Genomic DNA, 57671 nt, shown 5'->3' on the forward strand with positions numbered 1-57671 from the left:
GCTGCGGGGGGCCGAGGTCACGCAACGTCTCGGCCGCGACGACGGTGCCACCCCAGGTCCGGAAGTCCTTCGCCGTCAGGTCGTCCCCCGAGATCTCGCGCAGGTAGGCGTTGACGTCGCCCGAGTCGACCTGCCGCCACGTGCCGCCACCGTCCTGCCAGGCGAACAGCCGCTGTCCCGGGATCTCCTCGCAGCGCAGGAGTTGGCGCGCCAGGCGCGGATGACGCAGCTCGAGGTCCTGCTCCTGCCCGCTCTTGCCCGGGAAGCTGAAGTGCACCCGGGTGCCGTGCACGTCCACGTGCTCACAGGCGAGCGTGGTCAGGCCGATGGCGCCGCCCTCCTCGTCCGGCTCGCGGCTGCCGATCCGGATCATGGTCTCGTCGAGCAGTGCCACGACCAGGGCAAGCACCCGTTCGCGGGACATCGTGCGCGCACGCAGGTCGCGGTCGACCGCGTCGCGGATGCGGGGGAGCGCGGCCGAGAAGGCGCCCATCCGGTGGAACTTGGTCGCGTCGCGGACGGCCCGCCACCGGGGGTGGTAGCGGTACTGCTTGCGACCGGCGTCGTCGATGCCCGTGGCCTGGATGTGCCCGGCGGGGTCGTCGCAGATCCACACGTCGGTCCACGCCGGCGGGATCGCGAGTGCCTTCATGCGCTCGCGCTCCTCGCCGCGCACGATCGTGCCGTCGTCGCGGACGTAGGAGAAGCCGCGACCGCGACGGAGACGACGTGTCCCGGGCTCGTCGTCGCTGACGTAGACCAGCCCGGCCGCCTCGGCATGCGCCTCGGCGGAGGCGTCGGCGGGCAGGCCGGCGACCACCGGCAGGATGCCGGTGACGGTCGGGTCGTCGGGAGCGGCGGTCATCCTGGCTGGATACCGCGCCGTCCCCGGTGCCCGATGACGACGCCGGGGCCCTGCGGTGGTGTCCGCGCGCGCTTCCGGGATCCCGGTGACCCGAAGGTCGGTCCTGCCTCCGCCGAATCCGCCCGGCTTGGCGTCATACTCCCCTCGGACCCGGAGGAGTGCACATGACGGATCGGTCGGCGCCGGGCGGGCTCGTCAGCGGCGGTCACGTGCGGGTGATCACCCTGGAGCAGGCCGCGGTCGAGGCGCGTGAGCTGCTCGACGACTTCGAGCGTCGCTACGGGCTGCCCTCGGACCGTCGCGGCGAGGCGTTCACCGATGCGGACGGGGTGCTGCAACGTACGGGCGACTACCTGCTCTGGTCGACGACCTGGGAGCGGTGGCACGGGCTGACCTCGCGTCTGGCTTCCTGAGGCAAGGGCCGCCGACCCGGCGCACGGAAGTGCGCGGGGTTCTCACGGAAGTGTCCGGGGGTTCTGGGCGTTGTCCCGGTCGGGCCGTCCGGCGCCGTCTGCCACGGATACGCTGCGCGCCGATGGCCACCGGCGGTGCCGACAGCGCGCCGGTCGCCGATTTCCGCCCCTCCCCGTCCACTCCGAGGTGTCGTTTCCATGCCCGTCGTCCGGATTCCCACGGTGCTGCGCAAGCACACCGACAACCAGGCCAAGGTCGAGGCCGCCGGCGGCACGGTCCGCGAGGTCTTCGCCGACCTGACCGGTTCGCACCCGGGACTGCAGGAGCAACTGTTCGACGGTGACGCCGTTCGTGGCTTCATCAACGTCTACGTCGACGACGAGGACATCCGCTACGTCGAGGGGCTCGACACGCCCGTCGAGGACGACACCGAGATCGCCATCATGCCCGCCGTTGCCGGTGGCGCGGAGGCGAAGCCGAGCACGCACGGCACCATCGTGCTCGCCGGTGGCGCCGGCGCCTAGGGACGTGCGGTATGACGACGTCTCGCAGGCCATCGGCAACACGCCGCTGGTGGGCCTGCCGCGCCTGTCGCCCGACGGCTACCGCATCTACCTCAAACTCGAGGGCCACAACCCGACGGGGTCGGTCAAGGACCGGGTGGCGAAGTACCTGATCGAGCAGGCCGAGCAGCACGGCCGGCTCACGCCGGGTCAACGGGTGCTGGAACCGACGTCGGGCAACACCGGCATCGCGTTGGCGGCCATCTGCAAGGTGAAGGGCTACCCGCTCACCTGCGTCATGCCGGAGAACACCTCCGAGGAACGCAAGCAGCTGCTGACGATGTTCGGGGTCGAGCTGGTGTTCTCGCCGGCCACCGAAGGCTCGAACGGCTCGGTCAGGGTCGCGCGCGAGATGGCTGCGGCCGACGCCGAGGTGTTCATGCCGTTCCAGTACGGCAACCCGGCCAATGCGCTGGCGCACTACGAGACGACGGCGCCCGAGATCCTGGCCGACCTGCCCGGGCTGACCGCCTTCGTGGCTGGCCTCGGCACGGGCGGCACCGTCACCGGTGTCGGCCGACGGCTCAAGCGCCATGACCCCGACATCAAGGTGTTCGCCGCCGAGCCCGAGTACGGCGACCTCGTCTACGGCCTGCGCAACCTCGACGAGGGCTACGTCCCCGAGGTGCTCGACCAGTCGGTGCTCGACAGCCGGATCAAGGTCAACTCGCTCAACGCGCTGCGCTACACCCGCCGACTCGCCGAGGAGGAGGGCATCTTCGCCGGCGTGTCGACCGGTGCGTCCCTCGCGGTCGCGGTGCGGGTCTGCAAGCGCCTGCCCGAGGGGTCCTCGATCGTGGCGCTCTCACCGGACGGCGGCTGGAAGTACCTCTCGACCGGCGCCTACGCTCCGGGCGACGTCGAGGCGATCGCGACGAAGATCTCCGGCACGCTCTGGGCCTGAGGCGTCGCCCCGCATCTGGGGCCGGTCACACCGGCTGACTACGCTCCCGCCCGACGGCAGGAGCGGGCGTGGGTCTGGAGCTGACGGTCCTCGGATGTGCGGGTTCGCACACCGGCCCCGGTCGTGTGTGCTCGGGCTACCTCGTCACCGCCGACGGCACCCGTCTGCTGGTCGACTGCGGCAACGGCGCCACCGCCAACCTGCAGCGCTTCTGCCGCTTCGACGAGCTCGACGCCATCGTGGTCACGCACCGCCACGTCGACCACTGCATCGACCTGGTCGGCATGTACTACGGCCTGCGCTTCCACCGGGACGGCGCGAAACGCATCGACCTGTATGCCGCCGCCGAGGTCGTGGACACGCTGACGGGCCTGCTCTCGGCCGACTCCGCCCTGGGCTTCCACGACGTGTTCGAGGTCCACGAGGTCACCGCCGACACCGAGGTGACCGTCGGTCCGCTGGCACTCACCTTCGCCGAGTCGGTGCATCCGGTGCCGACCGTCTCCGTGGCGATCGAGCACGCCGGACGGCGGCTGGTGTACTCGTCGGACTCCGCAGGCGGTCCCGCCTTGATCGAGTTGGCGCGGGGGGCCGACCTGCTGCTCTGCGAGGCGACCTGGCAGGGTGACCCCGACGCGTATCCCGACGGCATGCACCTGACGGCGCGCGGCGCGGCCGAGGTGGCCCGTGAGGCAGGCGTCGCCCGGCTGGTGCTCACCCACGTCCTGGGTTCGCTCGATCCGCGGATCTCGGTCACCGAGGCGACCGAGGTGTTTCCCGGTCCGGTCGAGGCCGCCGCCGACCTGCGCTCCTGGGTCGTCTGACACACTCCGCGCGCATCGCGGGACCAGAGCCTGGGTGTCTCGTACCTTTCGCGGGATGGGGCGTTCATGGGGGGCGCCCAGGGGAGGACGTACCACGTGAAGCGCATGTTCATGCTCGCCCTGGCGGCACTGTTCGTCGTCGCCGGCGCCATGCCGGCCGCCGCGATCACCCAGGGAACGCCGGACGGCAAGACCCACCCGATGGTGGGCCAGCTGTTCTTCCACGTCCCGGACGACCCGGATCCGAGGTTCACCACCCCCGGTGCGTGGTACTCGTGCACGGGCACGCTGATCGCGCCGAACGTCGTGCTGACCGCCGGCCACTGCACGTTCGCCATAGGAAAGGGCGGCACGTCGACCCTCCCCGACGGGCGCGGCGGAACGGACGTGTGGATCACGTTCGAGGAGTTGCCCAACCTCGACGAGCTGCTGGCGCCCAGCCTGTCCTTCAACGGAGACAACGCGGCGCGTTACGCGGCCTGGTCGAAGGCGCTCAACGGTGACCGGACGTGGCTGCGCGGCACGGCCCAGGCGCACCCGAACTACGACGAGCGCAGCTTCTACATGGCCGACGTCGGCGTCGTGGTGCTCGACAAGTCGCTCAAGAAGGCGAAGGTCGCCCAACTGCCGGAGGCCGGCTACCTCGATCGCGTCCTTGCCGACAAGAACGACGACAAGCTGTTCACGCCCGTCGGCTACGGCGTGCAGTCGATGGTGCCCTTCTACGACCCCGGTGGCACCCGGCAGTGGTCGACCTCGAAGCTGATCGACCTGCGCGGCACCCACGGCATCCCGGCGGGGACCGTCGCCAAGTTCAGCAACAACCTCGGGAAGAACCACACCGGTGGGGCCTGCAGCGGCGACTCGGGCGGTCCGCTGTTCAAGCAGGGCAGCTTCCTGATCGGGGCGATCACGTCCTACGGGATCAGCCCCTGCATCGGCAACGACGGCGCCTACCGCATCGACAAGGAACTCGACCTCGGGTGGATCCGCAGCTTCGTGCGCTGATCTCTCCCGCCACGCCGACGGCCGTCCCTCGGGGCGGCCGTCGCCGTGTCGCGGATCGGCAGTAGCGTTGCGGACACCGACGAGGAGACCCGCGTGACCGAGCCCGCCCGCCCCGATGGCCGCGCCGCCGACCAGCTGCGACCCGTGACGCTGGAGCTGGGCGTGCAGCGCAATCCCGCGGGTTCGGCCGCGGTCGGCTTCGGGGGCACGCGGGTGTTGTGTGCCGCCTCGATCGAGGACGGCGCGCCCCGGTTCCGGGAGCGTCGTGGCTGGGTGACCGCCGAGTACGCGATGCTGCCGGGGTCGACCTCGGACCGTGCTCGGCGCGAGCGCAACGGGCCCGGCGGCCGGTCGAAGGAGATCGAGCGCCTGATCGGCCGTTCGCTGCGCAGCGTCGTCGCCCTCGACCGACTGCCGGACGTCACGGTGACCGTCGACTGCGACGTCCTCGAGGCGGACGGCGGCACCCGCACGGCGGCGATCACCGGCGGGTGGGTGGCCCTGGCGCAGGCCATGCGAAGCCGGGGTTGGGAGTCCCACCTCGTCGGCCAGGTCGCGGCCATCTCGGTCGGCATCGTCGACGGGCAGGCCGTGCTCGACCTGCCCTACGTCGAGGACGTGCGTGCCGAGGTCGACATGAACGTGGTCGCCACCGCCGACGGGCGCCTGGTCGAGGTACAGGGCACCGCTGAAGGAGAACCGTTCGACCGTGCGCAGCTCGACCGGTTGCTCGATCTCGCCCTGGCGGGTTGCGAGCAGCTGTTCGTCGCCCAGCGGGCCGCCCTCGACGGCGGTGCGGCGTGAGTCGTCGGCTGGTCGCGGCCACGGCCAACCGCAAGAAGCTGGACGAGATCCGGGCACTGATCGGGCACCTCGACGTCGAGGTGGTGGCGATGACCGAGCTCGGCGTGCCGAGCCCGGTCGAGGACGGCGACACGTTCGAAGCCAACGCTTTGATCAAGGCCCGGGCGTGTGTCGCGGCGACCGGCCTGCCGGCCGTCGCCGATGACTCCGGCCTGGAGGTCGACGCGTTGGGCGGTGCGCCCGGTGTCCACTCCGCCCGCTACGCCGGCGTCCACGGCGACGACGCGGCGAACAACGCCAAGCTCGTCGCCGTGTTGCGGGATGTCCCCGCCGAGCGGCGGACCGCCCGTTTCGTCGCGGCCGTCGCCTTCGTCGCCGCCGACGGCACCGAGCACGTGGTCCGCGGCACGATGGAGGGACGCGTCGTCGACGAACCGGCCGGCGAACACGGCTTCGGGTACGACCCCCACTTCGTCAGCGAGGCGGCCGGCGACGGCCGCACCAACGCGCAGCTGAGCCCGGACGAGAAGAACCGACTCAGTCACCGCGGTGCCGCGTTCCGGGCGTTGCTCCCGCGCATCGAGGCCGCCTTCCGCGACTGAACGCCTTCGCAGCCCAGCCCCCGGGCGTGGGGACCCTCTCGGTCGCCTGGATGCTGCAGGCAGGCACACTCGCGCAGTCCTCGAGCCGGTCGGGACTTCGACTGGAGATGACGTGGGAACAGAGACCGCAGAGCGCGACGAAACCGGCATCACGCCGTGGCGGCGCTGGCGTCGTGTGCTGTTTCTGGTCCTGGGCGCATTGGTGGGTCTGGCGCTCGTGGTGGTTGTCGCGTTCCTGCTCTTCGAAGACCAGCTGGTCATGGCGGTCGGCGGAGCTTCGGGGGCGCCGGTCCGGCCCGAACCCGAGTTGCAGACGGCGATCGAAGCGGCGTTCGAGGAGGCCGAGGGAGACGACGTGGTCGTCCTCACCGACGTGATCCGCTTCGACTGGGACATCGTGGGGGTGTTCGGCCCGTACACCCCGCACGAGAAGGTCGTCGAGCAGATGGGCGTTCGCGTACCACGGGGTGTGACCAACAACACCGCGTTGGAGAGCTCCTGCCTGCTGGTGTTCCGCGGTGGCGACCGCATGGTCGCCTGGACCACCGTGGGCCGGAACGCCGCCGAGGGCTTCGGTGACGAGGTAACGGGCGTGCATTCCTCGGACGAGGCGAGGTTCGAGGCCGACTCCTTCATGCCGGTGACGAGCAACTGACGCCGTCATCGGCCGGTCCGACGGCGCGAACACCGCCTCGAGTGCGGGGCGGTGACGCGTGTCCGCGTCCGCGGCCGGGTCAGAACTTTCGTCGGCCGCGGTGGTGTCGTGTCGTCGCGCACGCAGAGGCACGGGGCGTCGGGTCCGTATGTCCACCCACACCCGCCGCCGAACTCAACTGAACTGTGTGCGAGCGTTGTGCGGAGCGGTGGGTCGGGAGGCGCATGTTCCACAGGTGGCTGCACCGTCGTCCTTGACGGGACCGCATCCAAACGTACGTTCGAGCCATGAACTCCTCGATCGCCCCGACCTTCTCCCGCCGCCACCGTGGCGGCCCTGGGACCCGTCGGCACGTCACGGCCATGTCCTGGCGCGAGCGCCGAACTTCCGGCCTGCTGGAAGGCGCTGAAGCTTTTGCGGTGCTGGCCGCGGACGAGCGGGCCGGCTATACCCCGGCCGTCGCCACTCCCGAGGCCGTCGTGCCGGCGCCGTCGGGGCCGGATCCTGAGCCGGTGGGGGATCTTCGGGGTGCGGTTGCGCAGGCGCGGGCGGCGCTGTTGCGGGTGCACCGCATGGCCTGTGCGGAGCAGGTGTCGTGGGGTGGGGAGCTGGCGGCACTGAGCGAGCTGGTGGACACGTTGGATCGTGGTCATGCGGCGGCGCTTGCGTTGGTGGATCGGATCGAGTCGCAGGGCCTGGCGGAGCGGCGGGCGGGGTTGCCGTTGGCGTCGGTGTTGGCGATGGGGACCAACGCGCCGTTCGGGGAGCGCCGGTTTCTGCAGACCGCGCGTGAGACGTTGCGGCATCTGCCGGCGGTGCGGGCGGCGTTCGATGCGGGGGTGTTGGGGTGGGGTCAGGTCCGCGCGATCGTGTCCGAGGCCAGGCCGTTGACGGTGGAGTTGCGGGCGCAGCTCGACGCCGGTTTCGCCGATCGGGACGAACTTCGCCGGTTGCAGCCCGACGAGATCGTGGACCGGACCGCGGACGTGGGGTCTGGTCTGCGTGAGGATCTGGCGCGGCGGCGGACGGTGGCCCGCCAGCAGCGCCGCTACCTGCACGTGCAGTCCTCGTTCGAGGGTGGGGTGCGTGGCAACTTCGACCTGCCCGCCGAGGACGGCGCGTTGCTGCTCGAGGCGTTACAGGCCGCCGCGGCCGCCCCGACCGGCGACCGTGACCTCACCGTCGACGCCACCGACCCCACCATCCCCGCCCTGACCGTCCCCGCCCCACCTGCCGGCCCCGCCCCGACCGTCTCCGCCGCCGCTGATGCGGGTGCGGTGGAGGGCGGGTTCGACCGGCCGCGGGCGCGGCAGTTCGCGGATGCGTTGGTGCGGTTGGCCGAGACGTTTCTGGCGGGTGGGCGTGCCGATGGTCGGGTGGTGCGGGCACGGCCCACGATGCTGGTGGTGACCGACATCGCCGCGCTGGTCGGCGACTCGGTCGCGGCCCGTCGGACGCGGCTGTTGTGGCGGCTGCCCGGTGCTCCGCCCGCGCTCACCAGCGACGCGGTGCAGCGGATCTCGTGTGATGCGGACCTGCAGTTCCTGCTGGTCGACGGTCATCAGGTGCTGGGGATCAGTGCACCGACCTCCCAGATCCCGGCGCGGGTGCGGCGTGCGGTTGCGGCCCGTGATCAGGGCTGCCGGTTTCCGGGCTGCCGGGCCCCGGTGGGCTGGACCGATCTGCACCACGTGATCGGGCGTGAGCGGGGCGGGCCGACCACCGTGGACAACCTGGTCGCACTCTGCCGCCGCCACCACATGGCGGTCACCGAGGGACGCTGGCGTCTGACCATGACCGACGACGCGACCGTGACCGTCCGACGCGGACGCCACACCTCCACCTCCGACCCGCCCCTACGCCGCCATCCCATCGACGGCTGACCGTCGCACCCTGCGGATCGTTCGCCGCCGGACCCGCCGGGGGGCGTCTCCGGCAGACCCTCACCCGGTGATTCATGCCTGCTCGGGCGTCAGCCCAGCGAGTCCTCGAGGTCGCGGACAGCGCGGTTGGCGAGCTCGAGCTGATGATCGTCAGGACGGTCGCCGAGCGCGGTCAGCGAGGCGACTGCCCGCTGGGTGCTGCCGGGCTCGAGGGTGAACCCCGAACGGTCGATCCGGTCGATGCCGGCAACGGGGCGGGTGGCCGGCTCACCGCCGTCCACCCCGAGCATGCCCAGAATGCGTCCGAGGCGCGCCTCGAGCTCACGCCAGCCGGCGTCCCCCTCGCCGGCGTCGGACTGGCCGGCGTCGGACTGGCCGTCGTCCGGCAGACGCGACGCGGCCAATACCCGCGACTGGTGCAGCACCTGCACGAGCTGGAAGTCCTGGGTGCCGCTGCCACTGGCCTGCGGCAGGGACTTGTCGTCGTCGGCCATGGTGCACTCCCTGGTCGCGTCTACGTCGGTCGCGTCTACGTCGGTCGCGTCTACGTCGGTCGCGTCTACGTCGGTCGCGTCTACGTCGGTCGCGTCCGCGGCAATCGCGCCCGGGTCGGCCGCGCGGTCGCTTCCGCATGTGCCATCCACCGTCGCCGACCGCGCGGCAGGGTGCAATCGGCTGGCCCCGCCGGTCGGGCGGGTCCGCGGGCGGTCCTAAGCTGCCGCTCCGCTCGCGCGCCGCATCGCGCTCCCGACTCGCCGCCCCGGTTCCGCCCGTGCCTGCCTCCCCATTCCCCTCCGCGCCCTCCGGACGGCCTGCCGCCAACCAGCTGGTGCGCCTGTGGCGCTATGCCCGGCACCGCCGGCGGCGGGCGGTCGTCGCCACGATCGCCTCCGTGCTCAACACCCTGTTCGACATCGCGCCGCCGTACCTGATCAGCATGGCCGTCGACGTGGTGGCCGCCGGTGAGGACTCGCTCATCGGCCGCTGGTTCGACCTGCCGTCGCAACGCGACCAGCTCGTGGTCGTGGCGATCCTCACGGTCGTGGTCTGGGTGCTCGAGTCCGCGACCGACTACTGGGCCGACGTCGAGTGGCGGAACCTGGCGCAGACCATCGAGCACGAACTGCGCATCGACGCCTACGAACACGTCCAGGGCCTGGACCTGGCCGCCTTCGAGGACCGCAGCACCGGCGGGCTCATGGCGATCCTCAGCGACGACGTCAACCAGCTCGAGCGCTTCCTCGACCACGGCCTGCTCCTGCTGATCCACATCGCCGTGTCGGTGCTGGTCATCGGTGGCACCTACATCGCCTACGCCCCCGGGATCGGCGTGCTGGCCGTTCTGCCGGTGCCGTTGATCGTGTGGGGCTCGGTCCGCTTCCAGCGCACGCTCGCGCCGCGGTACGCCCACATCCGCTCGCGCGTCGGCATCCTCACCGGCTCGCTCGGGAACGCGTTGGGAGGCATCGCCACGATCAAGGCGTTCGGGGCCGAGCGGCGCGAGCTCGCCCGGATCGAACGCGAGTCGGAGGACTACCGCCAGGCCAACCGGCGCGCGATCTGGCTGTCCGCCGCCTTCGTGCCGCTGATCCGCATGCCGATCCTGGCCGGCTTCACCGCGATCCTGCTGCTCGGGGGGCTGCGGACACTCGACGGCACCATGGAGGTCGGCGTCTACACGCTGATGGTGTTCATGGTCCAGCGGCTGCTGTGGCCCCTGACCCGGCTGGGGGAGGTGCTCGACCAGTACCAGCGCGCGATGGCGTCGACCCGGCGGGTGCTCGACCTGCTCGACGAACCGCACCACATCGTCGGCGGCACGAAGGCGCTGCCCCGACCGCGGGGCGACGTCGACTTCGACGGTGTCCGGTTCGCCTACGCGACCGGCGAGGAGGTGCTGCACGGCATCGACCTGCGCGTGCCGGCGGGCGAGACCCACGCGATCGTCGGCGCCACGGGCGCGGGCAAGTCGACGGTCGTCAAGCTGCTGCTGCGCCTGTACGACGTCACCGACGGTGCGGTCCGCCTCGACGGGCACGACCTGCGGGAGCTGCGCCTCGACGACCTGCGCGCCGCAATCGGCTTCGTGAGCCAGGACGTGTTCCTGTTCCACGGCACCGTGCGCGAGAACCTCGTGTACGGCCGTCCCGATGCGACCGAGGACCAGATCCGTGCCGCCGCCGAGGCGGCCGAGGCCGCCGACTTCATCGACGCGATGCCGCAGGGCTACGACACCGTCGTCGGCGAACGGGGGCAGAAGCTGTCCGGCGGCCAGCGGCAGCGGCTTTCGATCGCCCGGGCGATCCTGCGCGACCCGCCGGTGCTCGTCCTCGACGAGGCGACCTCGGCGGTCGACAACGAGACCGAGGCCGCCATCCAGCGCTCGCTCGCCCGGGTGTCGCGCGACCGCACGACCATCGTCATCGCCCACCGGCTGTCCACCATCCGGCACGCCGACCGCATCCACGTGCTGCACCAGGGCGAGGTCGTCGAGGCAGGCACCCACGACGAACTCGTGGCCGCCGACGGCCGCTACGCCGCCCTGTGGAAGGTCCAGACCGGGGAGCTCGCACCCGACAGCAGCCCGTACTGAGGCGAATCGCGCGGGTGTCAGGGGTGGCGGACACCCTCGCCACGCAGGACGGCGGCGTAGCCCTCGCGGTAGGTCGGGTAGGCGAACGCGAAGCCCGTCGCCAGCAGCCGGTCGTTGCGGCAGCGCTTGTCACCACCACGCGACCGCTGGTGGGCGCCCTCCGGCGGGGGCGGTACGCCGAGCTGGTCGGCGAGCCAACGCACGACCTCGCCACGGTCCACCGGTGCCTCGTCGACGCCGAGGTAGACCTCCGCCGGGTCGGCGACCCGTGTCAGCAGATGCACGATCGCCTCGGCGGCGTCGTCGCGGTGGATGCGGTTGGTGTGCACCGGCGGTTGCGGGGCCACGGCCTCGCCCGCCCGCACCTGGTCGAGCAGGCGCGTGCGACCCGGCCCGTAGATGCCGGCCAGCCGGAACACGGTCCCGGGCAACGGTGCCTCGAACAGCAATTGCTCGGCCTCCACCAGGACGCGTCCGGTGTCGCTGTTCGGCCGGGTCGGGGTCGTCTCGTCGACCCAGCTGCCGTCGTCGACGCCGTAGACGGCGGTGCTGGAGACGAACAGCACGCGCTGCGGCGAGGCGCCGGCGCGCTGCAGACCGTCCAGGACGCCGGCGAGACCGTCGTGGTAGACCCGCCGGTAGGCGGACACCGAGCGCTGGCCCGGCGCCGCGGCGAAGACGACCGCGTCGACGTCGTGGGGCAGCGGAGGCAGCGCATCGCCGAGGTCGCCCGCCAGGCGTTCGAAGCCGCTCGGCAGCCGCTCTGCTCGCCGCCGCAGTCCCACCACGTCGTGCCCGTCGCGGAGCAGGCGCAACCCGGTCTCGGTCCCGAGGTCGCCGCATCCGGCGATGAGCACCTTCATCGCCCGTAGGCGTCCACGACCGCGTCCAGCAACGGCGGCCACGCCTGCCGGCTCCAGTCGCCGAAGGGGCGGTCGGCGAGCGAGGCGACGGCCACGTGCGCCTGTGGATCCACGACGATGAACGACCCGCTCTGGCCGAAGTGCCCGAACGACGCCGGCGAGAGGCGCTCGCCGGTCCAGTGGGGCTCCTTGCCGTCCTTGATCTCGAAGCCGAGCCCCCAGTCGTTGGGCTGCTGTCGGCCGTGTCCGGGCAGCACGCCGCCGAGGCCGGGAAACGCGACCGTGGTCGCCTGGCGGACCAGGTCGGGGTCCAGCAGGGTCGGGGCCAGCAGCTCGCGACCGAAACGCAGCAGGTCGCTGACCGTGCCGAGCGCGTCCTTGGCGGGGGAGCCGTCCAGCACCGTGTCGTGCATGCCGAGCGGCGCGAACACCTCGTGCTCGACGTGCTGGGCGAAGGGGGCGTCGACCCGCTCGGCGACGAGCTCACCGAGCACCTCGAAGCCGGTGTTGGAGTACACGCGACGGGCGCCCGGCTCACCGGTCAACGGACCGCCCTCGAAGTTGAGGCCGGACGCGTGCGCCAGCAGGTGCCGCACGGTCGCGCCGGGAGGGCCGGCGGGCTCGTCGAGGTGCAACGCCCCGTCCTGCACCGCGATCAGCACCGCGTAGGCCGCGAGTGGCTTGGTGACCGACGCCATCGGCAGGACCTCGTCGACGGCCCCACGGGCCTCGAGCGTGGTGTCGGCATCGGTCACGCCGGCTGCCGCGGTGTCGACCGGCCAGTCGTCGAGGGGGGCCAGGACAGCAACCAAGGAAGCGACTCCGGGACAGGGGTGGGTGGCGTCGGATGACGGGCGGCCGGGTGGTGGCCAGCGACTGTAGTGACCCCCGAGGAGGCGGTGACCCCCGAGGAGACGTCGCCCTACAGCTGGCCCACCAGGTCACGGGGGGCGTCGACGACCCGTTTGGCACCGGCGGCACGCAGGTCGTCGTCCCCGAAGCCGCCGCAGCGGACCGCGATGGCGTCGATCCCGGCCCGGCCTGCGGCGAGGGCGTCCCACGGCGCGTCACCGATCATGATCGCCTGGGCCGGGTCGATGCCGGCCTCGGTGCACGAGGCGAGCAGGAGGTCGGGCGCCGGCTTGGACGATTCGACCCCGTCGGCGTCGGTGAAGGGCAGGTCCTCGCGACCGAGCACGGCCAGCAGCGCCTTGCGCTCGTCGGTGCCCGCCGAGGTCGAGATGATGAACGGCACGCCGCGCTGCTCGAGGTCGTCGAGCAGGTCCAGGGCGCCGTCCGTGCGCCGCAACGTGTCGACGCGGTCGAGGAACCGGCGCTTGTGGTCGTCGGCGAGGTCGTCGGCGTCGTCGACGTGCCGGCCGAGCAACCACGGCACGATCCGGTCGCTGCCCATGCCGATGCCGGCGTGGATCCGCCACTGCGGCACGTCGTAGCCGGCCGCGGCGAACGCCTCGTGCCAGGCGACGACGTGCTGGTAGACCGAGTCGACGAGCGTGCCGTCGAGATCGAGGAGGACGCCGGCGGTGGGGTGTGGGGAGGAAGTCATGACCAGAGCATGACCCACCTCCGCAAGTGGCGCGCGCCACGGGCTCGGCCGCACGTCCGAGGCGCGCCAGGACGCAAGTTTCCCGGCCTCCTGCCGATAGTCGTCGTGGGAGCCACGCCACGCGGACCGGCGTCGCCCCGTCGGTCCGGGCCACGTCGTCGGCTGTGACCACCACCCCGAGGAGCCAGAGCATGCACGACCTGCTGGGCGAGGTCCTGATCACCAGGCAACCGATCCTGACGCCCCAGCTGGAGGTCGTCGGCTACGAGCTGCTCTACCGCGAGGCCGAGTCCGAGGACGGCCCCGCCTCCCATGCCCCCGAGGACGTGCGGGCGGCGGCGCGGGTACTGGTCGACGGTGTGCTGGCGATGGGGCTCAACGAACTGACCGGAGGCGAGGACGCCTGGGTCGCCGTCCCGGTGGAGCTGCTGCTCGAGGACGCCCTGCTCGACGTCCCGCCGACGGGCCTGCTGCTGGAGGTGAGCGGCGGCGCGGAGCGGGTCGACGAGCTGCGCGCAGCCCTGACCCGACACCGGACCGCCGGCTTCCGACTCGTGCTGGCGGACGTGCACGCCGACGACCCGCGGCGCGAGCTGGCGCACCTGGTCGACGTCGTGAAGCTGACGCCGGCCGACGGGTGGCAGGCGGTCGTCCCGCTGGTGCGTGAACTCGCGGCTTCCGGACACCGCGTCGCCGTCGCCGGCGTCGAGGACCCCGACGGGTTCGAGGCGTTGACCGCGGCCGGCGCCAGCCTGATCCAGGGATTCTTCTTCACCCGTCCGCGCGCCGTGCGTGGCGTGCGGCCGCTCGGACTCGCTCCCGGCCACCTCGCGCTGCTGCGCGCACTGGCCGCCGACGAGGTCGACCTCGCCGAGGTGGAGCGCCTGATCCGCACGGACCTGACCCTGTCGGACCGGTTCCTGCGCCTGGTCCACGCCGCATGCGGCTGGCGCGAGGTCGAGTCCATCCACCACGGCCTGGTGCTGCTGGGTGTCCGGGCCGTCCAGCGCTGGGTCGGCCTGCTGCTGTTGTCCGCGACCAGTCGTGAAGCGCCACGCGAACTGGTGGCGGTCGCCAGCGCCCGCGCCCGCGGATGCGAGCTGCTCGAGGAGCTCCGTGGCGGGAACCGTCGCCTCGAGGCCTTCACCCTCGGCATGTTCTCGGTCCTGGGGCCTGACGGCCTGCTCGACCGTGACACGCTTGCCGCGCTCCCCATCGACGGTGACGTCCGGCAGGCACTCGAGCAGGGCGACGGCCCGCTGCGCGAGCTGCTCGAGCTGCAGTTGGCGAGCGAGAAGGCCGAGTGGGAGCGGCTCGTCCACAGCGGCCGACGGTTGGGGCTCGCTCCACGACAGCTGGCACGTGCCCACGCCGACGCGCTGACCTGGTCGACCACGGTGAAGGCGGCGACCTGACCGTCAGAACTCGAGCAGGATCTTGCCGGCCTTGCCAGCCGACTCGAGGTGGTCGAAGGCGTCCCGTACCGCTTCCGCCGGGTAGGCCGTGTCGACGATCGGGTGCACGGCACCGCTGACGAGCAGCGGCAGGACCTCGCGCTCGAACGCGGCCACGGCCGCCGCCTTCTCCGGGATCGACCGCGCACGCAACACCGTGCCGATCAGCCGGGCACGCCGTCCCATCAGCGCGAGCAGCGGCACCTCGACCCGGGAGCCCGCGCCGACCCCGACGACCACGATCCGCCCGCCGGTCGCCAGCACCTCGAGGTCGCCGGGGAAGTGCGGCGCGCCGACGAGTTCGAGCACAACGTCCACGCCGGCGCCGTCGGTCAACGTCCGCGTCTGCGCGACGAAGTCGGCATCGTCGACCGGTTCCGCGCCGAGCGAGGTGACGAGGTCACGGCCCGCCGTCGACCGCGAGACGCCGAGGGGACGCGCGCCGCAGGCGGCCACGATCTGCAGTGCGGCGGTACCGACGCCGCCGGTGGCGCCGTGCACGAGGACCCGTTCACCCGGCGTCATGGCGGCCTGGGTGCGCAGCGCGTCGTGGGCGGTGATGAACGCCTCGGGGACCGCGGCCGCCTCGCGGGCGTCCAGACGCTCGGGGACGGCCGCCAGGTTCGTCTCGTCGACGACCACCCGGCTGGCGAGCCCGCCGCCGGCCACCAGCCCGAAGACGCGGTCCCCGGTCTGCCAACGGCGCGCCCGGTCGCCCAGCATGACCACCTCGCCGGCGACCTCCAGTCCCGGCACGTCGTCGGGTGCGCCCGGCGGAGCGGGGTAGTGGCCGCGCCGCTGCAGCACGTCCGCGGGATTCACGCCGGCGTAGCGGACCGCGACCGCCACCTCGGTGCCCTTCGGCACAGGACCGGGCCGCTCACGGACGTGGACGACCTCGTTGCCGCCGGCTCCCTCGAACACCACTGCGCGCACCGGCCACCTCGTCGTCTCGTCGCGGTCTGCGGGACCGGGCAGCGTAGGAGCCGTTCGTCGCGAGCTGACCTGAAGTAAGGTCGAGGTCGCGCGGAACGAGGTGGAGCGATGACGGACGAACTGGCGGTCGGGACCGTTGCGCAGCGGTCGGGCGTGGCGGTGTCGACACTGCACTTCTACGAACGCAAGGGCCTGATCGCCTCGCACCGGACGGCCGCCGGGCACCGGCGCTACCCGCGGCACGTCCTGCGCCGGCTGGCGTTCATCCGGGTCGCGCAACGCGTCGGGCTCACGCTCGAGGAGATCCGCGCCGCGCTGGACACGCTGCCCGAAGACCAGGGTCCGACCCAGCGTGACTGGCAGCGGTTGTCCGCGGGCTGGCGACCGATGCTCGACGAGCGCATCCGACTGCTGCGCGCCCTTCGCGACCAACTCGAGGGCTGCATCGGATGCGGCTGCCTCTCGCTCGAGACCTGCGGCCTGCGCAACCCGGGCGACGTCGTCGGTGAGCGTGGCCCCGGCCCGCACCACCTGTTGGATGCCGCCGGAGCGAACCGAGACGCCGACATTTGATCGGACCATCGGAAATTAGATGCGTTCCGTTATGCGGTCGACGATGACGTCCGCACGCGCCGAACTGGCAAATTCTATGGCCGCATCGGCCGTCAACGGCGTTCAAGGGTCATCCGTTACGAAATGAGGGAAGCCGAACCTGGCTTGAACGCCCTCTAAGTATCGGTTACACCATGGAGACGGACGGACGAATCGAAGGAAGATTCGCCTAACCTCACCCGGTGGCCTCGTGGGTCCGTCATCCAACGCAGGAGACCCAGATGCCCCTTCCGGTCGAGGAACCGAGCAGCGCCCGCGAGTACCCGCTCGACGAAATCGGTCGGCACATCGACCAGGAGCGGCGCAGTGTCTCGCTGCTCGGCGAGATTCGCGAGATCGTCTTCGGAGCGCAGGACGGCCTGGTGTCCACGCTCGCTGTCGTCGCCGCGGTCGCTGGCGCGACCAGCGACAATCTCGCGGTGCTGATCGCCGGACTCGCGTCCGCGATGGCGGGCGTGTTCTCCATGGCGGTGGGCGAGTACATGGGCTCCAAGAGCCAGGACGAGATCTTCGACTGGCACATCGCCGACGAGCGGGCCGAGGTCGAGGGCAGACCGCTCGAGGCCCAGGCCGAAGTCGCCTACCTGTTCATGGAGGAAGGCATGGTCGAGGACGACGCCTGGGAGGCGGCCGCCATCATCGGCCGTCATCCCGAGTCGTTGCTCGCCACCATGGTCGCCAAGGAACTCGGACTGCAGTACTCCTCCGGCGAGGACACCGCTGGGAGTCCGCTGCGCGGCGCCCTGTTCATGGGCGCATCGTTCGCGGGTGGCGCCCTCTTCCCACTTCTGCCGTTCCTGTTCACCGAGGGGATGCCGGCCCTGGTGGGCGCGACCGCCCTCACCGGTCTGGTGCTGTTCGTGATCGGTGCCGTGAAGGCGCGTTGGACCAACCGCTCATGGCTGGTCTCGGGCCTGGAGATCCTTTCGCTGGCCGCATTCGCCGGCGTGGCCGGTTACCTCTTCGGAAGCGTGCTTCCCGCCCTGCTCGGGTTCTCCGGCATCGTCTGAACCAGGCGTTGCGTGTCGCCGACAATCGACGACGGCCGGTCCTGTCGCCTGGCACCACGACGACGCGGGAGCGGCGGGGCAGACTGGCGGACCGGCCGGTCACGTCGGCCGGTCCCGCCAGGAGCGTTGCGTGGCACTGCATCCAATCGCCTACGACCACCACCTCGACCACGCGGAAGTGACCGATCTTCTGCGGGCGTGGGCAGACGCCTGCCCGGAACTGGTCGAGCTCTCGTGCGCCGGACGGTCCCACGAGGGCCGCGAACTGTGGTTGCTGACGCTCACGAACCGAACCACGGGACCAGCGTCCTCGAAGCCGGCGTTGCTCGTCGACGCCAACGTCCACGCCAACGAGTTGACGGCGGCGTTCGCTGCGTTGCACCTGGTGCACCGTCTCCTGGACGGGCACGGCGACGACCCACGCGTCACCAGACTGCTCGACACGCGCGCGCTGTACGTCTTGCCCCGCATCAATCCCGACGGGGTCGAAGAGGTCCTACGCAGCGGCCGGTACGTGCGGTCCAGCGTGCGGCGGTATCCCGACGTGGAGCCGGGGCCGGGCCTCCACCGCGGCGACGTCGACGGTGACGGGCGGGCGCTCTTCATGCGCTATCCGGACCCGGACGGTCCCTGGCAGCCGCACCCCGACGAGCCGCGACTGCTGGTCCCGCGTGGGCCCGCCGACGTCGACGGACCGTTCTACCGGCTGTTGCTGGAGGGGGAGATCGTCGATTTCGACGGCGTCAGCGTCCCCGTGGCCCCGCCCGCCGAAGGGCTCGATCTTCCCACCAACCTGCCGGCTGACTGGGGCGCGGCGCCGAGACACCCGACCGGAGCCGGCCCCTTCCCGGGATCCGAGCCCGAGATGCAGACCCTGCTGCGTGTCGCGACGGAGCGTCCCAACATCGTCGGCTACGTCTCGTGTCACACCTTCGGTGGCCTTCACCTGCACCCGCCGCTCAACGACGACGACGGGATGCCCGCGTTCGACGGCATGGTGTTCGCCGACCTCGGGCGCATGGCTGCTGCGCGGACCGGCTACCGCAACATGTCGATGCACGATCTCAAGTACGAGGACGGGCAGCGCTTTCGGGGTGGCCCCTTCGGCTGGTTCTACGCCAACCTCGGGATCTACGCCTGGATCACCGAGTTCTGGAACCCGCAGGCAGCAGCAGGGATCACCGACATCCATCCCTCCCGGTGGTTGCTCGAACATCCCCATGAGCACGACCTGCAGTTGCTGCACTGGAGCGACCAGGAACTGGATGGCCGCGGATTCGTCGACTGGTACCCGTTCGAGCATCCCCAGCTCGGCATGGTGGAACTCGGCGGCTGGGACCTGATGAACGCCTGGTACAACCCGCCGTTCGATCGCATCGAGCGGGAGGTCGCCCCGCATACGGAGTGGGTCATCGACCACCTGCTCGCCTCAGCCCTGCTCGAGATCCGCTCGTGGACGAGTGAGGAGATCGGGGACGGCACCCACCGCCTGCGCCTGGTCGTCGTCAACAGCGGCTGGCTGCCGACCTACGGGTCACGGCGTGCCGTGGACCGAGGGGTCGGGGGCCGCATCGAACTCGAGCTGACCCTGCCGGTGACGGCGCGACTCCTCGGCGGTGAGCGCCACACCGACGGCGGTCAACTCGAGGGCCACGTCACGGCGCGCAGCTCGACGACGTGGTGGGGGCACGACGAGGGCACGCCCAACCTGGCCGTGCACGAATGGGTGGTGGCGGCCCCGCATGGCACGCGCGTCGGTGTCCGCGCGTGCCACCCCCGCGCCGGTACCGCCGTGGCCGAGCTCAACCTCTGACGCCACGCCGTCAGAGGCCGGGAAGCCGGCTCTGCTGGGCCAGCAGCCGCAGTTGCAACCACACCACCAGTCGCGCGTCGTGACCGTCCAGATCGAGCCCGAACAGCTCGTTGAGGCGTCGGAGGCGATAGCGCAGCGTGTTCTCGTGGATGTTGAGCCGGGCGGCGGCGGGGGCGACCTCACCGAAGTGGTCGAGGTACCCGAGCAGGGTCACGGCGTAGTCGCTGTTGTGGCGCTCATCGTGGGCGAGCATGCGACGCAGGGGCGACAACAACGACTCGTCACCTGCGGCACCGCGTTCGGCCAGCTCCAGCAATGCCAGGGGCACCTGCACGTCGTCGACGGTTGCGACGACCTGATGGTCCACCTGAGCCATCGCCCGAAGGATCCGGTCGGTGGTCTGCCGGGCCGCACTGACGGTGTCCAGCGTGCCGATGGGTCCGACGGCGACGTGGATGCCGAGTTGAGCGGAGCGGTCCACCGTCGTGGCGACCTCGCGTCCGAAGCGGACCAGACGATCCAGGGCACCGTCCGAAGGAGCCGGCACGAGCGCGTAGATCACCCCGTGCGCCACCGCGCAGACGGCGTCGGGATGCCACGCCTCGCAGTGCATGGTCACGAGGTCGACGATGCGTGCACTGGCAACGCCGCGACTGGCGCTGGCGCCCGTCTGGGCGATCGCGAGCACGGCGATCGGCGTGTCCAAGCCGATGTTGAGTTGGGCGGCGGACACATCGGTCGGCAACGAGGCGTCGAGCAGGGCACGGAGCGCCTCGCCGCGGTTGCGACGGTCGGGGTCGCGGTTGCGGCGAGCCCGAAGCAGGTGCAGCGCCGTGACCGTCGCGGCCTCCTCGAGCTTCTGGGCCGCATCGACCGGCAGCGGCGGCGTTCCGTCGATGACGAAGACGACACCGAGCTGCTGATGGCCGGCGCGCACGGCGATGGCGAGGCGATCGGTGTGCCCGGGCCCCAGTTCCGTGAACCGCACCGGGCCGGTCGCGAGGGCGATCTTGCGGTACTCGTCTTGGTTGCCCGGCCGTTCCGGCGTCCGCAGCCCGAGGATGGCGAGCTTGCGGATCTCGTCGATCTCGTGGTGGGGGAGGTTGGAGTACGCCAGCACCTGCCCGCGCGGGTCCTCGATCGTGACCGCGCCGCCGACGCTCGACGCGATCACGTTGGCGAGGGCGAACAGGTCGCCGATGCCGACCGATGCATAGGTGTCGCTCGCCGGCGACGAGGCACCGGTCGCGGCCGTGATGAGCGCGTCGAGGTGACGCCAGGGCAGCTCGTCGGGTGCCAGCAACAGGGCGACGCCGGCGGCGGAAGCGGCCTCGGCCAGTCCACTCGTGGCCGGCGTTCCATGGGCCTTGATGACGACGCCGGCGTAGCCCGCGGCCGCCGCGGCCTGCACCACCTGGACGGCCTCGGGCGTGGACGCCCTGCTGCCGATGGCGAGCAGGATGCCGCCAGGGGTGGGTGCGAGCGCCTCCTCGCGGTCGTGCAGCACGGGATCGCTGACCGTGGTTCCGAGCGCGACCTCCGGCGTGGCCAGGTGGTGGAGCACATGCGGGCCCAGGGTGCCGAGCAGGTCGGCGAGCGAGGGGCTCGGCGGCGCAGGAGAAACCCCTTCGATGCTGGGCGCTTCCACCGGTTCACCACCATTCACGCGTTCCGGTCGAGCCTACCGAGCGGATGTCAGGCTCCGGCGATGCCACGAACTGTTGCCGGGGACAAGCCGGCCACGCACCTTTGCGTGGGCCCGCCAACGCCGGCGCTCCGGCTGGTGCGTACGGTCGTCGCATGCTGGAACAACCCCTGTACGAAGTCCGCGATCTCGCGCAGCTGCGCGAGATCGTCCGAGGCAACGCCTGGGCGATGCTCGTCACCGGTGCCGGCTCGAGCGGACCCGTCGTCTCGCACCTGCCGGTCCTGCTCGAGGAGGGCCGGGACGATCTGTCCGTGGTCAGTCACGTGGCCAGGGACGACGCAGCGCTGCACGAGCTCGGTCAACATGACGTCGCGCTGGTGTTCCAGGGCCCGAACGGCTACGTGTCGCCGTCGTTCTACGAGGCGGCCCCGTACGTGCCGACGTGGAACTTCGTGGTGCTGCACCTGCACGGGCGACCGGAGTTGCTGGATGCCGAAGCGACCTATGACGTGCTGGACGCGACCGTCGAACACTTCGAATCCCAGCGCGCGGAGCCGTGGCGGCTGGACCGGGTCACGGAGTACGCCCGTCGCATCGCCGTCCACACCGTCGGCTTCCGGATGACACCGCACCGCGTCGTCGGCAAGGCGAAGCTGAGCCAGGACAAGGAACCGGCCATCGTCGACCGCGTCATCGCGGCGCTGGACGAGGATCCGCATCACGCCAATCCCGTGTTGGCCGACGTCATGCGCCGGGCACACCGGGTGGGCCCGGGCGCATGAGCCTGCACGCCGCCGCTCCGGCCGTGGTGACCCCGACCGTGCTGGTCATCGACCGCGTGAAGTTGCCCGGGACGGCCGAGCCGATCCAGGTCGTGGTCCGCGACGGTGTCGTGGCCCATGTCGGACCTGCCGCTGTCGTGGAGGGCGCCACCGAGCGGGTGGACGCGGAGGGCCGCACCGTCCTGCCCGGCCTCCAGGACGCCCACGTGCACGCCACCCAGTGGGCCGCCACGCGGCAGCGCCTGGACTTGTCGACCGCGACCTCGGCACGTGCCGTCGCGGACATCGTGGCGGATGCCGCGCGCCGCGCCCCGTCGTCGCCGGCTGAGCTGCTGGTCGGCAGCGGCTTCCGTGACGGGCTGTGGAACGACCGGCCCCACAAGTCGCTCCTCGACGCCGTGGCACCCGGGCGCGCCGTGGTGCTGCAGAGCGCCGATCTGCACACGGCGTGGCTGAGTTCGGCGGCGCTCCGGCTGGTCGGACACGGCAACCACGAGAGCGGCGTGCTGTACGAGGACGAGTGCTACCGGGTCGTCGCGGCGCTGCCCGAGGCGAGTGTCGAACAGGTCGACGACTGGGTTCTCGAGGCCATGGCGGCGGCCGCCACGCGTGGCGTCACGGGCATCCTCGACTTCGAGATCGGGGACTGCCTTCCGGACTGGCAACGGCGCGCCGCACGCGAGCCGCTGTCCGTGCGGGTCGCCTGCACCGTCTACCGCGCCCACCTGCCCGCAGCCATCGCCCGAGGATGGCGCACCGGCGACGTCGTTCCCGGCAGCGACGGTTGTCTCACGATGGGGCCACTGAAGCTGTTCGTGGACGGCTCGCTCAACAGCCGGACGGCGTTGTGCCACGACCCCTACCCGGGGGATGGGGGACGTGGGCGGCTCGAAACCTCCCCCGACGAGCTGGTCATGCTCCTGCGGCAGGCCGCGGAACACGGGCTGACCACCGCGGTGCACGCCATCGGCGACCGGGCCACCGCCATCGCCCTGGACGCGTTCGAACAGACGGGACTGCCCGGCCGGATCGAGCATGCCCAGCTGGTGGCCTCCGACGATCTGACCCGCTTCGCGCGGCCCGGTCTGGTCGTCGGTGTCCAGCCGGCCCATGCGCCGGACGACCGCGACGTCGCTGACCATCACTGGTCCGGGCGCACGTCCCGGGCGTTCCCGTACGCCGACCTGCTGCGCGCAGGTGCGACGCTCGAGATCGGATCCGACGCGCCCGTCGCTCCGCTGGACCCCTGGGACGGCATCGCCGCCGCCGTGTTGCGCACCGACGACGCGCGTCCCCCCTGGCACCCCGAGCAGTGCATCGACGTGCGCTCGGCCTTGCGGGCCGCGTCCGGTGGCCGCGACACTGTCGCCGTCGGTGACACGGCCGACCTCGTGCTCGTCGACACCGATCCCCTGCAGGTCGAGCCCGACGGGCTTCGCGATCCGGGGGTGGCGGCCACGCTGCTCGGCGGACGATGGACCCATCGGACCCTGTAGATGAACACTCCGGCAGTGCCGGCACTGGCGGCCCGCGGCATCGAGTGGGGGCAGGCCGACGTCCCGATCCTTCGGGGCGTCGACCTCGACTGTCCCGCGCGGACACTGACGGCCCTCGTCGGCCCCAGCGGCGCCGGCAAGTCGACCCTGCTGCGCTGCCTCAACCGCCTCGAGGAACCGCATGCCGGGCAGGTACTGCTCGACGGCGACGACATCCGCTCGCTCGATCCGAGGATGTTGCGACGACGCGTCGGCATGGTGTTCCAGAACCCGGTGCTGTTCCCCGGCACGATCCGAGACAACCTCGCCTTCGCCGATCCATCGGCCGCCGAGTCGACCTTGTTGCGTTGCCTCGATGCGGCGCATCTCGGCGCATCCATGCTGAATCGACCGATCACCGGTCTCTCGGGCGGCGAGGCGCAGCGAGTCACGATCGCGCGGGCGCTCGTGCTGCGGCCACAGGTCCTGCTCCTGGACGAGCCGACGGCGTCACTCGACCGCGACGCCACCGCCCGCGTCGAGCGGCTGGTTCGCGAGCTGGTCGACGACCTCGGGGTGACCTGTGTGCTGGTGTCGCACGATCTCGAGCAGACCCTTCGCGTCGCCGACACCAGTGTCCTGCTGGTCGCCGGTCAGGTGGTGCGTCGCGGGCCACCCGACGAGGTCAGCGCCGGCTGGACGGAGGACGTGGGATGATCGCGGTCGCGGTGGGCCTGGTTCTGGTCGCGGTTGCCATCGCCATCTCCGCGCGGTGGCGACTCGGCATCAGCCGCGAACTCGCCGTCGCCGCCGTTCGGGCCCTGTTGCAGCTCCTGGCCGTGGCACTGGTCATCCAGGCGATCTTCGAACACCTCGGCGCCGCGAGCGTGTTCGTGCTCGGAATGCTCGGGATCGCGGCGTGGACCGCGTCGCGACGCATGTCGTCGGTGCCACGAGCGTTGGCGGTCAGTCTGGCGTCGATCGGTGCTGCCGCGGGCGTCACCCTCACGGTGCTGTTCGCCGTCGGTGCCTTCCCGCTGACCCCGCGGTACGTGATCCCGACCGCCGGCATCATCATCGGCGGCGCCATGAGCTGCGTGTCGCTGGTCGGTATCCGGCTCGCCGACGACCTCGCGGACAAGCGTGGCGACATCGAGGCTCGTCTGGCGCTGGGGGTCTCGGTCGCCGAGGCCGTCCGCCCGTGGGCGCGACGCTCGGTCGTGACCTCGCTCGTGCCGGCGCTCGACCAGACCAAGAACGTCGGCCTGGTGTCGTTGCCGGGTGCGTTCGTCGGCATGCTGCTCGGCGGCGCCTCGCCGATGGAGGCGGCCCAGGTGCAACTGACCGTCCTGCTCGCGCTGCTCGGCACCGAGGCCCTCGCTGCCGTGATCGCCGCGGCCTACATCACCGGCCTGGTGACCCTTCCGGGGGAGCGGCTCCGGCGGCTCGCGTGAAGCTCGGTGGTCCGCGTCGACACGGCGTTTAGCGGGTGCGACAACACGACCCTGGCAACCTTGGAACGCTCCCCATACCCCTGCGGTTCACTGGCCCGCAAGCTGGAATCACCGGGTGGACCAGGGAATGCACGGCGACGAACGAACCGGATCGGAGGCGGATGTGGCGGCACCGACCACGGCCGAACAACCGCCCACGAAATCCGATGCGGCCGGTCGCACCGACGGCGTTGCGCAGCTCAAGCGTGGCTTGGTCGGACCCGCGTCGCTGCGGCTTCTGGGCCTGGTCCTCGCGCTGGTGGTGTTGCTCGTGGTCGCGCTCGCGTCGCTGGCCATCGGTTCCAAGCCGCTGGGCATCTCACTGGTGCTGGAGTCGATCACCGCCTTCGACGCGTCCAGCAATGACCACCAGATCGTGCGCGGGTTGCGGTTGTCCCGGACCCTGAACGGCATGCTCGTCGGCACCGCCCTCGGTCTGTCCGGTGCGATCATGCAGGGCGTCGCCCGCAACCCCCTCGCCGACCCGGGCATCCTCGGGATCAACGCAGGCGCCGCGACCGCCGTCGTCTTCGGCATCGCCTTCTTCGGAACACAGACGCTGCTCGGCTACATCTGGTTCGGTTTCGCAGGCGCCGCGATCGCGGCCGTCGTGGTCTTCACCCTCGGCTCGCTCGGTCGCGACGGAGCGTCCCCCGTCAAGCTCGTCCTGGCGGGCGTCGCGGTCACCTATCTGCTGATGTCGACGACGCGGGCGGTGACCCTGCTCGACGTGACCGCCTTCGACGCCCTGCGGTTCTGGGTGGTCGGTTCGTTGCAGGGACGCGGCCTGGAGGTCACGACCCAGGCGGCGCCGTTCGTCCTGGTCGGGACGCTGGCCGCGCTGCTGTCCGGGCGGCTCCTCAACGCCCTCGCGCTGGGGGACGACGTGGCGAAGTCACTCGGCATGCGCGTCGGCGTGGCCCGGGCGTTCGCGGTGGCCACGCTCGTCGTACTCGCGGGGGCCGCGACCGCCATCGCGGGTCCGATCGTCTTCGTCGGCCTGACCGTGCCGCACATCGCGCGTGCCATCACCGGGCCCGACTACCGCTGGGTGCTGCCCTACTGCGCCGTACTGGCCCCGATGCTGGTCCTGACGGCCGACATCCTCGGTCGCGTGATGGCACGGCCGGGCGAGCTGCAGGTCGGCGTCGTCGCTGCCCTCCTGGGCGCCCCGTTCTTCATCCTCCTCGCCCGCCGTCGACGACTGGCGACGCTGTGAGCGCGACCTCCCTACCGCGCAGTCCGACCTCCGGAACGGATCCGGTCGCACGCATCGTCGCTGCGCGCGCAGCGACCCGGCGGCGGCTGCTGGCGGTGACCATGGCGCTTGCCATCGCGGTCGTCCTGGCCTTTTGGACCGGGCTGGCGCTCGGCGACGTCGTTGCTTCGAATGCCGATGTCTGGGCGGCCCTGTTCGGGTCAGGTGAGGGCGGGGTCGTCAACGTGGTGCGCAACATCCGCCTGCCGCGGGCCGTCGCCGCCATCGTGGTCGGCGCCGGCCTCGGGCTCTCCGGCGCGATCTTTCAGAGCCTGACCCGGAATCCGCTCGCAAGCCCCGACATCCTGGGCGTCACTGCCGGTGCGAGCACGGCAGCCGTTTTCGCCATCGTGTGGCTGTCGGCTCCCGGCACCCGGGTCGCGATCTGGGCGGTCCTGGGCGCTCTGGTCGCGGTGCTTGCCATCTACGGACTCGCGTGGCGCAACGGCCTCTCGATCTACCGCCTGGTACTCGTTGGTGTCGGCATCGGCGCCGTCTGCCAGGCGCTGACCGAATATCTGATCACGACGGCGGCCACGACCACGGCGGTCTCGGCGACGACCTGGCTCACCGGCAGCCTGAACTCGATCAGCTGGCTGCGTGTCGGTCCTGCCGTCCCGGTGCTGGTGCTCCTGCTGCTCGCCCTCCGACGTCTTGCGGCGGCGCTCGGCGCGATCGAACTCGGCGACGAAACCGCGCGTGGACTCGGCGTCAAGCTCGAGCCGGCGAAGTTGCTGCTGGTCCTGATCGCCGTCGCCCTGGCCGGCGTGGCCGTCTCGGTGGCCGGACCGGTCGTGTTCGTGGCCTTCGTCGCTCCACCGATCGCACGCCGCCTCACGCACGGTGGCGTGGCGCTGATCCCCTGCGCCCTGGTCGGTGTGTTGCTGGTCCAGGCCGCGGACCTCGTGGGTCACCACGCCCTCGCGCGCGCGGAGCTCCCGGTCGGGGTCATCACCGGGATCATCGGTGCGCCCTATCTGCTCTACCTGCTCGCGCGGGCGAATCAGCTCGGTCAGACCGGGTGATGAGGAGAAGCGATGTCTGAAGCATCCCGGCTCGTCGCCGACCACCTGCGGCTCGGCTACGAGGGGCATGTCGTCGCCGACGACCTGTCGCTGTCCATCCCGCACGGGAAGATCACGGCCATCGTGGGCGCGAACGCCTGCGGGAAGTCGACCCTCCTGCGTTCGCTGGCGCGTCTGCTCAAGCCCCAGTCGGGCACGGTGCTGTTGGACGGGGAGAGCATCCAGAAGGTGCCGACACGCGACGTGGCGGCCAAGCTCGGCATTCTGCCCCAGTCGCCCTTGGCCCCCGGCGGCATCACGGTGGCGGACCTGGTCGCCCGCGGCCGCTACCCGCACCAGCGTTGGTTCCGCCAGCGCAGTGACGAGGACGACGCGGCGATCGCCGCGGCGATGGCGGCGACCAACACCGTCGATCTCGCCGACCGTCTCGTCGAGGAGCTCTCCGGCGGCCAGCGGCAACGGGTCTGGATCGCGATGGCCCTGGCGCAGGGAACCGGCATCCTGCTGCTGGACGAGCCGACCACCTATCTCGACATCGCGCACCAGATCGAGGTTCTCGACGTCCTGGTGGATCTCAACCGGCGCGACGGGACCACGATCGTGATGGTGCTCCACGAGCTCAACCAGGCCTCGCGGTACGCCGACCACCTCGTGGCCATGAGCGGAGGCAAGGTCCTGGCCGAGGGGCTGCCTTCGGACGTGCTCACCGGAGACCTCGTGGAGACGGTCTTCGGGTTGCGCTGCCGAATCATCCCGGATCCGGTCAGCGGGTCACCCATGGTGGTTCCGGTCGGCCGCCACGCCGTCCTGGACTCGCCGGCCGCGCAGGCGAGCGGCCAGCTCTGACAACCGGGGCGTCGCCGACGGCGGCACCCCTCCAGCCACCCGTCGCAGCCGCGACAGGTCCCTGCACGTGGAAGGCCGAACGCACATGAAGTGGTCCCGTAGATCCGCAGGCCGTGTGGTACCCGCCCTCGCGCTCGCGTTGCTGCTGTCGGCGTGTTCGTCGAGTCCTCCGGACGCCGATTCGGCGGCCGACGAAGGCCAGGACGTCGGCTCCGACGCCGAGGAGGACGTCGAGGAGCCAGAGGACGCCGCTGAGGACGACGATGCCCAGGAGGACGCGGCCGGGACCGACGGTTGGTCGTTCACCGACGACCGCGGTGTGACCGTCACGCTCGACGAGGCGCCTACCAGCATCGCCGCCTATGCCGAAGCCGGCGGTGCCTTGATCCGCTACGGCATCACCCCGGTGGGCATGTTCGGAGCCTCGCCGATCGAGAGTGACCCGCTCTTCGAGGGCTACGACATCACCTCGGTCGAGTCCTTCGGCGCCACCTACGGCGAGGTCGAGATCGAGAAGATGATCGCCGCCGACGTCGATCTGATCGTCTCGACGATCTTCGCCGACCCGGCCTCGGACCTCTCGCAGGCCGTCGTGCGGGGCTTCAACGACCTCGAGCAGCAGGCGCAGTTCGAAGACGTCGCGCCGATCGTGGGGATCAACGCCGCCACCGACGCCCGGACGGCGCTCGAGCGCATGGCGGACCTGGCGGAGGCGCTCGGTGCCGACCTCGAGAGCGAGGAGTTCACCACCGATCGCGCCGAGTTCGACGAGGCCAGCGAGGAACTGGAGGCGGCGGCGGCCGAGGAGTCGTTGACCGTCATGGCGATCTCGGTGTTCGGCGAGCAGATCTACGTGGCCCAGCCGTCCGACTACGCCGACCTGAGCTACTACCAGGAACTGGGCGTGGACGTGCTCGAGCCCGACACCGACGACGCCTTCTGGGAAGCGCTCAGCTACGAGCAGGCGGACAAGTACCACGCCGACGTGATCATCTACGACGACCGTCCCTTCGCCAGCCCGATCGACGAACTGCTGGCGGTGCCGACCTTCGGAGGGCTCCCGGCGGTCGAGGCCGAGCAGCTCGGACCGTGGCGTGGTCCTGCGACCCCCTTGCACTTCGGGGCCTACGCCGAGAACCTGCGCATGCACGCGGAGTTGTTCTCCGCCGCGCAACCGCTGTCGTAGGACCAACGGACCGGCGGCCGCCCTCCGCGAGGGGCGGCCGCCGCGCTCGGCCAGGAGAACCCGTGTCGTCACCGCCCGCCCCGTCGTCCATGGCGTCGCTACGTGCGGAGCTCCTCGCCGAGTTCGAGCTCGTCGCCGACCACACCGCGTTCGCGACGGTCGACGAACTGCACGCACGGATGCGCGATCTGACCGACCGACACCCCGACGTCGCCAGCATCGCGAGGGTGGGCACCTCGCGATTGGGCGAGAAGCTGTGGTGCCTGACGATCGGCGCGGCGGACGCGGAGGTCTCAACGCCGGCGGCCTTGGTGTTCGCGATGCCGCACCCCAACGAACCGATCGGGGCGTTGACCGCCCTGCAACTTGCGCAGCGCTTGTGTGAGGACGCCCGTCTCCGGCGGTCGACGGGACTCGTCTGGCACATCGTCGCCTGTATCGATCCGGACGGCACGCGACTCAACGAGGGGTGGTTCGCCGGTCCCTTCACCCGGACGCACTACGGGCGGAACTTCTACCGACCGGCCGGTCCGGAGCAGGTCGAGTGGAACTTCCCGTTCGCCTACAAGGACGCGTTCGTCGACCGGGTCATGCCGGAGACGCTCGCCCTGATGCGGCTGATCGACGACACCCGCCCACTGCTGATGTGCTCGCTGCACAACAGCGAACTCGGCGGCGCGTACTACTACGTCTCCTGGGACGAACCGGAGCTCTTCGCGCAGCTGCAGGCCATTCCGCAACACCTTGGGATCCCGCTGGAGACCGGGGAACCCGAGGCCTCCTGGTCGGTTCCCTACGCGGACGGGATCTATCCGGTCCTGCGCCGCGAGGACACCTATGACCACGCCGAACGTCTGGGCCTGGACCCGGCCGCCGATCCGAGCGGTGCCACCTCGACCTCGTACGCCGACCGCCATGGCACGTACACGCTGGTGTGCGAGTTGCCGTACTGGGCGGACGACCGCAGCGCCGTGGGTGATCAGCCGCTCGGCACCAGCTACGCCGCAGCATTGCGCCGGCAGGCGGCCGACATGCGCGAGTTGATCGGCGTCCTGTCCAACACGTTGGAGACCGTCGAGGACGACCTGAGCGTGGAGTCGCCGTTCATCCGCGCCACGCGCTTCTTCGCGGCCTTCCTGCCGGGCATCCCGGCCGATGCCGAGCAGCGGGCCGCCGAGGCAGCCAGCGAGCGATCGGCGACCGCCGCCGAACAACGCTCACTGCGCGACGTCGTGCACAGCTGCCGCGTCCGGTACGCCGGCATGCTGCTCCGGGCGCTCGAGGGGGAACTGGCCATCGGCAACCACGCGCCGGCCATCCGCGCCGCCGTCGCCAGCCTGGCGCCCCGCCACGCCGACTGGTGCGAACTCGCCGAGGCGGCGACCGCCGAGCGGCCGATCCCGATCCGCGATCTCGTCGCCAGCCAGCTGGGTGCCATCCTGGCGACGGCCTGGCACCTCACCGCCGCACGGCCGTGAGGCTCACCCGGCCACCTTGGTGCTGTCGCGCAGGATGACCTCGCCGCGGACGCGGATCAGCTTCGGCGTGTCGCGGCCGGGCGTGAGGGCCATCTCGGCGGCCTGACGACCCATGTCGCGCAGTGGCAGCGCGACGGTCGTGAGCGAGGGCGTGACGTCGCGCAGCGTCTCGATGTCGTCGAAGCCCGCCACCGCCACGTCGTCGGGAACGGACAGTCCCGACTCACGCAGTGCCGCCATGGCACCGACCGCCATGACGTCGTTCACGGCGAACAGGCACCCGGGCCGCTGGCCCCCGGCCAGCAGCTGCAGCGTGGCGTCGTAGCCGCCGTCACGCGTGAACGCCCCGGTGACGACCGGCACGTCACCGGACACGGATCGGTCCCGCAGCCCCTCGCGGAAGCCGCGGACGCGGTCCCGGGCCGTCAGCAGTCCCTCGGGGCCGCCGAGGACCGCGAACGAGCGGTGGCCGAGGTCGACGAGCGCGCGGGCGAGGTCGCGCGCGCCCGCGTTGTTGAGCGGCTGGACCGTGTCGACGCCGAGCCGGTCCTGGCTGACGGCGGCCACACGCCCGCCGGTGCGCCGGTAGGCGTCGAGCTCGCGCGTGACCAACTGGTGGTAGGCGCGGTCCTCCCAGCGGCTGCCGACCAGCACCACGGCGCGGGCCCGGTGCTGGCGCAGCGTGGCGAGGTAGTCCAGCTCCCGCTCGTGCTGCTGACGCGTGCTGGCGAGCACGACCGTGGTGTCGCGTTCCTCCGCGGCCTCGGTCACGCCGGCGGCGATGGCGGCGAAGTAGGGGTCGGAGATGTCGTGGACCACCAGCCCCACCAGGCTGCTTGCGCCACGCGCCACCGCCTGCGCCTGCGCATTGGGGGAGTAACCCAACAGCTCGGCCGAGCGCAGCACGCGTTCCCGGAAGGTTGCACCGACCGTGCGGCCCCCCGCGCCGTTGAGGACCCGCGAGGCCGTCGCCAACGACACGCCGGCGTGCCTCGCCACGTCCGCCAGTGTGACCGACCCGCCGATGTTGCTGCTCATCCGTTCCCCCCGTCGTCTGCCCCGTCGGGGCGGCGCCACCCGTCCGCCACCGTGACCTCGAATCGTCGCGTCACCCGGCCGCCGACCGGCAGCGTCAGGGGATCGACGAACGCCAACGCCGAGCAGATGCCCGGGTACCCGGCGACGCGGACGAACCACGGGTCGTCGCGCGTCGCGTCGTCGAGTGCCTGCCATGCCACGGTGAAGCCTCGCCCCTGCACGTCCGTCCCCTGGACCGCGATCCAGTCGGCACGGGTGCCGTGCACGTCGGCCTCGCCCTCCGCGGCCGCCGTGAACACCCGTACCGGCTCCGGACCGGATGGTAGGCGCCAGAACCAGCCGCCGTACCCGGCTCCGGTCCGCCCGTTGGTCGCCGGCGAACCGAGCGGCAACGGATCGGGCGTGACGTTCTCGAGCGTGAACTCGACCTGCAGCGTCCAGGCGTCGTCGGTGACGGCGCCGACCTGCAGGTGGCGACGTTCGTGCAGGCGGTCGTGCCCGTCGGGGCCGCGCCAGCGCAGCGTGGCGTCGAGGCCGTGCTCGTCGGCATCGAGGGAGCCGACCTCGACGCGACCATGGTCCTCGCGCCAGGTGTAGCCCTGGTCGCGCACGTAGGTGCGGCCGCCCCAGAAGTTGACGCCACCGACGTCCTGGAGCGTGACCGACGCCCCCAGGTGCCAGCCGTGGTCCTCGGGATGGGTGTCGGTTACGACGACGCCGGCGGGTGTGGTCACCGGATGCAGGTACGGCCGCGGCGACCACCCGGGTGGCGTGTCGCTGGCACCTCGCAGGACGGCCGCTGCGCGGCCGCTGCCCCGCAGGGTGGCGAGGACGTCGTCGTTGCGCTCGGTCACAGCAAGCTCTTCCTGGCGGCGGTGGCAGGGAGGTCGGCCCACGGCAGGCCGAGGTCGGCGAACGAGGTCAGCTCGCGGGCACAGCGTTCGACGGCCGCGTCGATGCCGGTGACCACGACCCGGGGACCGGCCTCGTCCTCGACCCATTGCACGTACGGGGCCGGGATCGCCCGCGGGGGGTCGGCCAGCCGGACCCCGTCGATCACCTCGGCAAACCCGAGCGTTCGCTCAACGGGCGCCAGCAACTCCACCGCGTCGTCGGCGAGGTGGTCGAGCAGGTTGTCGAGCAGGTCGACCTCGTCGTGCTGGCTCTCGCGTTCGATGCCGTCGACGACGGTGCGCAGTCGGTGGGTCTTGTAGAACACCTGCACGCTGCCGTGGTTGCCGTGGACGAGCACGTAGGGCTCGTGGTGCGCCGGGGAGCAGAGCGTGACCGCGACCGCGAGCGGGGTACCGCGCGTGGTCACGGCGGTCAGCGACGAGGTGTCGTCGGCCTCGATGTCGTTGGCGTGGAACAGTGCCAGGTCGAGGCTGGCGAAGCCGCCGTCGGCGCCGTCGCTGCCGTCGATCCGCAGGGCGGTCGCCGTGGCGTGCGCGAACGGGTTCGTGAGCGCACCGTCGACCACGTCGCGGCCGTCCAGCACCCGTCGACCGGCCCAGGGGGCGCGCTGGTAGTAGGCGGCGCCACGCACCCAGGCACCGGCGACCCCGATCCCGCGCAGTTCGCCGATGGCTCCGCCGGCGACCAGCTGGCGGGCTGCCTCGACGGCGTTCGAGCCGAAGCTCTGGAACCCGATCTGGCACGCGACACCCGCGGCCTCCGCCGCGTCCCGCAGTGCGAGATGCCCCGCGCGGGTGGGCGCAGGCGGCTTCTCGAGCAGGACGTGGGCACCGGCGGTCATGGCGGCCGTCGCCAGGTCCACGTGGGTATGGATGGGGGTGCAGAGCACGACGACGTCGGGGGCGCGCCGCTCGAGCGCCTCGGCCAGCGTGTCGTCGTGGGGAACGCCCTGCAGCTGCTCGGCCAGTGCCCCCTCCAGCGGCTGCGGGTCGCAGACGCCGACCAGGCGGACCCGGCCCTGCGTCTCGAGACGAGCCAGGTTGCGCAGGTGCCAGTGCCCGTGCCCGTGGACGCCGGCGAGCACGACGCGTGCCGGGGAAGCAACAGCTGACATGGCGGGCGCGCCCCTGTCGTCCGAGTGGATGGTGGCGTGCGTTCCCGCAGTGGCGCGTTGCGGAAATCGCTTTCCTAGCCTGTCCGGCCCGCAGCCGCGTGTCAAGCTCAGTCCGCGCTGTTTTCACTTTTAGCGCCGCATTATCACCGCTTGACAGACCGCGGCGGCTGCTGTTAGACATCCAACAGGCGTCGGGAAAACGCTTACCAGAAGTGCCCGCCGGGAGTGCGGGCCTCGGAGATGCAACGACCTGGGAGGGCCACCGTCCATGGGCACCAGCCCCCGCGCCCCGCTGACCGAGTCGTCGTCGTGAGTGCGACCGACGCGGCGGAGCGATCGGCGACCGGTCCTGCCACGACGCCCGAGCCGGCGACGTCCGCGGGCACGCCCCGTCGTCGCCGGGGCCGCGTCGCCGAGGACCGTCGGGCCGCCTGGCTGTTCCTGCTGCCCTGGTTCCTCGGGCTGGCGTTCATCACGGTGGGCCCGATCCTCGGCTCGCTGTACCTGTCGTTCACCGACTACAGCCTGCTGACGGCACCCGAGTGGACCGGGCTGGACAACTACCGCCGCATGCTCGGCGACCCTCGGTTCTTCACCTCGCTGCGCGTGACGTTCACCTACGTCTTCGTCTCCGTCCCGCTCCAGCTCGCCTTCGCGCTGCTGCTGGCCATCGTGCTCAACCGCGGTGTCCGCGGGCTGCCGATCTACCGCTCGATCTACTACCTGCCGTCACTGCTCGGCAGCAGCGTCGCGATCGCCATCCTGTGGCGCCGCGTGTTCGGGGCCGAGGGACTCGTCAACGCGGTGCTCGCCCTGGTCGGCATCCAGGGACCGGGTTGGGTGTCGCACCCCGACTGGGCACTCAGCAGCCTGATCGTGCTCAACGTGTGGACGTTCGGCTCGCCCATGGTGATCTTCCTTGCCGGGCTGCGCCAGATCCCGGGGATGTACTACGAGGCGGCCCAGGTCGACGGCGCCAGCACCTGGCAGCAGTTCCGCCGGATCACCCTGCCCCTGCTGACGCCGATCATCTTCTTCAACCTCGTCCTGCAGCTCATCAACGCGTTCCAGAGCTTCACCCAGGCGTTCATCGTCAGCGGCGGTACCGGCGGACCCGCGGACTCGACGTTGTTCTACACGCTCTACCTCTACCAGCGGGGGTTCGGCGCGTTCGACATGGGTTACGCGTCGGCGCTCGCGTGGGTGCTGCTGATGATCGTGGCGGCGCTGACCGCCATCAACTTCCTGGCCTCCAAGTACTGGGTGTTCTATGGCGACGAGTGAGCTGACCCTGCCCCGCGGCAGCGCCGCCCGGGCACGGCGCAAGCGCAAGTGGCCGATCCACCTCGGGCTGATCCTGTTCGGGATCGTGCTGCTCTACCCGCTGCTGTGGCTGCTGGCGAGTTCGTTCAAGCCGACGGCCGAGATCTTCACGCAGCCTGGCCTGCTGCCGACGACGGTGCGGGCGCAGAACTACCCCGACGGCTGGGACGCGCTGCGGCACCCGTTCAGCCGCTACCTGATGAACTCGGCCATCGTGGTGATGGGTGCGGTCATCGGCAACCTGGTGGCCTGCTCGCTCGCGGCCTACGCGTTCGCCCGGCTGGAGTTCCCGGGCAAGAAGATCTGGTTCGCGGTGATGCTCGGCACGATCATGCTGCCCATCCACGTCATCATCGTGCCCCAGTACATCCTGTTCTCGCAGCTGGACTGGATCAACACCTTCTATCCGCTGATCGTGCCGAAGTTCCTGGCCACCGACGCGTTCTTCATCTTCCTGATGGTCCAGTTCATCCGGGCACTCCCGGGCGAGCTCGACGACGCGGCCCGCATCGACGGGTGCGGCCACTTCGGGATCTTCACGCGGGTGATCCTGCCGCTGTCGGTGCCCGCCCTGGCGACGACGGCGATCTTCACCTTCATCTGGACCTGGAACGACTTCTTCAGCCAGCTGATCTTTCTGACCAGCCCCGACCTCTACACCGTCCCGGTGGCGCTGCGGACCTTCGTCGACGCCACCAGCGCGACGCCGTGGGGGCCGCTCTTCGCCATGTCCATCGTCGCCCTGGGCCCGATCTTCGGGTTCTTCCTGGCCGGGCAGCGCTACCTCGTCCAGGGGATCGCGACCACCGGGATCAAGTGACGACCACCGATGTCCGGGCCGGCAACGGTCCAGACCAGGCCCGCGCCGTCCGCGGCGCGCCGACCGACCCGCTCGCGCAGACGCGTGGGCGGACCAACACAAGGGAGCAGGAACGTGCACGCATCGGGAGAACGGCACGGACGACGCGCGCCCGCGCGGGCGATGGCGCTCGTCGGCGCGCTCGCGCTGGCAGCCACCGCATGCGGGGGAGGTGACAGCGGCGCGACTCCGGCCCCGGAGGACACCGCCGCCGCCGGCAACGGCGCCGGGGAGACGACCAGCGACGAGCAGGTCACCCTGCGCTTCTCGTGGTGGGGCTCCGACGCCCGCCACGAGGACACGCAGGAGGTGATCGACCGCTTCGAGGCGGAACACCCCAACATCAAGATCGAGGGCGAGTACACCGGCTGGGGCGACTACTGGGACCGCCTCGCCACCACCGTGGCCGGTGGTGACGCGCCCGACATCATGCAGCACGAGTCGCGCTACCTGCGTGAGTACGCCGACCGTGGCGCGCTGCTCGACCTGACCACGGTCTCGGACACGCTCGACCTGTCCGAACTCGATCCGCTCGTCGCCGAGTCGGGTGCGGTCGACGGCGCCGTCTACGGCGTGCCGACCGGCATCAACGCCTACACCCTCATGGTCGACCCGCAGGCCTTCGAGGAGGCCGGGCTCGAACTGCCCGACGACACCAGCTGGACCTGGGACGACTTCGTGCAGCTCGCCGCGGACCTGAGCGAGAACACCGAGGGCTACGGCGCCCAGGACAAGGGCTTCAACGAGACCGACCTGCAGATCTTCGCCCGTCAGCGCGGCGAGGACATGTACACCGAGGACGGGCAGCTCGGCTTCAGCCAGCAGACCGCCGCCGACTGGTGGCAGGTCGGACTCGACCTGCTGGAGACCGGTGGGACGCCGGACGCCTCCATCACGACCGAGGTCCAGGCGGGCGGCGTCGACCAGTCGCTGTTGGCCACCAACCGCGGCGCGATGGCGTTCTTCTGGACCAACGAGCTCGGCGCGCTGTCGGAGACCTCCGGCCGTGAACTGCAGCTGCTGCGCTACCCCGGTGAGAGCGAGCACGAGCAGCCCGGCATGTTCTTCAAGCCGGCGATGTTCTACGCCGTCGCCGCCGACACCCCCCACCCCGAGGAGGCGGCGCTGTTCGTCGACTTCCTCCTCAACGACGAGCAGGCGGCCGAGATCATCATGACCGACCGCGGTCTGCCCGCCAACACGCGCATCCGTGACTTCGTCCTGCCCGACCTCTCGCCCGCCGAGCAGCAGGCCGCCGACTTCCTCGCCGAGATCGAGGACGAGCTGGCCAGCCCGCCGCCGGTACCGCCGGTCGGCGCCGGTGAGATCGTCTCGATCGTGCAGCGCATCAACGAAGAGGTGCTGTTCGGCCGGCTCACGCCGGAGGAAGCCGCGGAACGGTTCCTGTCCGAGGCCAACGCCGCCATCGGCTGACAAACCACGGCGGAGGCCGCGTGACCGCCCCGCGGCCTCCGCCGTCAACCTCCTCCACCCACCATCCCTCCTCGTCCACCGCCCGCCAGGAGCTCCACGATGCCAACGCCCGGCCCGTCCCCGCGACGGCGCTACCTCGTGGTCGGCACGGGACACCGTGCCGAGCTCTACCTCGAGGCGTTGCGCACGACCCATGCCGACGTGGGTGAGGTGGTCGCCCTGTGCGACGTCAACCGCACCCGGATGCGCCATCACGCGGCCGCGTTCGACGACGAGGTCGTCTGCTACGCGGCCGAGGACTTCGAACGCGCGCTCGTCGAGTCGCGTCCGGACGGTGTGGTCGTCTGCAGCGTCGACCGCACCCACCACCTCTACGTGGTTCCGGCCCTCGCGGCCGGCTGCCATGTCGTGGTGGAGAAGCCGCTGACCACCACGGCGGCCGCCTGTGCCGACATCGTCACCGCCGCCGAACGTGGCCCCGGCACGCTGACCGTCACGTTCAACTACCGCTATGCACCCCGCAACAGCCGGGTGAAGGAACTGCTGCTCGACGGTGCCATCGGCACCCCGACGTCGGTGAGCTTCGAGTGGCTGCTCGACACCGTCCACGGGGCGGACTACTTCCGCCGCTGGCACCGGGACAAGTCGCAGTCCGGCGGCCTGTTCGTGCACAAGGCCACTCACCACTTCGACCTCGTCAACTGGTGGCTCGACGACGTCGCCGAGGCGGTCTCGGCGCAGGCGTCGCTCCGCTTCTACGGCGACGCGGCCGCCCGCGAACGGGGCCTGCCGCAACGACCGCACGTCGGCCGTGACGCCGCCCCCGGCGATCCGTTCGCGATCGACCTCGCCGCCGACGAACGCCTGCGGGCGCTCTACCTCGACGCCGAGCACGAGGACGGCTACCGCCGCGACGTCGACGTCTTCGCGCCCGGCGTCACCATCGAGGACAATCACGCCGCCACCATCCGGTACGCCCGCGGGGCCCTGCTCAGCTACGCCCTCAACGCGCACGCGCCGTGGGAGGGCTACCGCGTCGGCATCAACGGCACGGAGGGCCGGCTCGAGCTCGAGGTCGTCGAGCGGCCGGCCGTCGCGACCGACCAGGCCGCCGACGTCGTCAACGGCCGCCGCCGCCCGCGGCCCGAGATCGACCCGAGTGCCGTCGAGGTCGCCGACGCCGGCGATCCGGTCCGCAGCCGCGGGACCCGCCTGCTGCTGCAGCGCCACTGGCAGACCGCCGAACGCATCCCCGTCGACGAGCAGGGCGGCGGCCACGGCGGCGGCGACCAGCGCCTGCTCGACGACGTCTTCCGCGGCCGGGCCGCCGACCCCCTCGGGCGGGCCGCCGGCCACCTCGACGGGGTGCGCAGCGTCCTCGTCGGCCTCGCCGCCAACGCCTCCGCCGCGGCGGACGGCGCCCCCGTCCGACCCGCCGACCTCGGGGTCGCGACGGCCTCCGCCTCCCGCGGCTGAGCCGTCCGCCACCCGACCTGAACGAGCAAGGAAACGACGCGATGACCACCACGACCATGCCCATCATCGTCAACGGTGTGACCGGACGCATGGGCTACCGGCAGCACCTCGTGCGATCGCTGCTGGCCATCCGCGACCAGGGTGGCATCGAGTTGGCCGACGGCAGCCGGTGGGTGCCGGAACCGGTGCTCGTCGGGCGCAACGAGAGCAAGCTGCGCGACATCGCCGAGCGGCACGACATCGCGCGGTGGACCACCGACCTCGACGGGGTGCTCGCCGACGCGGACCTGCCGATCTACTTCGACGCGCAGATCACCCAGGCCCGCGAGAAGGCGATCAAGGCCGCCATCGCCGCCGGCAAGCACGTCTACACCGAGAAGCCGACCGCCGAGAGCCTCGAGGGCGCGCTCGAGCTGGCGCGACTCGCCGACGACGCCGGGATCAAGCACGGCGTCGTCCACGACAAGCTGTTCCTGCCCGGCCTGGTCAAGCTCAAGCGCCTCATCGACGGCGGGTTCTTCGGCCGCATCCTGTCGGTGCGCGGCGAATTCGGGTACTGGGTCTTCGAAGGCGACTGGCAGGCGGCGCAACGCCCGAGCTGGAACTACCGCAAGGAGGAGGGCGGCGGCATCGTCGTGGACATGTTCTGCCACTGGTCCTACGTGCTGCACGAGCTGTTCGGGCGCGTCGAGGCGGTCACCGCCAGGGCGGTCACCCACGTCCCCGAACGCGTCGACGAGCGGGGTGAGCGCTACGCCGCGACCGCGGATGACGCCGCGTACGGCATCTTCGAGCTGGCGGGCGGCATCGTCGCGCAGCTCAACTCCTCGTGGTGCGTGCGGGTCTACCGCGACGAACTGGTCGAGTTCCAGATCGACGGCACCGAGGGCAGTGCGGTCGCCGGGCTGCGCGAGTGCCGGATCCAGCACCGCGCGACCACGCCGAAGCCGGTCTGGAACCCCGACCTGCCCGTGTCCGAGCCCTTCCGGGACCAGTGGCAGGTCGTGCCCGACAACGACGACCTCGACAACGGCTTCAAGGTGCAGTGGGAGCAGTTCCTGCGCCACGTCGTGGAGGACGCCCCGTTCCCGTACGACTTCCTGGCCGGTGCGCGCGGGGTGCAGCTGGCCGAACTGGGCCTGCGTTCCTCCGACGAGGGCTGCCGGGTCGAGGTGCCGGTCCTGGAGCTGCCATGACCGCGCCCTCCGTCCCCGCGACGCGGGACACGCTGCTCCTGCCGGGCACCGACGGCGGGATGGAACCGTTCACCCTGTCGGACCCGCCCGCACTGGTACGCCCCGCGGGGCCGCCGTCCTCGCGGGTGGTCTTCGCCGCCGCCCACGTCGTCGCCGACCCGCTCGCCGACACGGCGCCCGAGGCGCCGGCCGTGCTCGACTGGGACGCGACCCTCGCGTTCCGGCACCACTTGTGGGATCTCGGGCTCGGGGTCGCCGACGCGATGGACACCGCGCAGCGCGGCATGGGCCTGACCTGGGACACCTGTGCGGAGCTCATCCGTCGCTCGGCCGCCGAGGCGACCGGCCGGGGTGCCCGCATCGCCGTCGGTGTCGGGACGGACCACGCCCCCGCCGACCTCGCCGACCCGGCAGCGGTGCTCGACGCCTACCGCCAGCAGCTCGAGGTCGTCGTTGCCACCGGCGCGACCCCGATCCTGATGGCGAGCCGCCAGCTCGTGCGCGCCGCCCGCGGGCCCGAGGACTACCTCGACCTCTACGGCCGGCTGCTCGACGACCTCCCCGACGGCGCCATCCTGCACTGGCTCGGCCCGATGTTCGACCCCGCGCTGGACGGCTACTGGGGCACCGATGACGTCGCCGCGGCGACCGGGCACGTCCTCGATCTCATCGAGCGACACGCGTCGCGCGTGCAGGGCATCAAGGTGTCGCTGCTCGACCGGGCGCACGAGGTCGACCTGCGCCGGCGGCTCCCCGCCGGCGTGCGGATGTTCACCGGCGACGACTTCAACTACCCCGAGCTCATCGAGGGGGACGGACAGGGCTACTCCGACGCCCTGCTCGGCATCCTCGATCCCATCGCGCCCGTCGCCGCGTCCGCGTTGCAGGCCCTCGACGCCGGCGACCTCGACCGCTACCGCGAGCTGCTCGCGCCGACGGTGCCCCTGGCGCGGCACGTGTTCGGCGCCCCGACGAGGTACTACAAGGTCGGCATCGTCTTCCTCGCCTGGCTCGCCGGCCACCAGCCGGCCTTCACGATGGTCGGCGGCCTCACCGCCGCCCGCAGCCTCACCCACCTGGCCGAGACGTTCCGGCTGGCCGACCGTGCCGGTCTGCTGCCCGACCCCGACCTCGCCGCCGGCCGGATGCGGGCGCTCCTGGCCGTCCACGGGATCGACGGAGGCCGGACATGAGCGTGTCCACGACCGTCCTCGACGTGCCGTCGGGTGCGCCGGCGCGGGTGCCGACGCCGGCCGCGACCGACCCGCGCCTGGACCGCCTCGCCCTCAACCAGAAGACCACCGACGGGTGGGGGCTCGAGGACCTCGTCGCCGGCTGTGTCGACGCCGGGATCCCCGCCGTCGGGCTGTGGCGTGAACCGGTCCAGGCCTACGGCGTCGAACGTGCCGCCGCCCTGGTCCGCGACGCCGGACTGCGGGTGTCGTCGCTGTGTCGCGGCGGGTTCCTGACGGCCACCGACCCGGCCGCGGCCGCCACGGCGCTGGCGGACAACCGTCGCGCCATCGACGAGGCCGCCACGCTGGGTGCCCCGTGCCTGGTCATGGTGGTCGGTGGCCTGCCCGAGGGATCACGGGACCTTCCCGGGGCACGCCGACAGGTCGAGGAGGCACTCGCCGCCCTCGCCCCCTACGCCGCCGAACGCGGGGTCCAGCTCGCCCTCGAGCCGCTGCACCCGCTGTTCTGCGCCGACCGTGCCGTGCTGTCGACCCTCGGGCAGGCGCTCGACCTCGCCGAGCGGTTCGCCCCCGAGACCGTCGGGGTCGTGGTCGACGCCTACCACGTGTGGTGGGACCCCGAACTCGAGGCACAGGTCGCCCGGGCCGCGGGCCGCATCGCCAGCTACCAGGTGTGCGACTTCGTGCTCCCGCTGGCCGACGACCCGCTGCTCTCCCGCGGGATGATGGGCGACGGCTACGTCGACTTCACCGCGCTCACCCGGGCCGTCGCCGCCGCGGGCTACGACGGCGACATCGAGGTCGAGATCTTCGACCGTGCCCTGTGGGCGGCCGACCCGCGTGACGTGGTCGACACCGTCAAGCGGCGCTACGTCGAACTCGTCGTGGACCCCGTATGACCCGGGTGCTGGTCACCGGCGGTGAGGGGCGCCTCGGACGCCCGACCGTGGCCTGGCTGCGCGACCGCGGTCACGACGTGGTGGCGGTCGACCGGCGCGCGGACGCGACCGACACCCTCGTCGCCGACCTGACCGATCCCGCGCAGGCCGCAGCGGTCGTCGCCCGCGTGCGTCCCGACGCGATCGTGCACCTGGCCGCCATCGCGGTGCCGTTCAGTGCCCCCGAGCCGACCATCTTCGCCGTCAACACCTCGATGGCGTTCAACGTGTGCCAGGCCGGCCTGAACGCGGGCGTCGACGCCGTCGTGGTGGCTTCGAGCCCGACGCTGGCGGGATACGGCAACCCCAACGGCTGGACCCCCCGCTACCTGCCGCTCGACGAGGACCACCCACCCGCGCCGTGGCACGCCTACGGACTGTCGAAGGTCGTGCTCGAGGAGACCGTGCGGGCGTTCGCGCGCGCCGCCGGCGACCGCACGCACTTCAGCGCCGTTCGGCCCTGCTACGTGATCACACCCGAGGAGTGGCAGGGGGCCCCGACCCAGCAGGGCCACACCGTCCGGGAACGCCTCGAGGATCCGGCCCTGTCCGCGGTGGCCCTGTTCAACTACGTCGACGCGCGAGACGCCGCGGCGCTGTTCGAGGCGCTCGTCGCCGGCGGGCGCGCCGTTGCCAGCGGCGAGGTGTTCTACGCGACCGCGCCCGACGCCCTCGCCATCCGCCCGCTCGCCGAGCTGCTACCGCGCTTCCACCCGGGAACCGCGGCGACCGCCGCGTCGCTCACCGGCGACCGCCCGGCGTTCAGCGCCGACAAGGCGAACCGCCTGCTGGGTTGGCGTGCGCGGCACACCTGGCGCAGCGAACTGACCGATCCGCCGACGTCGGTCGCCGACGACCGCCCGGCGACCACCGCCCCCAACGTCTAGGAGCGCGACGATGCGTCTGCACGACGGTGTCCTGTTCTTTCCCGTCACCCCCTTCGACGATGCCGGGGCGGTGGCACCCGACGTCCTCGCCAAGCACGTCGCCGACGGGATGGCGCACCGACCCGGGGGCGTGTTCGCGGCGTGCGGCACGGGCGAACTGCACGCGCTCGACCTCCCCGAGCACGAGCTGACCGTACGGGCCGCCCGCGAGGTCGTGGACGGTCGGGTGCCGGTGGTCGCCGGCGCCGGCGGGCCGCTGGCGCTCGCCCGCGAGCAGGCCCGCCAGGCGCAACGGGCCGGTGCGGACGGACTGCTGCTGCTGCCTCCCTACCTCGTCGGCGGCCCCCAGCAGGGCATCGTCGACTACGTCACCGACGTCGCGGCCGCCAGCGAGCTGCCGATCGTCCTCTACCAGCGCGGCCAGGTCCGCTTCGACGTCGACGCCCTGCGCACCCTCGCCGCGCACCCGCGGGTGGTCGGGCTCAAGGACGGCGCCGGCGACTTCGACCTGCTGCAGCGGCAGCTGCTGGCACTGCGCGCCGACCTCGGCGACGGGCTCGGCAGCGACTTCGCGCTGTTCAACGGCCTGCCGACCGCCGAGTTCACCATGCCGGCGTACCGCGGCATCGGCATGACCCGGTGGTCGTCCGCCGCGTTCGCCTTCCTGCCCGAGGTGGCCAACGCCTTCCACGACGCCCACGTCGGCGGCGACGTCGACCGCGAACGCGAGCTGCTGACCCGCTTCTACGCGCCGCTGGTGCGCCTGCGCGACCAGGTCCCCGGCTACGCGGTGTCCCTGGTCAAGGCGGGCGTCCGCCTGCGGGGCCTCGACGTCGGGGGCGTGCGCGCGCCTCTGGTCGACCCCTCGCCCCAGCACCTCGCCGAGCTCGAGTCCCTGGTCGCGGTGGGACTGGAGCTCGCGGAATGAGCCCACCGGCCGTGATCCGCGACCTCACGACGCGCCATCTGCGCCTGTCGCTGCCGCGGCCGTGGGGCCCCGACGTCGCCGCCAACCATCTCGTGGTGGTCGAGATCACGCTCGACGACGGCACGCAGGGGACCGGCGTGAGCTGGACACCACGGGTCGGCCCGGAGGCCGTGCACGCCCTGCTCGAGCACGACTGCCGCCGGATCGTGACCGGCCTGCCCGGTGAGCCCGAGCTGGTCTGGGACCTGCTGTGGGAGCGCCTGCACGAGGGCGGCAGCGGCGGGCTGACCACCATCGCGATGGCGGGGATCGACCTCGCCCTGTGGGACGCCCGCGGACGTCGCCAGGAGCGCAGCCTCGTCGACCTGCTCGGACGACGCCACGTCGCGGTCCCGACCTACGCGAGCGGCATCAACCTGTACTACCCGCTCGACGACCTGCTGGCGCAGGTGAAGGGCTGGATCGACGCCGGACACCGCGCCGTGAAGATCAAGGTCGGCCGGCCCGACCTCGCCGAGGACGTCGAGCGGGTCGCCGCCGTACGCGACCTGCTGGGCCCGGACCGGCTGCTGATGGTCGACGCCAACCAGCGGTGGGACCTGCCGACGGCCCGGCGCGCCATCGGAGCGCTCGCCCCCTACGGGCTGTACTGGGTCGAGGAGCCGCTGCTCGCCGACGCGACCTGGGCGTACGCCCAGCTGCGGGCGAGCGTGGACGTCCCGATCGCCGCGGGCGAGAACGCCCACACCATCCACCGCTTCCGCGACCTGCTCGACGCCGGTGCCGTCGACGTCGCCCAACCCAACGTCGTGCGGGTCGGCGGCGTCACCCCCTTCCTGCGCATCGCCCAACTCGCCGCCACCTACGGCGTCACCGTCGTACCCCACCTGCTTCCCGAACTGTCGGGCCAACTGGCGTCGTGCCTGCCCGGCCCCACGATGGTGGAGGACGTCGACGGCGCCTCGTTCGCCGCGCTCGGCGCGCTCGCCGCGCCCTCCGGCGTCACCATGGAGGACGCGGTCCTGACCGCGCGCACCGGACCGGGGCTCGGCCTCCGGTTCGTCGACCACAAGGAATCGTCGTGACCACCAGCCAGCCCACCGCCACCATCGGCGCCAGCCAGCCCCTGGAGCGCGCCGTCGCGGCCGCCGCCGAGGCGGCCCGTCCGCTTGCGGACCTCTCCGGCGACGAGCGCGCCGGCCTGCTGGAGGCCGTGGCTGCCGCGCTCGACGACCACGTCGAGGAACTGGTCGCCATCGCCGACCGCGAGACCTCGCTCGGCACCACGCGTCTCACGGGTGAGGTGGCCCGCACCAGCGGGCAGCTGCGCCTGTTCGCCAGCGTGGTCCGCGAGGGCGCCCACCTCGAGGTCACCATCGACCACGCCGACCCCGACGCGACCCCGCCACGGCCCGACCTGCGTCGCATGCTGGTGCCGTTGGGGCCGGTCGCGGTGTTCTCGGCCAGCAACTTCCCGTTCGCCTTCAGCGTGGCCGGTGGCGACACCGCCTCGGCGCTGGCCGCCGGCTGTCCCGTCGTGGTCAAGGCCCACTCCGGCCACCTCGAGCTGTCGCGCCGTACGGCCGAGATCGTCGCCGCGGCGCTCGACGACGCCGGCGCTCCGGCCGGCACGTTCGCGCTGGTCGAAGGACGTCGCACCGGCCAGGACCTGGTCCAGGACCCGGCCATCACCGCGGTCGGGTTCACGGGCTCGGTCGCCGGTGGTCGCGCCCTCTTCGATCTCGCCACCTCACGGCCCGACCCGATCCCGTTCTACGGCGAACTCGGCAGCATCAACCCGGTCGTGATCACCGCCGGCGCCGTCGCCGCCCGTGCCGACGAGCTGGCCGTCGGCCTGACCGGCTCCTTCACGATGGGGGTGGGCCAGTTCTGCACCAAGCCGGGGGTGCTGCTGATCCCCGCCGAAACCGGGTTCGAACAGCGCCTCGCCGACGCCGTCACCGAGGCTGCGGTCGGCCCGCAGCGAATGCTCACCGACCGGATGGCGACCTCCTTCGACGAGGGCACGCGCGACCTGGCCGCCGCCGACGGGGTCGAGACCCTGGTGGCCGCCGCGGAGACGCCGTCGGGCGCGGCGACACCGCAGGTCTTCGCCACCGACGTCGCGGCCCTGCTCGCCGACCCCGAGCGGCTGCTCGAGGAGCGCTTCGGTCCCGCCTGCCTGCTCGTGCGCTACCGCGACGAGGACGAACGGGATGCCGCCGTGGCCGTCCTGCCCGGAAGCCTGACCGCGACCGTGCACGCCGAACCGGAGGAGTTCGACGCCATCCGGGCCACGGTCCGGCTGCTGCGTGAGCGGGCCGGCCGGGTGCTCTTCGACGGCTGGCCGACCGGCGTCGCCGTCACGTGGTCGCAGCACCACGGCGGACCGTGGCCCGCGACGACCGCGCCGCTGCACACCTCGGTCGGAGCCACCGCGATCCGCCGCTTCCTGCGTCCGGTGACCTTCCAGGACGCACCCGAGGCCCTGCTGCCCGAGGCGTTGCACGAGCACAACCCACTCGGCGTGCCGCGTAGGGTGGACGGGGTTCTCGAACCCAGGTAGCCACGTGCGCGTACTGATCTGCCCCGACTCGTTCAAGGGCACCCTGACCGCCGCCCAGGCCGCCGAGGCCATCGCCGCCGGGTGGGGGTCTGCGCGGCCGGAGGACGTGCTGGAGTCGTGTCCGCTCTCCGACGGTGGCGACGGCCTGCTCGAGGTCGTGGCCGCGTCGGGGGAGTGGCGTCACGAACGCGGTCGAGCCGAGGATCCACTGCGTCGCCCGGTCGAGGTCGCCTGGTTGCGGCGCGGGAACACCGTCGTGGTCGAGTCGGCCGCGGCGTGCGGTCTGCACCTCGTCGACGAGGCCGAACGCGACCCGGCCGGCGCCTCCACCTTCGGCGTCGGACAGCTGTTGCGCCTGGCCCGGCAGGGCGGCGTCGAGGCGGTCCACGTCGGCCTGGGCGGCTCGGCGACGGTCGACGGGGGGATCGGCATGCTGGCCGCCCTGGGCGCCGACCTCGTCGACGCCGACGGCGCCCCGGTGGGCGCCGCCGGTGCGCCCGACCTCGCCCGGATCGCACGGGCCGCACCCGGCCGGGCCCGCGACTGGTTCGACCTCGACCTGGTCGTGGTCAGCGACGTCACCACCACGCTGCCCGACGCCGCCGCGGTGTTCGGCCCGCAGAAGGGCGCCACGCCGCAGGACGTCGTCCGGCTGACGGCCGGCCTGACGCGGTTCGCCGACGCCGTCGAGGCCGGATTCGACCGGCCCGGCCTGCGGCAGCAGCCGGGGACGGGCGCCGCCGGCGGTCTCGGGTTCGCGCTGGCGGCGCTCGGTGCCCGCGTCGTCGACGGCGCCGACCACGTCGCCGCCATGGTGGGACTGGAGGAGGCCGTCGCCGCGGCCGATCTGGTCGTCGTCGGCGAGGGACAGCTCGACGCGACCTCGCTGCAGGGCAAGGTGATCGGCGGTGTGCTCGCCCGGGCCGTCCGGCACGGGGTGCCGGTCGCGGCCGTGGTGGGCCGCGTCGCCGAGCGGTCCGACGGACTGGTCGACGTCGCCGAGGCGTCGCCGGACGGACCCGGCGTCGACCCGGTTGCCGACGTTCGCGCCGCCGCGAGGCGCCTGGCGTCCGGGATCAGGCTCGACGCGCGATCGGCAGGCCGGTGATGGCCTCGATCATCTCGCTGGCCCGGGTGGCGGCCGCCGCGGGGGCGTGCCGGCCGGTGAGCACCGCCTCGCACATCGCCTGCAACTGCACGGACACGCGCAGGTAGGCCGACGTCTGCGGGCGCACGGCCGCCGGCGCCACCAGCGAGGCGGTCAGCGCCAGCAACGGTGAGTCGCAGACGGTCTCCTCGAGCGCGGAACGCCGCGGTGGGATGCGTCCGGTGTGGCGTGCCATCTGCACCACGCGTTCGGTGTCCACCAGGTACTGCAGCGTGCGCATCGCCAGCTTGGGATTGGCCGCCTGGCGCATGATCACGTAGGTCATGCTGCCGAGCACGCAGGCCGGCGCGCCACGCGGACCGGCGGGAACCGCGACGAACCCGACCTGGTCCCACAGCGCGTCGACGGAGATGCCCATGGCGTCGGCGATGGTGCCGGCCTCGTAACTGCCCCCGAAGCTGAAGGCGGCGGCGCCCTCCGCGAGCAGCCGCGCGGGACGGTCCCACGGCCAGCGCACGCACTCGCGGGAGAGCAGTCCGTCCGCCGTCAGGCGTTGCAGGAACGCCAACGCCTCGACGGTGGCCGGTGCGTCCAGCCGGATCCCGTCCGCACCGAGCACCTCGGCGCTGTTGGAGGCCAGCAGAGCCACGAGGCAGTACGTCGTGGTCTCGTCGGCGCGGGTCCCACCCGGCATGGTCACCGGGTGTGCGATGCCGCGTGCGGCCGCGGCCTGCGCCGCCACGTGCAGTTCTTCCCACGTGGTCGGCGGGTCGTGACCGATCGCGGCCAGCACGTCGCGGCGGTACCACAACCCCGCGACGTCGGCGTCGGCGGACACGCCGTAGGGGCGACCCTCGTGCTGGCCGGCCGTCACACAGGCGTCGAGGAAGTCGCGGTCGTGCTCGTCGGCGAACCAGGCCGGGTCCAACTCGTCAAGGGGATGCAGGAAGCCCGCCGACGCCAGCTCCGAGACCCACACGGCGTCGAGCAGGGCCACGTCGGGTGCGCGACCCTCGGCGACCGCCCGGGTGAGCGTCGCGTGCAGCGCCGGCCGCGCCACCGTCGCCACGTTGAGCCGCACCTCGGGCGGGGCGGCGTCACGCACGATCCGGTCCCAGGCGCCTTCGGTGACCAGGACCCGCAGCTCCGGGCCGTCGGAGGGCCGGTGGATCCAGTGCGGGTTGACGAAGGTGCCGCTGCCGCGGCGGCGGATGATGGCCCCCTCGTCGGCCAGTTCACGAAGGGCGCGGTTGACCGGACTGCGGCTGATCGCGAAGCGCTCGCACAGCTCGTGCTCGGTCGGCAGCTGCCCGTCGGTCCCGTAGCGCCCCTGCAGGATGTCTTCGAGGAGCAGCGTCTTGAGCTGGTAGTAGATCGGCACCGGCAGCGAGGGATCGATGGACACCCGCAGATCCTCGTTCGTGGTCGCAGCCGCCGGGCCGCCGCGCGCCCGCGGACAAGGTGTATCGCATCGAGGCAGCGATGTTGCCCTGACCGGGGGTTGACGCGGATGATCGAGCGACTAGGTTTGTCATAAAGCTATAACAAAGATGCAATTGGGAGCGTCCGGGTCGCGACGGGAGTCGTGCTCGGGCCGGCATCGGGAGTGGTCCTCGGTATGGCCGTCACCGGATCGCACGACGAGTTGGCCGCCGCGGCGTCGGCGGTGCTCGAGCGCAACTGGATGGGACACGCCACGCGGCCCTCCCCGCGGCTGTATCCGCACCAGTGGAGCTGGGACTCGGCGTTCATGGCCATGGGGCAGGCGCTCGCCGACCCGCAGCGGGCCCAGCAGGAGTTGCGCAGCCTCTTCGCGGCCCAGTGGTCCAACGGGCTGCTGCCCCACATCGTCTTCAGCGAGGGTCCCGGGCGCTACTTCCCGGGCGCGGACTTCTGGCAGAGCGGCCGTTGTCCCTACGCACCGCGGCGTCCGCAGACCTCGGGGATCGTGCAGCCGCCCGTGCACGCGCTGTCGGCCTGGCGGGTCTTCGAGCGCCTGCCCGATCGTGACCTCGGACGTGCCTTCCTGGCCGAGCTGTTGCCCCAGCTGACCGCCTGGCACGCCTACCTGTACCGCGAACGTGCCGACGAGCACGGCCTGGTCGAGATCTGGCATCCCTGGGAGTCGGGGATGGACAACTCGCCGCTGTGGGACGCCGCGCTCGCCCGGATCGATCCGGCGCCCGAGCAGATCCCGTCCTACGAGCGGATCGACCTCGACTACGCCGAGGTCGACCACCGCCCGACCGACCGCGAGTACGACCGCTACGTCTTCCTCGTGGCGTCGATGCGCGACCGGGCCTACCTGCCCGACCGCATCCGGGCCGACCTGCCGTTCCGGGTGCAGGACGCGCTGTTCAACAGCATCCTCGTCCGCGCCAACCGCGACCTCGCGCGCATCGCCCGCGAGGTCGGCGCCGACCACCGCCAGTTCGACGACTGGGCCGCGTGGACCGCGGGCGGCATCGAGGCGCGCATGTGGAGCGAGGACGAGGGCCTCTACCTCGACGTCGACGCCTGCACCGGTGAACGCATCGGCATCCGCACCTTCGCCGGGTTCACCCCGCTGCTCGCGGGCGTGCCCGACTCGACGCGCGCCGCCCGCCTGGTGGCCGAACTCGACACGTTCGCGGTCGCCTCGGCCGACGGCCTGCTCGTGCCGAGTCTCGGGCGCGACGATCCCCGCTTCGAGCCCGCCCGCTACTGGCGTGGGCCCGCCTGGCCCGTCGTGCAGTGGGTGCTGCAGGACGGGCTCGACCAGTACGGCTATCGCGACCACGCAGCGCGCCTGCGTGCCGGCCTGCTCGCGGTGGTCGAACGCTCCGGTTTCTGGGAGCACTACGACCCCACCAGTGGCGACGCCAACGGTGGGGAGCACTTCGCCTGGACGGCCGCGATCGTCCTGGACGTTCTCGCGGCGGGTTCGGGAGCAGCACGCCGTTCGGGGGAGCCGGCACCGATCCCGTGACCGGGACGGCGTCGGAGCCAGCGCACCAGTCAACCGCCATCGTCATCCGTACCAGGGAGCTTGGGAGAACAACCGCATGAACCACCACGACATCCGCACGGCCCGACGCGGGCGCCGCCGGCGCCGGCTCGCCGCAGCACTGGCGACCGCTCTGTTGCTCGCCGCGTGTGGGGGCGGCTCCACCGCCGACCTCGACCCCGACGACCTGGCGGGGGACACCGAACCCGACACCACCGACACCGACACCGACACGGACACCGACGGCGACACTGCCGAGGGCGCAGACGACGGGGGCGATCTCGACCTCACCCTGCTGTCGACCCAGTTGCGTCCCGTGGAGGAGGCGGAGGCCGTCCGCAACGTGGTCCTCGCCGACTTCCCGGGCAACGTCGAGTTCATCGGTGAGGACGACGGGCCGTTCGTCGACCGTATCCTCGCCGAAGCGCAGGCCGGCAGCGGCTCGGTCGACGTCATCGGCGCCCTGCACGGCGACTTCGGCACGTTCGCGGCCGAGGACGTGCTCATGGACCTGTCCGACCTCCTCGAGGAGCTCTCGGCCGACCGCGAGTTCCCCGAGAGCCTGATCGATCTGACCCGCTTCGGCGGCGACGCGGTCTACTACATCCCCTGGGTGCAGGCGACCTACGCGATGGTCGCCAGCAACGAGGCGGTCGAGTACCTGCCAGACGGCGCCGACCTCAACGCCCTGACCTACGACGAGCTGCTCGAATGGGCCCGCATCCTCGAGGAGGAGACGGGGGCACCCCAGTTCGGTCTGCCGGCCGGCGAGGACGGCCTGCTCCACCGCTTCTTCCAGGGCTTCTTGTACCCCGCCTTCACCGGTGGCGTGAACACCACCTTCACCAGCGACAGCGCCGTCGAGGGCTGGTCCTGGCTGCAGGAGATCTGGGAGCACGCCAACCCGCAGTCGACCACCTACGGCTTCATGCAGGAGCCGCTGCTGTCCGGCGAGGTCATGGTGGCCTGGGACCACACCGCCCGGCTCGTCGGCGCGCTCGAGGAGCGGCCGGACGACTTCGTGGCGTTCCCGTCGCCGACCGGTCCCGAGGGGCTGGCGTTCATGCCGGTCGTCGGTGGTCTCGGGATCCCGGCCAACGCGCCCGACCCCGAGGGTGCCAAGGCGCTCATCGAGTACCTGACCCGGCCCGAGGTGGCGGCGCTCACCCTGCGCGAGACCGCCTTCTTCCCCGGCACGGGTGACGAGCTGCCCGACGACCTCGAGGGTGGCGTGGCCGCACTCGCCGAGGTGGTCGCCGCGCAGCAGCAGAGCCCGGACGCGCTGCCGTCGTTGCTCCCGATCGGGCTCGGCGACCAGGGCGGCGCCTACAACAAGGTGTTCCAGGACAGCTTCCGTGCCATCGTGCTGCAGGGCAACGACCCGGCTGGCGTGCTGAGCGCCGAAGCCGACAACCTGCAACGGGTGCTGGACACCGCCGGCGCCTCGTGCTGGTTCCCCGATCCCGACAGCGAAGGTCCCTGCCAGGTGCAGTGACCGACCACGTCCCCCGGGCGGGGCCCTCCGCATCCCCGTACCCCGCCCGGGGGCGCACCACCCCTCGAGACAGGGAGAGCTGCCGTGGCCACCGCAACGCCACCGCGCGCGGGTTCGCGCCGCCCCATCGGTCGGCTCGGTATCGCGCCCTACGTCCTGCTGCTGCCCTCGGTCGTCTTCCTCGCGGTCTTCTTCGCGCGACCCATGGTCGACGCGTTCACCCTGGCGTTCGAGGACCCCTCGGGCGGCTTCGGCCTGGCCCCGATCCGCACGATGCTCGCGGACTCGCGGTTCGGCGAGGCGCTGACCACGACGTTGATCCTGTTGATCGCCATCATCCCGGTGCAGTTCTTCCTGGCGATGTCCATGGCGCTGGTCATCAACGCCAAGCTCAAGGGCCAGAGCATCTGGCTCTACATCTACGCCATCCCGCTCGCGGTGTCGGAGTTGGCGGCCGGGATCATCTGGCTGTCGATCTTCACCCAACGCGGGTGGCTCAACAGCTGGCTGATCCAGACCGGCATCCTCGAGCAGCCGTTCGACTTCCTCGGCTACCAGAACCGTGGCTGGCTGATCGCGGTGATCGTGCTCGCCGAGGCCTGGCGGGCGACCTCGATCATCATGATCATCCTCGTCGCCGGCCTGCAGTCGATCCCGAGCGACTACCTCGAGGCGGCCGAGATCTACGGCGCGAGCCTGTGGAAACGCATCCGGTACGTGATCCTGCCGATGCTGCGCCCGAGCCTGCAGGTGGCACTGATCCTGCGGACCGTGCTGGCGTTGCAGGTGTTCGCGGTGGTGATCGCGCTCGCCGGCAGTTCCATGACCGTGCTGTCGGCCGAGGCCTTCAAGTGGCAGGTCACCTACCGCGGCCCCAACGTCGCCGCCGCCTACGCCGGCCTGATCCTGGTCTTCTCCTCGTCGGCCGCCGCGCTGTTCCTGTGGCTGCTGCCGACCAAGAACTCGCAACCCACGTGAGCGGCGGAGGTGCAGCCATGAGCACGACCGTCCCCGGCGAGTCGGCGCCCGCCCGGGCACCGCTGCCGATGCGCCAGCCACCCCGGAGCCGCCGCCGGCGCCTGAGCCGGTTCGGCGCCTACGTCGCCGCGACCCTGCTCGCCCTGTGGGTCCTGCTGCCACTGGTGTTGATCACGTTCGTCACGTTCGTGCCACGCGAACGCGTCCGCGACTTCCCGAAGTCGCTGTGGCCCGAGGAGTGGTCGGCCGACACGTTCATGTTCTTCATCAACTCCGCCGGGGTCCGGCCGGCGTTGCTCAACTCGGTCGTCATCGCGCTGATGACGGTGGTCATGGCGATGGCGATCGGTGCGCCCGGTGGTTACGCCCTGGCACGGTTCGTGTTCCGCGGCGCCAACGCCTACCGGATCACGGTGCTGTCCACCCGCGCGTTCCCGATCGTCATCCTGTCGATCCCGCTCGCGATCACCTTCCTGATCTGGGGCATCGCCGACACCCGCCTGGCGGTCGCGCTGATGCACACGGCGTTGGCGCTGCCCTTCGTCGTCCTGATCACCAGCAGCATCTTCCTGAGCGTCTCGAAGGACCTCGAGGAGGCGGCCCAGACCCTCGGGTGCACCGCCTTCCAGGCCTTCTACCGGGTCTCGCTGCCGTTGACGCTGCCGGGGCTGACCGCCGCGGCGATCTTCACCTTCGTGCTGTCGTGGAACGAGGTGTTCGCCGCGGTGATCCTCACGCTGCGCAATCCCACGCTGCCGGCGCTGGTGCTCGACGCCCTGACGGTGTCGCCGCTGCCGTTCCAGTTCGCGGCCGGCTTCGTGCTGATGGCGCCGTCGCTGATCTTTTTGTTCTTCATCCGCAAGTACCTGCTCGGCCTCTGGGGCCGCGTCGAACGCTGAGGAGCCGCCACCATGGCCGACATCCGCATCGAGGGCGTGACCAAGGTCTTCGACAAGAAGACCCGCGCGGTCGACGAGGTCGACCTGCTCGTCGAGGACGGCGAACTGCTGGTCCTGCTCGGCCCGTCCGGCTGCGGCAAGACCACGCTGCTGCGCATGATCGCGGGGCTGGAGTACCCCTCCGCGGGGCAGATCCGCGTGGGCGGCAAGGACATCACCGACCTGCCCCCGCGCAAGCGCGAGCTGGCGATGGTGTTCCAGAGCTACGCGGTGTTCCCGCACCTGACCGTCGCCGGCAACATCGGCTTCGGGCTGAAGATGCGCGGTGAACTGAAGGCCGAGATCCGGCGCAAGGTCGAACGCGTCGCCGAACTCGTCGAGCTCACCGAGTACCTCGACCGGCACCCGGCCCAGCTCTCCGGCGGCCAGCGTCAACGGATCGCCGTCGCCCGGGCGGTCGTGATGGAACCGGCCGTGCTGCTGATGGACGAGCCGCTGTCCAACCTCGACGCGCTGCTGCGGCTCAACTTCCGGGCCGACCTCAAGGAACTCGTGCGCGAGCTGAAGACCACCACCGTCTACGTCACCCACGACCAGGTCGAGGCGCTCAGCCTCGGCGACCGGATCGCCGTCATGCGCAAGGGACAGGTGATCCAGATCGACACGCCGACGGCCGTCTACGACCAGCCGAGCCACCGCTTCGTCGGCGGGTTCATGGGCAACCCGCCCATGAACTTCCTGCAGGCCTCCGTCGTCGTCGACGACGGTCGCGCGGTCGCGCACATCGGCGACCACGCCATCGAGGTGCCCGACCAGGTCCGGGCGGCGCAGGTCGAGGAGGTGCTGGTCGGGGTCCGCGCGGAGAACCTCACGCTCGCCGATGGACCGGGGCCCAACACCTTCGCGATGCAGACCGCCGTCGTCGAACCGCTCGGCTCGCACGCGCTGGTGACGGGTCGCGTGGGCGCCGAGACCTGCAAGCTGCAGGCGCCGATGGACTTCTTCGTCGAGTCCGGAACGCCGCTTTGGGTGACCGCGCAGCCGGGCAAGCTGCGCTGGTTCGATCCCGACAGCGGCGTGCGCCTCGACCCCCTGCCCGCGCCGAGCCCGGCCCGCGCCGGCTGACCGTAGGCGCTCCGCGACGCCGGCCGCCCGCGCTCCGGGCGGCCGGCGTCCGCCCGCACACCACCGAGGACCCAACCCGATGACGGATCCCGTCGACTCCGTGGACTCCGCGGCCGCCCTGCGGGTGCTCGAGCGCAACTGGCGCTCCGACGGCTACACCAGCCCCAACCTCGAGACCTACCCGTGGCAGTGGCTGTGGGATTCCTGCTTCCACGCCATCATCTGGGCCGCACTGGGCGACGGCCGGGCGACGGTCGAGCTCGAACGCGCTTTCGTCCACCAGCGCCCGAACGGGTTCGTGCCCCACGTCGGCTACCAGCACGACCCACCCGCCGCCCTCGCGTTGTGGGGGATCGAGGGCGCCTCGACCCTCACGCAGCCGCCCATGTACGCGCACGCCGCCCGTCGCCTCGCGAACGCGGGGCGTCCGCCGTCGCCGGTCTTGCTCGCGCGCATCGAGGCCGGGCTGGAGCACCTGTGGCGGGTGCGCCCGGCCGGCAACGGACTGCTGTCGTGTTTCCACCCCTGGGAGGGCGGCACCGACGACTCGCCCCGCTGGGACGCCTGGACCCTGACCCCGTTCGACCGCTTCGGGCACTGGAAGCGGCGCAAGCGGGAGCTGGTCGACGCGCTGGTGCTCGACGAGCACGCGAGCCCGACCGGCAGCCGCGCGTTCGTGGTGCAGTCGGCCGCGTTCAACGCGCTGTGCGCCTTCAACGCGCTCGAGTTCGCCGACCTGACCGGCAGCTCCGAGTGGCGCCGCCGCGGCGAGGACCTGACCGCGGCGCTCGACGCGCGGTGGGACGAGGCGCTCGGAACCTGGACCGACGCCGCCGACGACGGCCCGTGCGACACCGGTGTGGACCACGACAGCGGCGCCGTGCGGACCCTCGAAGCGCTGCTGGGTGTGCTCGTGACACCGGACGAACGTCGTGCCGACCGGGTCTTCACGGACCTGTTCGACCCGACGGCGTACGGTGCCCGGTTCGGGCCCTGCGGTCTGCACCGCGACGAACCGGCCTTCGACCCCGACGCGTACTGGCGCGGCGCCAACTGGCCCCAGCTGGTCTACCTGCTGTGGGTCGCGGCCACCCGCCGCGGGCACCCCCAGCTGGCCGAACGCCTGGCGTGTGCCCTGCGGGAGGGAGCGGCGGCCAGCGGTCACGCCGAGTACTGGAACCCCGACACCGGCGAGGGGCGCGGTGCCGCACCGCAGTCGTGGACCTGCCTGTACGTGGCCACCGTATGAGCTTCGCACGCTTCGACGAGGTCCCGGTCGACCCGGCGGCCGGGCGGGTGCACGAGCACGGCTGGCAGAGCTGGAGCCCCGTCGGCACCCATCCGCTGGACGCGACCACCCCACGCCCGGAGACCGACGTCCTGCACGTCATGCGGTTCCGGCCCGAGGCCCCGGCCCCCGCCGTGGGCGCCCAGGGCGAGGGCCTGCTGGTCGTCGACCCCGGCAACGGGGCGCCGCTGCGCCGGTACGCGGTGACCAGCGCCGCGGAACGGGTCGCCTCGATCCGTACCAGGCTGGTCGGCGACCGGCTGCTCGTCGACGCCGACGGCCCTCTTGTCGTCGACGAGGTCGACGGCGACGTCGAGACGGCGCTGCGCACCTTCGGGGACCGCTTCGCCGCCGACAACGCACTGCCCCCGCCACGCTCGGCCCCGACGGTGTGGTGCTCCTGGTACCACTACTTCCTCGACGTCACCGAGGACGACGTCGTCGAGAACCTGCGTGCCATCGAGGCCGCCGATCTGCCGGTCGACGTGATCCAGCTCGACGACGGCTGGGCGAGCCAGGTGGGGGACTGGCGCTCGCTCTCCGACCGGTTCGCCTCCGTACCGGCCGTGGCCGACCGGATCGCCGCCGCCGGCCGCCGACCGGGCATCTGGGTGGCACCGTTCACCGCCCTCGCCGGCAGCGAGCTCGCGCGCCGCAACCCGAGCTGGCTTCTCGAGGCCGACGCCGGGTGGAACTGGGACCAGCCGATGCGGGGACTCGACCTGACCCATTCCGGGGTCCGCCAATACCTCCACGACGTGTTCGGGCAGCTGCGCGCGTGGGGCTTCGACTACTTCAAGCTCGACTTCCTCTACACGGGTGCGCTCGAGGCGGCTCGCCACGAGGACGCGTCCGCGATCGCGGCCTACCGGTCCGGCCTGGAACTGGTCCGCGACGCGGTCGGCGACGCCTACGTGCTGGGTTGCGGTGCCCCGATGCTGCCGAGTGCGGGGCTGGTCGACGCGATGCGGGTCTCGCCCGACACCTACCACCCCGGGACCGGTACCGACGAGGTGCAGACGCTGCGCAGTGAACCCGCCACGATCGCCCGGTCGTGGCAGCACGGCCGCTTCTGGGTCAACGACCCCGACTGTCTCGTCCTGCGTCCCTCGGCCCCGTGGCGGGCGCACTGGGCCGCGGTCGTCGAACGCCACGGCGGTCTGCGCGGGTTCTCCGACCGGGTGGCCGACCTCGATGCCTGGGGCCTCGACGCTGTCCGCCGGCTGCTCGGCGACCCGCCGCCGCCGACACCGTTCGACCTTCACTGAGCCCGCCGTGCGCCGCCGGCGCGACCCACCCACCCATCAGCGCGAGGAGCGAGCGTGCCGCAGGTCGTCCAGTTCACCGCACCACACGAGGTC

The 57671-nt window shown here is 71.8% G+C and carries 54 protein-coding genes (2 of these 54 running past the window's edge); 43 read left to right on the forward strand and 11 right to left on the reverse strand.

Going from position 1 to position 57671, the window contains the following annotated elements; translation table 11 throughout:
• Positions 1–865 carry the 5' portion of a DNA topoisomerase IB gene (locus ACERMF_RS04430; protein WP_373667813.1) on the reverse strand. Its footprint begins 263 nt before the window's first position, so the window shows 865 of its 1128 coding nt (coding positions 1–865); it begins with the start codon at positions 863–865; the stop codon falls past the left edge of the window.
• Positions 866–1029: 164 nt separating this feature from the next.
• On the opposite strand from ACERMF_RS04430, the gene ACERMF_RS04435 reads away from it, so the two are divergent.
• The 9 genes from ACERMF_RS04435 to ACERMF_RS04475 all read left to right on the forward strand — a co-directional run bounded on the left by ACERMF_RS04435 (position 1030) and on the right by ACERMF_RS04475 (position 8522).
• Positions 1030–1278 carry a hypothetical protein gene (locus ACERMF_RS04435; protein ID WP_373667814.1) on the forward strand — a complete coding sequence of 83 codons (249 nt, stop codon included), beginning with the start codon at positions 1030–1032 and terminating at the stop codon, positions 1276–1278.
• 198 nt (positions 1279–1476) lie between these two features.
• Positions 1477–1803: a MoaD/ThiS family protein gene (locus tag ACERMF_RS04440; protein ID WP_373667815.1), complete on the forward strand. Its 327-nt coding sequence runs from the start codon at positions 1477–1479 to the stop codon at positions 1801–1803.
• A gap of 4 nt (positions 1804–1807) precedes the next feature.
• The gene (locus ACERMF_RS04445) at positions 1808–2746 is read left to right on the forward strand and encodes a PLP-dependent cysteine synthase family protein (RefSeq protein ID WP_373667816.1); all 939 of its coding nucleotides are present in this window, start codon (positions 1808–1810) and stop codon (positions 2744–2746) included.
• Positions 2747–2814: 68 nt separating this feature from the next.
• Complete coding sequence (locus ACERMF_RS04450) at positions 2815–3570, forward strand: MBL fold metallo-hydrolase (RefSeq protein ID WP_373667817.1); 756 nt, start codon at positions 2815–2817, stop codon at positions 3568–3570.
• 105 nt (positions 3571–3675) lie between these two features.
• A complete protein-coding gene (locus ACERMF_RS04455) occupies positions 3676–4578 on the forward strand; it encodes a trypsin-like serine protease (protein ID WP_373667910.1) in 903 nt (300 codons plus the stop codon).
• A 93-nt stretch (positions 4579–4671) separates the two neighbouring features.
• On the forward strand, positions 4672–5382 hold the full coding sequence (gene rph, locus ACERMF_RS04460) for a ribonuclease PH (protein WP_373667818.1): 711 nt from the start codon (positions 4672–4674) through the stop codon (positions 5380–5382).
• Positions 5379–5984: an RdgB/HAM1 family non-canonical purine NTP pyrophosphatase gene (gene rdgB, locus ACERMF_RS04465; protein WP_373667819.1), complete on the forward strand. Its 606-nt coding sequence runs from the start codon at positions 5379–5381 to the stop codon at positions 5982–5984. The genes rph and rdgB overlap by 4 nt, the downstream gene beginning before the upstream one ends.
• Positions 5985–6096: 112 nt before the next feature.
• Positions 6097–6639, forward strand: coding sequence for a hypothetical protein (locus ACERMF_RS04470; protein ID WP_373667820.1), 543 nt, complete (start codon positions 6097–6099; stop codon positions 6637–6639).
• Positions 6640–7001: 362 nt separating this feature from the next.
• Entirely contained in the window at positions 7002–8522 is a 1521-nt protein-coding gene (locus ACERMF_RS04475; RefSeq protein WP_373667821.1) for a DUF222 domain-containing protein, read from the forward strand.
• 89 nt (positions 8523–8611) lie between these two features.
• Here the strand turns inward: ACERMF_RS04475 and ACERMF_RS04480 are convergent, their stop codons facing one another.
• Entirely contained in the window at positions 8612–9016 is a 405-nt protein-coding gene (locus ACERMF_RS04480) for a hypothetical protein (protein WP_373667822.1), read from the reverse strand.
• A 278-nt stretch (positions 9017–9294) separates the two neighbouring features.
• Here ACERMF_RS04480 and ACERMF_RS04485 point away from each other — a divergent pair, with 278 nt between their 5' ends.
• Positions 9295–11115, forward strand: a complete 1821-nt coding sequence (locus tag ACERMF_RS04485) for an ABC transporter ATP-binding protein (protein WP_373667823.1) — start codon at positions 9295–9297, stop codon at positions 11113–11115.
• Positions 11116–11132: 17 nt separating this feature from the next.
• Here the strand turns inward: ACERMF_RS04485 and ACERMF_RS04490 are convergent, their stop codons facing one another.
• The 3 genes from ACERMF_RS04490 to ACERMF_RS04500 all read right to left on the reverse strand — a co-directional run bounded on the left by ACERMF_RS04490 (position 11133) and on the right by ACERMF_RS04500 (position 13545).
• Complete coding sequence (locus ACERMF_RS04490; RefSeq protein WP_373667824.1) at positions 11133–11978, reverse strand: SDR family oxidoreductase; 846 nt, start codon at positions 11976–11978, stop codon at positions 11133–11135.
• On the reverse strand, positions 11975–12790 hold the full coding sequence (locus ACERMF_RS04495; RefSeq protein WP_373667825.1) for a serine hydrolase domain-containing protein: 816 nt from the start codon (positions 12788–12790) through the stop codon (positions 11975–11977). Before ACERMF_RS04495 ends, ACERMF_RS04490 begins: the two co-directional genes overlap by 4 nt.
• Before the next feature lie 110 nt (positions 12791–12900).
• Complete coding sequence (locus ACERMF_RS04500; protein WP_373667826.1) at positions 12901–13545, reverse strand: HAD family hydrolase; 645 nt, start codon at positions 13543–13545, stop codon at positions 12901–12903.
• Between the two features lie 191 nt (positions 13546–13736).
• Here ACERMF_RS04500 and ACERMF_RS04505 point away from each other — a divergent pair, with 191 nt between their 5' ends.
• Complete coding sequence (locus ACERMF_RS04505; RefSeq protein ID WP_373667827.1) at positions 13737–14960, forward strand: EAL and HDOD domain-containing protein; 1224 nt, start codon at positions 13737–13739, stop codon at positions 14958–14960.
• A 3-nt stretch (positions 14961–14963) separates the two neighbouring features.
• Here ACERMF_RS04505 and ACERMF_RS04510 read toward each other — a convergent pair whose 3' ends face one another.
• Positions 14964–15935 (reverse strand): NAD(P)H-quinone oxidoreductase, encoded by a 972-nt coding sequence (locus ACERMF_RS04510; RefSeq protein ID WP_373667828.1) that lies wholly within the window; start codon positions 15933–15935, stop codon positions 14964–14966.
• Positions 15936–16043: 108 nt separating this feature from the next.
• Between ACERMF_RS04510 and soxR the strand changes: the two genes are divergently transcribed.
• The 3 genes from soxR to ACERMF_RS04525 all read left to right on the forward strand — a co-directional run bounded on the left by soxR (position 16044) and on the right by ACERMF_RS04525 (position 19370).
• Positions 16044–16508, forward strand: a complete 465-nt coding sequence (gene soxR / locus ACERMF_RS04515; RefSeq protein ID WP_373667829.1) for a redox-sensitive transcriptional activator SoxR — start codon at positions 16044–16046, stop codon at positions 16506–16508.
• 260 nt (positions 16509–16768) lie between these two features.
• Positions 16769–17557 carry a VIT1/CCC1 transporter family protein gene (locus ACERMF_RS04520; RefSeq protein ID WP_373667830.1) on the forward strand — a complete coding sequence of 263 codons (789 nt, stop codon included), beginning with the start codon at positions 16769–16771 and terminating at the stop codon, positions 17555–17557.
• Between the two features lie 130 nt (positions 17558–17687).
• Complete coding sequence (locus tag ACERMF_RS04525; protein WP_373667831.1) at positions 17688–19370, forward strand: M14 family metallopeptidase; 1683 nt, start codon at positions 17688–17690, stop codon at positions 19368–19370.
• Positions 19371–19380: 10 nt separating this feature from the next.
• Here the strand turns inward: ACERMF_RS04525 and ACERMF_RS04530 are convergent, their stop codons facing one another.
• Positions 19381–21018: a PucR family transcriptional regulator gene (locus tag ACERMF_RS04530; RefSeq protein ID WP_373667832.1), complete on the reverse strand. Its 1638-nt coding sequence runs from the start codon at positions 21016–21018 to the stop codon at positions 19381–19383.
• A gap of 152 nt (positions 21019–21170) precedes the next feature.
• Here ACERMF_RS04530 and ACERMF_RS04535 point away from each other — a divergent pair, with 152 nt between their 5' ends.
• The 9 genes from ACERMF_RS04535 (at position 21171) to ACERMF_RS04575 (ending at position 30561) form a co-directional block, all read left to right on the forward strand.
• Positions 21171–21800, forward strand: coding sequence for an FMN-binding negative transcriptional regulator (locus ACERMF_RS04535; RefSeq protein ID WP_373667833.1), 630 nt, complete (start codon positions 21171–21173; stop codon positions 21798–21800).
• On the forward strand, positions 21797–23296 hold the full coding sequence (locus ACERMF_RS04540) for an amidohydrolase (protein WP_373667834.1): 1500 nt from the start codon (positions 21797–21799) through the stop codon (positions 23294–23296). The genes ACERMF_RS04535 and ACERMF_RS04540 overlap by 4 nt, the downstream gene beginning before the upstream one ends.
• The gene (locus ACERMF_RS04545; protein WP_373667835.1) at positions 23297–23992 is read left to right on the forward strand and encodes a phosphate ABC transporter ATP-binding protein; all 696 of its coding nucleotides are present in this window, start codon (positions 23297–23299) and stop codon (positions 23990–23992) included. It abuts the gene before it with no gap.
• A complete protein-coding gene (locus tag ACERMF_RS04550) occupies positions 23989–24729 on the forward strand; it encodes an ABC transporter permease (protein ID WP_373667836.1) in 741 nt (246 codons plus the stop codon). The genes ACERMF_RS04545 and ACERMF_RS04550 overlap by 4 nt, the downstream gene beginning before the upstream one ends.
• 163 nt (positions 24730–24892) lie before the next feature.
• Positions 24893–25987: a FecCD family ABC transporter permease gene (locus ACERMF_RS04555; RefSeq protein WP_373667837.1), complete on the forward strand. Its 1095-nt coding sequence runs from the start codon at positions 24893–24895 to the stop codon at positions 25985–25987.
• Positions 25984–27051: a FecCD family ABC transporter permease gene (locus tag ACERMF_RS04560; protein WP_373667838.1), complete on the forward strand. Its 1068-nt coding sequence runs from the start codon at positions 25984–25986 to the stop codon at positions 27049–27051. The genes ACERMF_RS04555 and ACERMF_RS04560 overlap by 4 nt, the downstream gene beginning before the upstream one ends.
• A 12-nt stretch (positions 27052–27063) precedes the next feature.
• Positions 27064–27897, forward strand: coding sequence for an ABC transporter ATP-binding protein (locus tag ACERMF_RS04565; protein WP_373667839.1), 834 nt, complete (start codon positions 27064–27066; stop codon positions 27895–27897).
• A gap of 85 nt (positions 27898–27982) precedes the next feature.
• Entirely contained in the window at positions 27983–29083 is a 1101-nt protein-coding gene (locus ACERMF_RS04570; protein WP_373667840.1) for an ABC transporter substrate-binding protein, read from the forward strand.
• Positions 29084–29145: 62 nt separating this feature from the next.
• Entirely contained in the window at positions 29146–30561 is a 1416-nt protein-coding gene (locus tag ACERMF_RS04575) for a M14 family zinc carboxypeptidase (RefSeq protein ID WP_373667841.1), read from the forward strand.
• A 3-nt stretch (positions 30562–30564) separates the two neighbouring features.
• Here the strand turns inward: ACERMF_RS04575 and ACERMF_RS04580 are convergent, their stop codons facing one another.
• The 3 genes from ACERMF_RS04580 to ACERMF_RS04590 are packed head-to-tail and all read right to left on the reverse strand — an operon-like array spanning position 30565 to position 33628.
• Positions 30565–31599 (reverse strand): LacI family DNA-binding transcriptional regulator, encoded by a 1035-nt coding sequence (locus tag ACERMF_RS04580; protein ID WP_373667842.1) that lies wholly within the window; start codon positions 31597–31599, stop codon positions 30565–30567.
• Positions 31596–32453 (reverse strand): PmoA family protein, encoded by an 858-nt coding sequence (locus tag ACERMF_RS04585; RefSeq protein WP_373667843.1) that lies wholly within the window; start codon positions 32451–32453, stop codon positions 31596–31598. Before ACERMF_RS04585 ends, ACERMF_RS04580 begins: the two co-directional genes overlap by 4 nt.
• Positions 32450–33628, reverse strand: a complete 1179-nt coding sequence (locus tag ACERMF_RS04590) for a Gfo/Idh/MocA family protein (RefSeq protein ID WP_373667844.1) — start codon at positions 33626–33628, stop codon at positions 32450–32452. Before ACERMF_RS04590 ends, ACERMF_RS04585 begins: the two co-directional genes overlap by 4 nt.
• Positions 33629–33937: 309 nt before the next feature.
• Between ACERMF_RS04590 and ACERMF_RS04595 the strand changes: the two genes are divergently transcribed.
• From ACERMF_RS04595 to ACERMF_RS04650, 12 genes are all read left to right on the forward strand, one after another.
• Positions 33938–34912, forward strand: a complete 975-nt coding sequence (locus ACERMF_RS04595) for a carbohydrate ABC transporter permease (RefSeq protein WP_373667845.1) — start codon at positions 33938–33940, stop codon at positions 34910–34912.
• The gene (locus ACERMF_RS04600; RefSeq protein WP_373667846.1) at positions 34899–35771 is read left to right on the forward strand and encodes a carbohydrate ABC transporter permease; all 873 of its coding nucleotides are present in this window, start codon (positions 34899–34901) and stop codon (positions 35769–35771) included. Before ACERMF_RS04595 ends, ACERMF_RS04600 begins: the two co-directional genes overlap by 14 nt.
• A 162-nt stretch (positions 35772–35933) precedes the next feature.
• Entirely contained in the window at positions 35934–37244 is a 1311-nt protein-coding gene (locus ACERMF_RS04605; protein WP_373667911.1) for an ABC transporter substrate-binding protein, read from the forward strand.
• 99 nt (positions 37245–37343) lie between these two features.
• Positions 37344–38720, forward strand: a complete 1377-nt coding sequence (locus ACERMF_RS04610; RefSeq protein WP_373667847.1) for a Gfo/Idh/MocA family protein — start codon at positions 37344–37346, stop codon at positions 38718–38720.
• 41 nt (positions 38721–38761) lie between these two features.
• Positions 38762–39916 (forward strand): Gfo/Idh/MocA family protein, encoded by a 1155-nt coding sequence (locus ACERMF_RS04615; protein WP_373667848.1) that lies wholly within the window; start codon positions 38762–38764, stop codon positions 39914–39916.
• The gene (locus ACERMF_RS04620) at positions 39913–41109 is read left to right on the forward strand and encodes a dihydrodipicolinate synthase family protein (protein ID WP_373667849.1); all 1197 of its coding nucleotides are present in this window, start codon (positions 39913–39915) and stop codon (positions 41107–41109) included. Before ACERMF_RS04615 ends, ACERMF_RS04620 begins: the two co-directional genes overlap by 4 nt.
• Positions 41106–42011 carry a sugar phosphate isomerase/epimerase family protein gene (locus ACERMF_RS04625; protein ID WP_373667850.1) on the forward strand — a complete coding sequence of 302 codons (906 nt, stop codon included), beginning with the start codon at positions 41106–41108 and terminating at the stop codon, positions 42009–42011. Before ACERMF_RS04620 ends, ACERMF_RS04625 begins: the two co-directional genes overlap by 4 nt.
• Positions 42008–42937, forward strand: coding sequence for an NAD-dependent epimerase/dehydratase family protein (locus ACERMF_RS04630; RefSeq protein WP_373667851.1), 930 nt, complete (start codon positions 42008–42010; stop codon positions 42935–42937). Before ACERMF_RS04625 ends, ACERMF_RS04630 begins: the two co-directional genes overlap by 4 nt.
• 10 nt (positions 42938–42947) lie before the next feature.
• A complete protein-coding gene (locus ACERMF_RS04635; protein ID WP_373667852.1) occupies positions 42948–43865 on the forward strand; it encodes a 5-dehydro-4-deoxyglucarate dehydratase in 918 nt (305 codons plus the stop codon).
• On the forward strand, positions 43862–44950 hold the full coding sequence (locus ACERMF_RS04640; protein WP_373667853.1) for a mandelate racemase/muconate lactonizing enzyme family protein: 1089 nt from the start codon (positions 43862–43864) through the stop codon (positions 44948–44950). The genes ACERMF_RS04635 and ACERMF_RS04640 overlap by 4 nt, the downstream gene beginning before the upstream one ends.
• Positions 44947–46431, forward strand: a complete 1485-nt coding sequence (locus tag ACERMF_RS04645) for an aldehyde dehydrogenase (NADP(+)) (protein WP_373667854.1) — start codon at positions 44947–44949, stop codon at positions 46429–46431. The genes ACERMF_RS04640 and ACERMF_RS04645 overlap by 4 nt, the downstream gene beginning before the upstream one ends.
• A gap of 4 nt (positions 46432–46435) precedes the next feature.
• Complete coding sequence (locus ACERMF_RS04650) at positions 46436–47539, forward strand: glycerate kinase (protein ID WP_373667855.1); 1104 nt, start codon at positions 46436–46438, stop codon at positions 47537–47539.
• Here the strand turns inward: ACERMF_RS04650 and ACERMF_RS04655 are convergent.
• Positions 47508–48944, reverse strand: coding sequence for an extracellular solute-binding protein (locus ACERMF_RS04655; protein ID WP_373667856.1), 1437 nt, complete (start codon positions 48942–48944; stop codon positions 47508–47510). The two genes, ACERMF_RS04650 and ACERMF_RS04655, sit on opposite strands and share 32 nt — an antisense overlap.
• 213 nt (positions 48945–49157) lie before the next feature.
• Between ACERMF_RS04655 and ACERMF_RS04660 the strand changes: the two genes are divergently transcribed.
• The 8 genes from ACERMF_RS04660 to ACERMF_RS04695 all read left to right on the forward strand — a co-directional run.
• The gene (locus ACERMF_RS04660) at positions 49158–50507 is read left to right on the forward strand and encodes an amylo-alpha-1,6-glucosidase (RefSeq protein ID WP_373667857.1); all 1350 of its coding nucleotides are present in this window, start codon (positions 49158–49160) and stop codon (positions 50505–50507) included.
• A gap of 76 nt (positions 50508–50583) precedes the next feature.
• On the forward strand, positions 50584–52020 hold the full coding sequence (locus ACERMF_RS04665; RefSeq protein WP_373667858.1) for an ABC transporter substrate-binding protein: 1437 nt from the start codon (positions 50584–50586) through the stop codon (positions 52018–52020).
• Between the two features lie 84 nt (positions 52021–52104).
• A complete protein-coding gene (locus ACERMF_RS04670; protein WP_373667859.1) occupies positions 52105–52998 on the forward strand; it encodes a carbohydrate ABC transporter permease in 894 nt (297 codons plus the stop codon).
• Positions 52999–53015: 17 nt separating this feature from the next.
• A complete protein-coding gene (locus ACERMF_RS04675; RefSeq protein WP_373667860.1) occupies positions 53016–53897 on the forward strand; it encodes a carbohydrate ABC transporter permease in 882 nt (293 codons plus the stop codon).
• A gap of 12 nt (positions 53898–53909) precedes the next feature.
• The gene (locus ACERMF_RS04680) at positions 53910–55022 is read left to right on the forward strand and encodes an ABC transporter ATP-binding protein (RefSeq protein ID WP_373667861.1); all 1113 of its coding nucleotides are present in this window, start codon (positions 53910–53912) and stop codon (positions 55020–55022) included.
• Between the two features lie 79 nt (positions 55023–55101).
• Positions 55102–56271, forward strand: a complete 1170-nt coding sequence (locus ACERMF_RS04685; RefSeq protein WP_373667862.1) for a hypothetical protein — start codon at positions 55102–55104, stop codon at positions 56269–56271.
• Positions 56268–57578 carry a glycoside hydrolase family 36 protein gene (locus tag ACERMF_RS04690; RefSeq protein WP_373667863.1) on the forward strand — a complete coding sequence of 437 codons (1311 nt, stop codon included), beginning with the start codon at positions 56268–56270 and terminating at the stop codon, positions 57576–57578. The genes ACERMF_RS04685 and ACERMF_RS04690 overlap by 4 nt, the downstream gene beginning before the upstream one ends.
• Positions 57579–57632: 54 nt before the next feature.
• On the forward strand, positions 57633–57671 hold the start of the coding sequence (locus ACERMF_RS04695; RefSeq protein WP_373667864.1) for a zinc-binding alcohol dehydrogenase. Its footprint extends 1014 nt past the window's final position; the window shows 39 of its 1053 coding nt (coding positions 1–39); it begins with the start codon at positions 57633–57635; its stop codon lies beyond the right edge, outside the window.

Source organism: Egicoccus sp. AB-alg6-2 (genome assembly GCF_041821025.1).
In the GTDB taxonomy this organism is placed as follows: Bacteria; Actinomycetota; Nitriliruptoria; order Nitriliruptorales; family Nitriliruptoraceae; genus Egicoccus.

Coding starts and splice junctions, on each gene's coding strand:
- ACERMF_RS04605 (WP_373667911.1), top strand. CDS start 35,934: ATGGCGCTCGTCGGCGCGCTCGCGCTGGCAGCCACCGCATGCGGGGGA.
- ACERMF_RS04540 (WP_373667834.1), top strand. CDS start 21,797: ATGAGCCTGCACGCCGCCGCTCCGGCCGTGGTGACCCCGACCGTGCTG.
- ACERMF_RS04680 (WP_373667861.1), top strand. CDS start 53,910: ATGGCCGACATCCGCATCGAGGGCGTGACCAAGGTCTTCGACAAGAAG.
- ACERMF_RS04475 (WP_373667821.1), top strand. CDS start 7,002: ATGTCCTGGCGCGAGCGCCGAACTTCCGGCCTGCTGGAAGGCGCTGAA.
- ACERMF_RS04565 (WP_373667839.1), top strand. CDS start 27,064: ATGTCTGAAGCATCCCGGCTCGTCGCCGACCACCTGCGGCTCGGCTAC.
- ACERMF_RS04600 (WP_373667846.1), top strand. CDS start 34,899: ATGGCGACGAGTGAGCTGACCCTGCCCCGCGGCAGCGCCGCCCGGGCA.
- ACERMF_RS04660 (WP_373667857.1), top strand. CDS start 49,158: ATGGCCGTCACCGGATCGCACGACGAGTTGGCCGCCGCGGCGTCGGCG.
- ACERMF_RS04535 (WP_373667833.1), top strand. CDS start 21,171: ATGCTGGAACAACCCCTGTACGAAGTCCGCGATCTCGCGCAGCTGCGC.
- ACERMF_RS04685 (WP_373667862.1), top strand. CDS start 55,102: ATGACGGATCCCGTCGACTCCGTGGACTCCGCGGCCGCCCTGCGGGTG.
- ACERMF_RS04610 (WP_373667847.1), top strand. CDS start 37,344: ATGCCAACGCCCGGCCCGTCCCCGCGACGGCGCTACCTCGTGGTCGGC.
- ACERMF_RS04590 (WP_373667844.1), bottom strand. CDS start 33,628: ATGTCAGCTGTTGCTTCCCCGGCACGCGTCGTGCTCGCCGGCGTCCAC.
- ACERMF_RS04440 (WP_373667815.1), top strand. CDS start 1,477: ATGCCCGTCGTCCGGATTCCCACGGTGCTGCGCAAGCACACCGACAAC.
- ACERMF_RS04625 (WP_373667850.1), top strand. CDS start 41,106: ATGAGCGTGTCCACGACCGTCCTCGACGTGCCGTCGGGTGCGCCGGCG.
- ACERMF_RS04455 (WP_373667910.1), top strand. CDS start 3,676: ATGTTCATGCTCGCCCTGGCGGCACTGTTCGTCGTCGCCGGCGCCATG.
- ACERMF_RS04500 (WP_373667826.1), bottom strand. CDS start 13,545: ATGACTTCCTCCCCACACCCCACCGCCGGCGTCCTCCTCGATCTCGAC.
- ACERMF_RS04435 (WP_373667814.1), top strand. CDS start 1,030: ATGACGGATCGGTCGGCGCCGGGCGGGCTCGTCAGCGGCGGTCACGTG.
- ACERMF_RS04690 (WP_373667863.1), top strand. CDS start 56,268: ATGAGCTTCGCACGCTTCGACGAGGTCCCGGTCGACCCGGCGGCCGGG.
- ACERMF_RS04570 (WP_373667840.1), top strand. CDS start 27,983: ATGAAGTGGTCCCGTAGATCCGCAGGCCGTGTGGTACCCGCCCTCGCG.
- ACERMF_RS04480 (WP_373667822.1), bottom strand. CDS start 9,016: ATGGCCGACGACGACAAGTCCCTGCCGCAGGCCAGTGGCAGCGGCACC.
- ACERMF_RS04505 (WP_373667827.1), top strand. CDS start 13,737: ATGCACGACCTGCTGGGCGAGGTCCTGATCACCAGGCAACCGATCCTG.
- ACERMF_RS04640 (WP_373667853.1), top strand. CDS start 43,862: ATGAGCCCACCGGCCGTGATCCGCGACCTCACGACGCGCCATCTGCGC.
- ACERMF_RS04490 (WP_373667824.1), bottom strand. CDS start 11,978: ATGAAGGTGCTCATCGCCGGATGCGGCGACCTCGGGACCGAGACCGGG.
- soxR (WP_373667829.1), top strand. CDS start 16,044: ATGACGGACGAACTGGCGGTCGGGACCGTTGCGCAGCGGTCGGGCGTG.
- ACERMF_RS04615 (WP_373667848.1), top strand. CDS start 38,762: ATGACCACCACGACCATGCCCATCATCGTCAACGGTGTGACCGGACGC.
- ACERMF_RS04580 (WP_373667842.1), bottom strand. CDS start 31,599: ATGAGCAGCAACATCGGCGGGTCGGTCACACTGGCGGACGTGGCGAGG.
- ACERMF_RS04635 (WP_373667852.1), top strand. CDS start 42,948: ATGCGTCTGCACGACGGTGTCCTGTTCTTTCCCGTCACCCCCTTCGAC.
- ACERMF_RS04545 (WP_373667835.1), top strand. CDS start 23,297: ATGAACACTCCGGCAGTGCCGGCACTGGCGGCCCGCGGCATCGAGTGG.
- ACERMF_RS04630 (WP_373667851.1), top strand. CDS start 42,008: ATGACCCGGGTGCTGGTCACCGGCGGTGAGGGGCGCCTCGGACGCCCG.
- ACERMF_RS04665 (WP_373667858.1), top strand. CDS start 50,584: ATGAACCACCACGACATCCGCACGGCCCGACGCGGGCGCCGCCGGCGC.
- ACERMF_RS04675 (WP_373667860.1), top strand. CDS start 53,016: ATGAGCACGACCGTCCCCGGCGAGTCGGCGCCCGCCCGGGCACCGCTG.
- ACERMF_RS04620 (WP_373667849.1), top strand. CDS start 39,913: ATGACCGCGCCCTCCGTCCCCGCGACGCGGGACACGCTGCTCCTGCCG.
- ACERMF_RS04550 (WP_373667836.1), top strand. CDS start 23,989: ATGATCGCGGTCGCGGTGGGCCTGGTTCTGGTCGCGGTTGCCATCGCC.
- ACERMF_RS04520 (WP_373667830.1), top strand. CDS start 16,769: ATGCCCCTTCCGGTCGAGGAACCGAGCAGCGCCCGCGAGTACCCGCTC.